This window comes from Micromonospora sp. NPDC047740, from assembly GCF_043204735.1.
Taxonomy (GTDB): domain Bacteria; phylum Actinomycetota; class Actinomycetes; order Mycobacteriales; family Micromonosporaceae; genus Micromonospora.
On the sequence record NZ_JBIDCT010000003.1, the window covers coordinates 339314 to 395587 of the forward strand.

Annotated in this window: 53 protein-coding genes (2 of these 53 only partly in view); 23 read left to right on the top strand and 30 right to left on the bottom strand. The window is 72.7% G+C overall.

What is annotated here, in order from left to right; genetic code table 11:
• The 9 genes from cydC to deoC form a co-directional block, all read right to left on the bottom strand.
• Positions 1-164 carry the beginning of a thiol reductant ABC exporter subunit CydC gene (gene cydC, locus ACGF4F_RS08600; protein WP_357437582.1) on the bottom strand. The gene continues 1876 nt to the left of window position 1, outside the view, so the window shows 164 of its 2040 coding nt (coding positions 1-164); it begins with the start codon at positions 162-164; its stop codon lies beyond the left edge, outside the window.
• Positions 161-1840, bottom strand: a complete 1680-nt coding sequence (gene cydD / locus ACGF4F_RS08605; RefSeq protein WP_357437585.1) for a thiol reductant ABC exporter subunit CydD — start codon at positions 1838-1840, stop codon at positions 161-163. The genes cydC and cydD overlap by 4 nt, the downstream gene beginning before the upstream one ends.
• The gene (locus tag ACGF4F_RS08610) at positions 1837-2844 is read right to left on the bottom strand and encodes a cytochrome d ubiquinol oxidase subunit II (protein WP_357437588.1); all 1008 of its coding nucleotides are present in this window, start codon (positions 2842-2844) and stop codon (positions 1837-1839) included. Before ACGF4F_RS08610 ends, cydD begins: the two co-directional genes overlap by 4 nt.
• Positions 2845-2855: 11 nt before the next feature.
• Entirely contained in the window at positions 2856-4103 is a 1248-nt protein-coding gene (locus ACGF4F_RS08615; RefSeq protein WP_357437592.1) for a cytochrome ubiquinol oxidase subunit I, read from the bottom strand.
• Positions 4104-4202: 99 nt separating this feature from the next.
• On the bottom strand, positions 4203-5108 hold the full coding sequence (locus tag ACGF4F_RS08620; protein WP_357437594.1) for a M48 family metalloprotease: 906 nt from the start codon (positions 5106-5108) through the stop codon (positions 4203-4205).
• Between the two features lie 10 nt (positions 5109-5118).
• Positions 5119-5550, bottom strand: a complete 432-nt coding sequence (locus ACGF4F_RS08625) for a BlaI/MecI/CopY family transcriptional regulator (protein ID WP_357437597.1) — start codon at positions 5548-5550, stop codon at positions 5119-5121.
• A 152-nt stretch (positions 5551-5702) separates the two neighbouring features.
• Complete coding sequence (locus ACGF4F_RS08630; protein WP_357437600.1) at positions 5703-6527, bottom strand: aldehyde dehydrogenase family protein; 825 nt, start codon at positions 6525-6527, stop codon at positions 5703-5705.
• Entirely contained in the window at positions 6520-7950 is a 1431-nt protein-coding gene (locus ACGF4F_RS08635; protein ID WP_357437603.1) for an aldehyde dehydrogenase family protein, read from the bottom strand. The genes ACGF4F_RS08630 and ACGF4F_RS08635 overlap by 8 nt, the downstream gene beginning before the upstream one ends.
• A gap of 5 nt (positions 7951-7955) precedes the next feature.
• Positions 7956-8915 carry a deoxyribose-phosphate aldolase gene (gene deoC, locus ACGF4F_RS08640; protein ID WP_393075926.1) on the bottom strand — a complete coding sequence of 320 codons (960 nt, stop codon included), beginning with the start codon at positions 8913-8915 and terminating at the stop codon, positions 7956-7958.
• 135 nt (positions 8916-9050) lie between these two features.
• Between deoC and upp the strand changes: the two genes are divergently transcribed.
• Together upp and ACGF4F_RS08650 are read left to right on the top strand one after the other, a co-directional pair.
• On the top strand, positions 9051-9683 hold the full coding sequence (upp, locus tag ACGF4F_RS08645; protein WP_073839912.1) for a uracil phosphoribosyltransferase: 633 nt from the start codon (positions 9051-9053) through the stop codon (positions 9681-9683).
• Positions 9684-9839: 156 nt separating this feature from the next.
• Positions 9840-10517: a GPP34 family phosphoprotein gene (locus ACGF4F_RS08650; RefSeq protein WP_357437609.1), complete on the top strand. Its 678-nt coding sequence runs from the start codon at positions 9840-9842 to the stop codon at positions 10515-10517.
• An 85-nt stretch (positions 10518-10602) separates the two neighbouring features.
• On the opposite strand, the gene ACGF4F_RS08655 is transcribed toward ACGF4F_RS08650, so the two are convergent.
• Complete coding sequence (locus ACGF4F_RS08655; RefSeq protein ID WP_357437612.1) at positions 10603-12270, bottom strand: phospho-sugar mutase; 1668 nt, start codon at positions 12268-12270, stop codon at positions 10603-10605.
• Positions 12271-12319: 49 nt separating this feature from the next.
• Positions 12320-14431, bottom strand: coding sequence for a protein kinase (locus ACGF4F_RS08660; RefSeq protein ID WP_357437614.1), 2112 nt, complete (start codon positions 14429-14431; stop codon positions 12320-12322).
• Between the two features lie 203 nt (positions 14432-14634).
• On the opposite strand from ACGF4F_RS08660, the gene ACGF4F_RS08665 reads away from it, so the two are divergent.
• Together ACGF4F_RS08665 and ACGF4F_RS08670 are read left to right on the top strand one after the other, a co-directional pair.
• Entirely contained in the window at positions 14635-16218 is a 1584-nt protein-coding gene (locus ACGF4F_RS08665) for a methylmalonyl-CoA mutase family protein (protein ID WP_357437617.1), read from the top strand.
• A 745-nt stretch (positions 16219-16963) separates the two neighbouring features.
• Positions 16964-18223 (top strand): amidohydrolase, encoded by a 1260-nt coding sequence (locus ACGF4F_RS08670; RefSeq protein WP_393075931.1) that lies wholly within the window; start codon positions 16964-16966, stop codon positions 18221-18223.
• Here the strand turns inward: ACGF4F_RS08670 and ACGF4F_RS08675 are convergent.
• Positions 18180-19181, bottom strand: a complete 1002-nt coding sequence (locus ACGF4F_RS08675; RefSeq protein WP_357437623.1) for a DUF4349 domain-containing protein — start codon at positions 19179-19181, stop codon at positions 18180-18182. The genes ACGF4F_RS08670 and ACGF4F_RS08675 overlap by 44 nt on opposite strands.
• 242 nt (positions 19182-19423) lie before the next feature.
• Here ACGF4F_RS08675 and ACGF4F_RS08680 point away from each other — a divergent pair, with 242 nt between their 5' ends.
• Genes ACGF4F_RS08680 through ACGF4F_RS08695 form a run of 4 tightly spaced genes read left to right on the top strand, consistent with a single transcriptional unit; the run spans position 19424 to position 22786 of the window.
• Positions 19424-20053 carry an MBL fold metallo-hydrolase gene (locus ACGF4F_RS08680; RefSeq protein ID WP_357437626.1) on the top strand — a complete coding sequence of 210 codons (630 nt, stop codon included), beginning with the start codon at positions 19424-19426 and terminating at the stop codon, positions 20051-20053.
• Positions 20054-20058: 5 nt separating this feature from the next.
• A complete protein-coding gene (locus ACGF4F_RS08685) occupies positions 20059-20997 on the top strand; it encodes a hypothetical protein (protein ID WP_393075936.1) in 939 nt (312 codons plus the stop codon).
• Between the two features lie 43 nt (positions 20998-21040).
• On the top strand, positions 21041-21781 hold the full coding sequence (locus ACGF4F_RS08690; protein ID WP_393075939.1) for a hypothetical protein: 741 nt from the start codon (positions 21041-21043) through the stop codon (positions 21779-21781).
• A 42-nt stretch (positions 21782-21823) separates the two neighbouring features.
• Positions 21824-22786, top strand: coding sequence for a GNAT family N-acetyltransferase (locus ACGF4F_RS08695; protein WP_393075942.1), 963 nt, complete (start codon positions 21824-21826; stop codon positions 22784-22786).
• 74 nt (positions 22787-22860) lie between these two features.
• Here the strand turns inward: ACGF4F_RS08695 and ACGF4F_RS08700 are convergent, their stop codons facing one another.
• Positions 22861-23316, bottom strand: coding sequence for a gamma-glutamylcyclotransferase (locus ACGF4F_RS08700; protein WP_357437637.1), 456 nt, complete (start codon positions 23314-23316; stop codon positions 22861-22863).
• Between the two features lie 106 nt (positions 23317-23422).
• Between ACGF4F_RS08700 and ACGF4F_RS08705 the strand changes: the two genes are divergently transcribed.
• Positions 23423-24826 carry an NAD(P)H-quinone dehydrogenase gene (locus ACGF4F_RS08705; RefSeq protein WP_393075945.1) on the top strand — a complete coding sequence of 468 codons (1404 nt, stop codon included), beginning with the start codon at positions 23423-23425 and terminating at the stop codon, positions 24824-24826.
• Positions 24827-24871: 45 nt separating this feature from the next.
• Here the strand turns inward: ACGF4F_RS08705 and ACGF4F_RS08710 are convergent, their stop codons facing one another.
• From ACGF4F_RS08710 to ACGF4F_RS08720, 3 genes are all read right to left on the bottom strand, one after another.
• The gene (locus tag ACGF4F_RS08710) at positions 24872-25708 is read right to left on the bottom strand and encodes an SDR family oxidoreductase (RefSeq protein ID WP_393075948.1); all 837 of its coding nucleotides are present in this window, start codon (positions 25706-25708) and stop codon (positions 24872-24874) included.
• A 36-nt stretch (positions 25709-25744) separates the two neighbouring features.
• Positions 25745-26500 (bottom strand): DUF998 domain-containing protein, encoded by a 756-nt coding sequence (locus ACGF4F_RS08715; protein WP_357437645.1) that lies wholly within the window; start codon positions 26498-26500, stop codon positions 25745-25747.
• A 175-nt stretch (positions 26501-26675) separates the two neighbouring features.
• Positions 26676-27311 (bottom strand): DedA family protein, encoded by a 636-nt coding sequence (locus tag ACGF4F_RS08720; RefSeq protein WP_393075951.1) that lies wholly within the window; start codon positions 27309-27311, stop codon positions 26676-26678.
• A 558-nt stretch (positions 27312-27869) separates the two neighbouring features.
• Here ACGF4F_RS08720 and thrS point away from each other — a divergent pair.
• Entirely contained in the window at positions 27870-29087 is a 1218-nt protein-coding gene (gene thrS / locus ACGF4F_RS08725; RefSeq protein WP_357437651.1) for a threonine--tRNA ligase, read from the top strand.
• 65 nt (positions 29088-29152) lie between these two features.
• Here thrS and ACGF4F_RS08730 read toward each other — a convergent pair whose 3' ends face one another.
• The 3 genes from ACGF4F_RS08730 to ACGF4F_RS08740 form a co-directional block, all read right to left on the bottom strand.
• Positions 29153-31078 (bottom strand): ABC transporter ATP-binding protein, encoded by a 1926-nt coding sequence (locus ACGF4F_RS08730; protein ID WP_357437900.1) that lies wholly within the window; start codon positions 31076-31078, stop codon positions 29153-29155.
• A gap of 286 nt (positions 31079-31364) precedes the next feature.
• On the bottom strand, positions 31365-33098 hold the full coding sequence (locus tag ACGF4F_RS08735; protein WP_357437654.1) for an ABC transporter ATP-binding protein: 1734 nt from the start codon (positions 33096-33098) through the stop codon (positions 31365-31367).
• A complete protein-coding gene (locus tag ACGF4F_RS08740; protein WP_357437657.1) occupies positions 33092-33619 on the bottom strand; it encodes a MarR family transcriptional regulator in 528 nt (175 codons plus the stop codon). The genes ACGF4F_RS08735 and ACGF4F_RS08740 overlap by 7 nt, the downstream gene beginning before the upstream one ends.
• Positions 33620-33675: 56 nt before the next feature.
• On the opposite strand from ACGF4F_RS08740, the gene ACGF4F_RS08745 reads away from it, so the two are divergent.
• Complete coding sequence (locus ACGF4F_RS08745; RefSeq protein WP_393075955.1) at positions 33676-33861, top strand: WHG domain-containing protein; 186 nt, start codon at positions 33676-33678, stop codon at positions 33859-33861.
• A gap of 102 nt (positions 33862-33963) precedes the next feature.
• On the opposite strand, the gene ACGF4F_RS08750 is transcribed toward ACGF4F_RS08745, so the two are convergent.
• A complete protein-coding gene (locus ACGF4F_RS08750; protein WP_387421350.1) occupies positions 33964-35403 on the bottom strand; it encodes a GuaB1 family IMP dehydrogenase-related protein in 1440 nt (479 codons plus the stop codon).
• Between the two features lie 77 nt (positions 35404-35480).
• The gene (locus ACGF4F_RS08755) at positions 35481-36077 is read right to left on the bottom strand and encodes a LysE/ArgO family amino acid transporter (protein ID WP_393076100.1); all 597 of its coding nucleotides are present in this window, start codon (positions 36075-36077) and stop codon (positions 35481-35483) included.
• Between the two features lie 78 nt (positions 36078-36155).
• On the opposite strand from ACGF4F_RS08755, the gene ACGF4F_RS08760 reads away from it, so the two are divergent.
• A complete protein-coding gene (locus tag ACGF4F_RS08760; RefSeq protein ID WP_393075958.1) occupies positions 36156-37052 on the top strand; it encodes a LysR family transcriptional regulator ArgP in 897 nt (298 codons plus the stop codon).
• A 57-nt stretch (positions 37053-37109) separates the two neighbouring features.
• On the opposite strand, the gene ACGF4F_RS08765 is transcribed toward ACGF4F_RS08760, so the two are convergent.
• Positions 37110-38861 carry an acetyl/propionyl/methylcrotonyl-CoA carboxylase subunit alpha gene (locus ACGF4F_RS08765; protein WP_393075961.1) on the bottom strand — a complete coding sequence of 584 codons (1752 nt, stop codon included), beginning with the start codon at positions 38859-38861 and terminating at the stop codon, positions 37110-37112.
• A 146-nt stretch (positions 38862-39007) separates the two neighbouring features.
• On the opposite strand from ACGF4F_RS08765, the gene ACGF4F_RS08770 reads away from it, so the two are divergent.
• The 4 genes from ACGF4F_RS08770 (at position 39008) to ACGF4F_RS08785 (ending at position 42838) form a co-directional block, all read left to right on the top strand.
• On the top strand, positions 39008-39619 hold the full coding sequence (locus tag ACGF4F_RS08770; protein ID WP_393076103.1) for a PadR family transcriptional regulator: 612 nt from the start codon (positions 39008-39010) through the stop codon (positions 39617-39619).
• Between the two features lie 120 nt (positions 39620-39739).
• Positions 39740-40699 (top strand): ATP-binding cassette domain-containing protein, encoded by a 960-nt coding sequence (locus ACGF4F_RS08775; protein ID WP_357437667.1) that lies wholly within the window; start codon positions 39740-39742, stop codon positions 40697-40699.
• A gap of 18 nt (positions 40700-40717) precedes the next feature.
• A complete protein-coding gene (locus tag ACGF4F_RS08780; RefSeq protein ID WP_073839888.1) occupies positions 40718-41473 on the top strand; it encodes an ABC transporter permease in 756 nt (251 codons plus the stop codon).
• A gap of 63 nt (positions 41474-41536) precedes the next feature.
• Positions 41537-42838, top strand: a complete 1302-nt coding sequence (locus tag ACGF4F_RS08785) for an MFS transporter (protein WP_393075966.1) — start codon at positions 41537-41539, stop codon at positions 42836-42838.
• Between the two features lie 236 nt (positions 42839-43074).
• Here the strand turns inward: ACGF4F_RS08785 and ACGF4F_RS08790 are convergent, their stop codons facing one another.
• Genes ACGF4F_RS08790 through mycP form a run of 3 tightly spaced genes read right to left on the bottom strand, consistent with a single transcriptional unit; the run spans position 43075 to position 45526 of the window.
• Positions 43075-43728, bottom strand: coding sequence for an O-methyltransferase (locus tag ACGF4F_RS08790; RefSeq protein ID WP_393075969.1), 654 nt, complete (start codon positions 43726-43728; stop codon positions 43075-43077).
• Between the two features lie 9 nt (positions 43729-43737).
• Positions 43738-44394, bottom strand: coding sequence for a Maf family protein (locus ACGF4F_RS08795; RefSeq protein WP_393075972.1), 657 nt, complete (start codon positions 44392-44394; stop codon positions 43738-43740).
• 10 nt (positions 44395-44404) lie between these two features.
• A complete protein-coding gene (mycP, locus tag ACGF4F_RS08800) occupies positions 44405-45526 on the bottom strand; it encodes a type VII secretion-associated serine protease mycosin (RefSeq protein ID WP_393076106.1) in 1122 nt (373 codons plus the stop codon).
• Positions 45527-46386: 860 nt separating this feature from the next.
• Between mycP and ACGF4F_RS08805 the strand changes: the two genes are divergently transcribed.
• On the top strand, positions 46387-46869 hold the full coding sequence (locus tag ACGF4F_RS08805; RefSeq protein ID WP_393075975.1) for a hypothetical protein: 483 nt from the start codon (positions 46387-46389) through the stop codon (positions 46867-46869).
• Between the two features lie 74 nt (positions 46870-46943).
• Here the strand turns inward: ACGF4F_RS08805 and ACGF4F_RS08810 are convergent, their stop codons facing one another.
• Together ACGF4F_RS08810 and ACGF4F_RS08815 are read right to left on the bottom strand one after the other, a co-directional pair.
• Entirely contained in the window at positions 46944-47396 is a 453-nt protein-coding gene (locus tag ACGF4F_RS08810) for a hypothetical protein (protein WP_393075978.1), read from the bottom strand.
• A gap of 100 nt (positions 47397-47496) precedes the next feature.
• On the bottom strand, positions 47497-47709 hold the full coding sequence (locus tag ACGF4F_RS08815; RefSeq protein WP_357437686.1) for an acyl-CoA carboxylase subunit epsilon: 213 nt from the start codon (positions 47707-47709) through the stop codon (positions 47497-47499).
• Between the two features lie 91 nt (positions 47710-47800).
• Between ACGF4F_RS08815 and ACGF4F_RS08820 the strand changes: the two genes are divergently transcribed.
• A complete protein-coding gene (locus ACGF4F_RS08820; RefSeq protein WP_357437688.1) occupies positions 47801-49798 on the top strand; it encodes a protein kinase in 1998 nt (665 codons plus the stop codon).
• Positions 49799-49884: 86 nt separating this feature from the next.
• Entirely contained in the window at positions 49885-50115 is a 231-nt protein-coding gene (locus tag ACGF4F_RS08825) for a hypothetical protein (protein WP_357437690.1), read from the top strand.
• Positions 50116-50203: 88 nt separating this feature from the next.
• Here ACGF4F_RS08825 and ACGF4F_RS08830 read toward each other — a convergent pair whose 3' ends face one another.
• Positions 50204-50956 (bottom strand): GH25 family lysozyme, encoded by a 753-nt coding sequence (locus tag ACGF4F_RS08830; RefSeq protein ID WP_357437692.1) that lies wholly within the window; start codon positions 50954-50956, stop codon positions 50204-50206.
• Positions 50957-51080: 124 nt separating this feature from the next.
• A complete protein-coding gene (locus ACGF4F_RS08835; RefSeq protein ID WP_393076110.1) occupies positions 51081-51572 on the bottom strand; it encodes a Uma2 family endonuclease in 492 nt (163 codons plus the stop codon).
• A 168-nt stretch (positions 51573-51740) separates the two neighbouring features.
• On the opposite strand from ACGF4F_RS08835, the gene ACGF4F_RS08840 reads away from it, so the two are divergent.
• From ACGF4F_RS08840 to ACGF4F_RS08855, 4 genes are all read left to right on the top strand, one after another.
• Complete coding sequence (locus tag ACGF4F_RS08840; protein WP_393075983.1) at positions 51741-52484, top strand: M50 family metallopeptidase; 744 nt, start codon at positions 51741-51743, stop codon at positions 52482-52484.
• 112 nt (positions 52485-52596) lie between these two features.
• Positions 52597-53580, top strand: a complete 984-nt coding sequence (locus ACGF4F_RS08845) for a 2-dehydropantoate 2-reductase N-terminal domain-containing protein (protein ID WP_357437697.1) — start codon at positions 52597-52599, stop codon at positions 53578-53580.
• Positions 53581-53643: 63 nt separating this feature from the next.
• Positions 53644-54144, top strand: coding sequence for a SigE family RNA polymerase sigma factor (locus tag ACGF4F_RS08850; protein ID WP_357437699.1), 501 nt, complete (start codon positions 53644-53646; stop codon positions 54142-54144).
• Positions 54137-55075: a hypothetical protein gene (locus tag ACGF4F_RS08855; RefSeq protein ID WP_393075986.1), complete on the top strand. Its 939-nt coding sequence runs from the start codon at positions 54137-54139 to the stop codon at positions 55073-55075. The genes ACGF4F_RS08850 and ACGF4F_RS08855 overlap by 8 nt, the downstream gene beginning before the upstream one ends.
• 88 nt (positions 55076-55163) lie before the next feature.
• Here the strand turns inward: ACGF4F_RS08855 and ACGF4F_RS08860 are convergent, their stop codons facing one another.
• Positions 55164-56274 carry the 3' portion of an acyl-CoA carboxylase subunit beta gene (locus ACGF4F_RS08860; protein WP_357437705.1) on the bottom strand. Its footprint extends 473 nt past the window's final position, so the window shows 1111 of its 1584 coding nt (coding positions 474-1584); its start codon lies off the right edge, out of view; the stop codon is at positions 55164-55166.

The following is a 56274-nucleotide window of genomic DNA, read 5'->3' on the forward strand; positions in this document are numbered from 1 at the left end:
GAGACGCCCCCGGGTACGGCCCGCACCGGCTGGTCGGGCCGTCCGGGCACGACCTCGCCGCCGGAGGAGATCCCCGGCTGCTCGGGCCGTCCGGGAACCGGCCTGTCCGGCCGTGCGGGGCGCTCCCCGGACGCGCCGGCGGGCTGGTCAGGGCCTCGGCTCATCCCGTCACCTTCCCGACCGGCACCGGGCTCAGCTCGGTGACCCGGCCGTCCTCGACCCGCAGGATCCGGTCGGCGTCCACCAGCAGCGCGGGCCGGTGCGCGACCAGCAGCGCGGTACGCCCGGCGACCAACCGCCGGGTGGCGGCCAGCACGACCGTCTCGCTGGCGGTGTCCAGCCGGGCGGTCGGCTCGTCGAGGAGCACCAGCGGGGCGTCCCGGAGGAACGCCCGGGCCAGCGCGACCCGCTGCCGCTGCCCGCTGGACAGGCCGTGGCCGCGTTCCCCGAGCGGGGTGGCCAGGCCCTCGGGCAGCCCGGCGACGACCTCGTCCAGCGCCGCGTCGGTGACCGCCCGGGCGAGGGCGGCGTCGGCGGTGTCCGGGGCGCCGAGGCGGATGTTGTCGGCCAGCGAGCCGGCGAACAGGTGGGCCCGCTGCGGCACCCAGGCCACCTGGCGCCGCCACGCGTCGAGGTCGACGTCGGCGAGGTCCACCCCGCCGACGGTGACCCGGCCGGCGGTCGGGGTGACGAAGCCGAGCAGCAGGCCGAGCAGCGTGCTCTTGCCGGCCCCGCTGGGTCCAATGACGGCGATCCGTTCGCCGGGCCGGATGGTCAGCGTGACGTCGCGCAGCGCGGTGGTCCGCTCGTACGCGACGGTGACGCCCTCGAAGCGGATCTCGCCGTGGCCGCCGGGCGGCGGCGCCGGTACGCGGGCCGGCGCGGCGGGAGCCGGCGGGGCGGAGACGGTGAGCGCCTCGTCCAGCGCGGTCAGCCCCTCCATGCTGGCGTGGAACCGGCTGCCCGCGGCGCGCAGCGGCAGGTACGCCTCCGGCGTGAGCAACAGCACCAGCAGCGCGGTGGAGAGCGTGATCCCGCCACCGAGCAGCCGGATGCCCACCGGCACCGCGACCAGTGCCACCGACAGGGTGGCGACCAGTTCGAGGACCAGCGCCGAGAGGAACGCGATGCGCAGCGTCTTCATGGTGGCCTGCCGGTGCCCGTCGGCCATCCGGCGTACCACGTCGACCTGGGCCCGGGCCCGGCCGAACGCGCGCAGCGTGGGCAGTCCGGCCACCATGTCCAGGAAGTGCCCGCCGAGCAGCGACAGCCGCCGCCACTGCCGCTCGGTGGCGGCCTGCGCCTGCCAGCCGAGCAGCGCGCCGAAGATCGGGATGAGCGGGATGGTCAACGCGATGATCAGCGCCGAACTCCAGTCGGCGAGGAGGATCCGGGCCAGCACGGCCAGCGGCACGGTCACGCTCAGCACGAGCTGCGGCAGGTAGCCGGTGAAGTAGGGGTCGAGCGCGTCCAGGCCCCGGCCGGCGAGGGTGGCGAGCTGCCCGGCCCGCTGCCCGGCGACCCAGGTGGGGCCGTGCCGTCCGACCGCGCGGAGCAGGTCGGCCCGGAGGGTGGCCTTCACCGTCGCCGCCACCCGGGCGGCCACCGTGCCCTGCGCCCAGCTCACCAGCGCGCGGGCGGCGACCGCCGCGCCGAAGCCGGCCAGCGCCGCCCGGTGCAGCCGCCCGTCGATCGCGGTCGCCAGCAGCGTGGCCAGCGCGGTGGCCTGCGCGACCACCAGCAGCGCGGTCAGCCCGCCCAGCACTGCGAGCACGGCGAGGTCGCGCCGGGCCGCGGGGACCCGGCGCAGCAGCCGCGGGTCGAACGGGCGGCGATTCACCAGTACACCGGTGCCCTGCCGTCGGTCCGTCCCCGGAACACCCACCAGCACATCGCCTGAAAGCCTAGTAGGGCCGGCACGAGCGGCAGCGCGAGCCAGCCCAGCAGCGACAGGGTCGGCCCGCTCGCCGCGGCGTCCGCGACGGTCAGCGAGGCGGCCGGGTCGACCGTGGAGACCAGCACCCGGGGCCAGAGGGCCGCCCCGATCAGCGCCACCGGCAGCGCCAGCGCCGCGCTGGTCGCCGTGAAGGCCACCCCGGCCCGGCCGCGGCCGAGCGCCGTGCGGGCCACCAGCAACGCCGCGACCAGCGCCGAGAGCAGGAGTACGGCGACCAGCGGGCGGGCCACGGCGGCGCGTACCCGGTCGGAGAGCAGGCCCAGCAGGGTGGCCGCGGCGACCGCGGCGAGCGCCGCCGGCACCAGCCTCCGGGCCAGCCGGGCGACCGACGGGGTGTCGGCGGCGGGCAGCCGGAGGGTGAGGAACGTCGCACCCTGCACGGCGACCAGCGCCAGCGTCGCCAGCGCGACGGCGGCCACGAACGGGGTGAAGAGGTGACCCACGCCGGCCACGTGCCCGTCGGCCGTCAGCGGTAGGCCCTGCAGCAGCCCGCCGAGCACGGCGCCCCAGCCGAGGGCGGCGAGCACGCTGCCGGCCACGATCACCCGGTCCCAGCCGGCGCGGGCCGAGCCGGCGTGCGGCCGGCTGCGTAACTGCACGCCGGCGGTCACCAGCACCACCCCGGCCAGCGCGCCGAGCACGGCCGGGTAGAGGCCGGAGAGCAGTTCGCCCTCCAGGGTGGGGAAGGCGCCGAAGAGGATGCCGACGGCGGCCACCAGCCAGACCTCGTTGCCGAGGAAGAACGGCCCGACGGCGGTGAGCGCGGCCCGCCGCGCCGCGAGGGTGCCGCCGCGGGCGAGGAGCAGCCCGACGCCGTAGTCGTAGCCGCCGAGGACGAGGTAGGTGGCGAAGAAGAGGCCGAGCAGGGCGTACCAGGCGAGTTCCATGGCGGGCTCCCTCAGGCGAACACGGGGTGGGGACGGGTGTCGGTGTCGGGCGCGGGCGGGCGGCCGAGGGCGGGGTCGTGCGCGCCTCGGACGGCGTGCCGGGCCAGCAGCACCCAGTTGGTGACGGCGAGGGTGCCGAGGAGCAGGGTGAAGCCGACCAGCGAGGTGAGCATCAGCCCGGGGCCGACCGGCGAGACGGCCTGCCCGGTCGGCAGCAGCCCGTACGCGACCCAGGGCTGGCGCCCCACCTCGCGGGCGATCCAGCCCAGGATCACCGCGACAAAGGGCAGCGGCACGGCGAGCAGGATCAGCCAGAGCGGGAACTGCAGCCGGATGATCCAATCCCGCCAGAGCAGCGGCACCACCAGGATGCCGAAGAAGAGCGCCATCCCGATCAGGATCATGAAGCCGAGACCCACGTTGGACAGCGTCGGCGGGGTGTAGTCGCCGGGGCCGAACCGCGCGGTCCACTCGGCGACCAGCGCGTCCCGGTCGGCGCCGCCGCCGAACTTGGTGGGCTGGAGCTCCCCGACCGGGCCGAACTGGGCGAAGCCGAACCCGATCAGGAAGACCACCGCGACCGCGAAGGTGAGCAGCCCGAGCCGTAGGGACTTCCGGAAGAGCGCGAAGTCCGGGGTACGCCGGATGAGGTGCCAGGCGCTGACCGCGGCCATCAGCATCCCACCGGTGACCAGGCTCGCCGACACCACGTGTCCGAAGGCGAAGGTGAGGGTGGGGTTGGTGAGCAGCGCGCCGAAATCGGTGAGGTGCGCGACGCCGTCGCGGACCTCGTACCCGACGGGGTGCTGGAGCCACGCGTTGGCCACCATGATCCAGAACGCCGAGGCGTACGCGGTGAGCGCGACGCCCCAGAGCAGCGCGAGGTGGACGCCGCGGCGCAGCCGGTGCCACCCGAAGATCCACATGCCGAGGAACGTGGACTCCAGGAAGAACGCGACCAGCGTCTCGATGGCCAGCGGCGCGCCGAAGACGTTGCCGACGTACCGCGACAGGCCACTCCAGTTCAGCCCGAACTGGAACTCCATCACGATGCCGGTGGCGATGCCGAGCACGTAGTTGATCACGTAGAGCTGGCCCCAGAAGCGGGTCAGCCGCTCGTACACCGGTTTGCCGGTGATGAAGCCGGCGGTCTGCAGCGCGACCAGCAGGGTGACCAGGCCGAGGGTGACCACCACGAAGAGGAAGTGGATCGAGGTGGTGGTGGCGAACTGCAGGCGGGCGAGGAGCAGGGGATCCATGGTCGTTCTCCCACGGGTTGGCTCGCTTTTGATAGTGAGCCTACACGTAGGCTGCCTACCTATATCGCCGGCCTGGAGACCCGGCTGGTCGTGGATCGGTCAGTTCAGGAAGAGGGTGATCGGCAGGGCGGCCAGGGTGGTCGTGACGGCCAGCGCGGTGGCGCCCAGCAGCCGGGGTGTCCGGTCCGGGACCAGCAGCCGCTGCACCCGTACGTCGAGGTCCCGGTCGCCGAGGCCGAGCGCGCCGGCCGGCGTGATCCGGTGCCCGGCGGCGGCGAACCGGCGCAACGCCCCGGCCAGCGGCGCCTCGGCGTGCAGCTCGCGGGCCTTGTCGTCGGCGCGCATCTCGACCAGCAGCGCCACCCGCTCCTGTGCGTGCCGCACCCAGCGGAACCAGGGCAGGGCCCGGCCGAGCGCGGTGAACGGCAGCAGTACCAGATCGTGCCGCTCCTGGGCGTGCGCCCGCTCGTGGGTGAGCACCGCGGCCAGCTCGGCCCGGTCCAGCAGACTGAGCGTGCCGGCGCTGACCACCACCCGGGGCTTCACGCCCGGGAGGCAGTACGCCGCCGCGCTCGGGTGGTCGAGCACCAGCGCGCCCGGCACGGTCGGATCCCGGCGGGCGACCAGGCTGAGCAGCTCCCGGTGCCGGCGCTGGGCCCGGACCGTGCCGTAGACGCTGCGGACGGTCGTGGTGAGCAGCACCGCGCCGATGCCGAAGCCCACCCCGACCAGGCCGAGGTGCACCGCCCCGACCCCGGCCGGCAGGGTGCCGTGGGCCAGGTCGGTGGCGAGGGCGACCAGGGCGCTCCCGGTCGGTTGGTCGTACGCGGCCAGGCCGAGCGCCATTGGCAGGCCCATCGCGGAGAGGCCGAGCGCCAGCCCGACCGCCTGCCAGCAGACGATCGCCACCCGCGGGGCGCGCCAAGTCCACGTCGAGGCGGCGAGCACCTCCGCGGTCAGCCAGCAGGCCAGGATGCTGGCGGCGAAGTGCAGGGCGTACGCCACGGCCGCCGCCCTACCGGTCCGTCGCCTCGTCGGCCAGCCTCGGCTGCCCGGCCCGCGGGTCCTCGACCCGGTCCGTCAGCCCGGCCTCGGCGCTCAGCGCCGCGCGCAGCACCTCCGCCTCGGTGCCGGTCACCGAGCGGGCGAAGCGCACCAGCGCGGCGTCCCGGCTGCCGCCGAGGTCGAGGGCGTCGAGCATGAGCTGGGCGATGTGCGCCTCCCGGCTGGCCGCCGCCCGGTAGCGCCAGGCCCGACCCTCCCGCTGGCGCTGCACCATGCCCTTGCCGGCGAGCCGGTCCAGCACCGTCATCACGGTCGTGTACGCCAGCTCGCGCCCGTCCAGGGCGTCGGCGACCTCGCGGACGGTCACCCCGTCCGACGTGCCGGGGACCAGGTCCCACAGGACGTCCATCACCGCACGTTCGAGATCACCCAGCCGAGTCACGCCCCAATCCTACCCCCCGTAGTAGACCCCTGTGCCGCCGCGGCGTGCGAGGGCCCTCTTACCCGGAAAGAGTGGCCACCCGACGCGCGGAGGCCACTCTTCCCGTGAACTTGTGCAGATCTTGATGGCGACGGCCGGAAACCCCACCAGAGCTAGACGCCCTTGGGGTGCCACACAGTCTTCGTCTCCAGCAGCACAGTCATCCGGGCCAGGCCCGGGTCGGCGAACCAGTCGTGACCGGCCGGGGCGGGCCGGAGCACCCGCTTCAGGTTCTCCGCCGCCTTGACCTCCAGCTCGGCGGCCAGTTCGGCGTCGCTCACCCCGGTCAGGTCGATCGCGTTGACGTCCATGTGCGCGGCCAGCGTCGGCGCCGTCTCGGTGATCCGGCCGGTGAGGATGTTGACCACCCCGCCCGGCAGGTCGGAGGTGGCCAGCACCTCGGCCAGGGTCACCGCCGGCAGCGGCTGCGCCGGCGACGCCGCCACCACCACGGTGTTGCCGGTGACGATCGCCGGGGCGATCACGCTGACCAGGCCGAGCAGCGCCGGCGCCTCCGGGGCCACCACGGCCACCACGCCGGTCGGCTCGGGGGCGGACAGGTTGAAGTAGGGCCCGGCCACCGGGTTCGCGCCGCCGTACACCTGGGGGAGCTTGTCCGACCAGCCGGCGTACCAGACCCAGCGGTCGATCGCCGCGTCGACCTCGTCGGCCGGCACACCGAGCGCGACGAACTGCTCGCGGCGGCCCTCCAGCATCTCGGCGACCCGGTAGAGGATCTGACCCCGGTTGTACGCGGTCGCCCCGGCCCAGCCCTTCACGGCGGCCCGGGCGGCCACGACCGCGTCGCGCGCGTCCTTGCGGGAGGCCAGTACGACATTGGAGTCCTGCACGATGTACGACCGTCCCGACTCGCTGCGCGGGAACTTCCCGCCGATGAAGAGCTTGTACGTCTTGCGTACCGCGACCCGCTCAGACATTGAGGTACGCCTCCAGCCCGTGCCGGCCACCCTCGCGGCCGTAGCCCGACTCCTTGTAGCCGCCGAACGGCGAGGTGGGGTCGAACTTGTTGAACGTGTTGGCCCAGACCACGCCGGCCCGGAGCCGGTCCGCCAGCCACAGGATCCGGGAGCCCTTGTCGGTCCAGATCCCGGCCGACAGCCCGTACGGCGTGTTGTTCGCCTTCTCCACGGCCTCGGCCGGGGTGCGGAAGGTGAGCACGGAGAGCACCGGGCCGAAGATCTCCTCCCGGGCGATCCGGTGCGCCTGGGTGACCCCGGTGAAGATGGTCGGCGCGAACCAGAAGCCCCGGTCCGGCAGGTCGCAGGCCGGCGACCAGCGCTCGGCGCCCTCGGCGGCCCCGGCCTCGGAGAGCTCGCGGATCCGCTCCAGTTGGGCGGCCGAGTTGATCGCGCCGATGTCGGTGTTCTTGTCCAGCGGGTCGCCGACCCGCAGCTGGGCCATCCGGCGCTTCAGCGACTCCAGCACCCGGTCGGCGACCGACTCCTGGACCAGCAGCCGGGAGCCGGCGCAGCAGACGTGCCCCTGGTTGAAGAAGATGCCGTTGACGATCCCCTCGACGGCCTGGTCGACCGGGGCGTCGTCGAAGACGATGTTGGCGGCCTTGCCGCCCAGCTCGAGGGTGAGCTTCTTGCGGGTGCCGGCGACCGCGCGGGCGATGGCCTTGCCGACGTCGGTGGAGCCGGTGAACGCGACCTTGTCCACGCCCGGGTGCTCGACCAGCGCCCGGCCGGTGTCGCCGGCGCCGGTGACGATGTTGACCACGCCGGCGGGCAGGTCGGCCTGCTGGCAGATCTCGGCGAAGAGCAGTGCGGTCAGCGGGGTGGTCTCGGCCGGCTTCAGCACCACCGTGTTGCCGGCGGCGAGCGCCGGGGCGATCTTCCAGGCCAGCATGAGCAGCGGGAAGTTCCACGGGATGACCTGCGCGGCGACCCCGAGCGGCTGCGGCGCCGGCCCGAAGCCCGCGTGGTCGAGCTTGTCGGCCCAGCCCGCGTAGTAGAAGAAGTGTGCGGCGACCAGCGGGACGTCGACGTCCCGGGACTCCTTGATCGGCTTGCCGTTGTCCAGCGACTCCAGCACGGCCAGCTCGCGGGAGCGCTCCTGGATCAGGCGGGCGATCCGGAACAGGTACTTGGCCCGGTCGCGGCCCGGCATCGGGCCCCAGACCTTCTCGTACGCCTTGCGCGCGGCGCGGACGGCGCGGTCCACGTCCTGGCTGCCGGCCTCGGCGATCTCGGCGAGGACCTCCTCGGAGGCCGGGTTGATCGACTTGAAGCTGCCGCCGTCGGTCGGGTCGACGAACGTGCCGTCGACGAACAGCCCGTACGTGGGCTTGATGTCCACCACCGAGCGCGACTCGGGGGCGGGTGCGTATTCGAACATCGCGCTCAGTCCAGGGTGAAGTAGTCGGGACCGGAGTAGACGCCGGTCGTCAGCTTGGTGCGCTGCATGAGCAGGTCGTTCAGCAGGCTGGACGCGCCGAACCGGAACCAGTCCGGGTCCAGCCAGTCCGGGCCGACGGTCTCGTTGACCATGACCAGGTACTTGATCGCGTCCTTGCTGGTCTTGATCCCGCCGGCCGGCTTCACGCCGACCTGCCGCCCGGTGGCGGCGCGGAAGTCGCGGACCGCCTCCAGCATCACCAGGGTCACCGGCATGGTGGCCGCGACCGGCACCTTGCCGGTGGAGGTCTTGATGAAGTCGCCGCCGGCCAGCATGGCCAGCCAGGAGGCCCGCCGCACGTTGTCGTACGTGGCCAGCTCGCCGGTCTCCAGGATCACCTTGAGGTGGGCCTCCCCGCAGGCCTCCTTGGTGGCCACGATCTCGTCGTAGACCTCCTGGTAGCGGCCGGCCAGGAAGGCACCCCGGTTGATCACCATGTCGATCTCGTCGGCGCCGGCCGCAACCGCGGCCCGGGTGTCGGCGAGCTTGACCTCCAGCGGCGCCTGGCCGGACGGGAAGGCGGTCGCCACGCTGGCCAGGTGCACACCGCTGCCGCGCAGCACCTCCGCCACGTACGGGACCATCGAGGGATAGACGCAGACCGCGCCGACGTGCGGGCAGGACGGGTCAGCCGGGTCGGGGCGCAGCGCCTTGGTGGCGAGCGCCCGCACCTTGCCGGGGGTGTCGGCCCCTTCGAGGGTGGTCAGGTCGACCATCCGGATCGCCAGGTCGATCGCCTGGGCCTTGGCCGTGGTCTTGATGGAGCGGGTGCCGAGTTGTGCCGCCCGCTGCTCCGCGCCGACCTGATCCACGCCCGGCAGGCCGTGCAGGAAGGTCCGCAGAGCGGTCTCGGATCGTCCCAGCTCGGAGAGGTCCGACCGGGCCGACGTCGCTGTCGCCGTCATGGCGTGAATAGTACGCATCCCGTGGAGGTGTGATCTTGGTCACGGTGCCTGGTCGTGAGCGCCACACGTGAGCGGCGTCGCTGGTCAGCCGGCAGGTGCGGTGCGGGGCCGGTCTGCCCGGTAGGTTGAGCGTTCGTGGACGTACACGTCATTGACCACCCGCTCGCCCAGGCACGGCTGACCGCCATGCGGGACGCCCGGACCGACTCGGCGTCGTTCCGGGCCGCGCTGCACGAACTCACCACCATGCTGGTGTACGAGGCCGCGCGCTCCTTCCCCGTCGAGAAGTACCCGATCCAGACCCCGGTCACCGCGACCGAGGGCACCCGGCTGGCGAACCCGCCGCTGCTCGTGCCGGTGCTGCGGGCCGGTCTCGGCATGGCCGACGCCGCCCTGGGACTGCTGCCCGAGTCGTCCATGGGCTTCGTCGGCCTGGCCCGCGACGAGGAGACCTTCGAGCCCCGCGCGTACATGGAGTCGCTGCCCCGCGACCTGAGCGGACTGCCGGTGCTGGTGCTCGACCCGATGCTGGCCACCGGCGGCTCGCTGGAGCACTGCTGCCGGCTGCTCGCCGACCGCGGCTGCACCGACATCACGGTGCTCTGCGTCCTCGCCGCGCCCGTCGGCATCGAGCGGCTGGAGCGGTCCGGCCTGCCGCTGCGCCTGGTCACCGCCTCGATCGACGAGGGCCTCAACGACCGGATGTTCATCGTCCCGGGCCTCGGTGACGCCGGCGACCGCCAGTTCGGCGGCATGCCCCGCTTCTGACCCACCCCGGCCGAGCCCTCCCGGCGAGGCGCAGATTCCCGGAAAGAGGGCCCATCCAGTGCGGAATGGGCCCTCTTTCCGTGAATCAGTCGGGTCCGGACGCCGCGTGGGCGAGTCCGTGCGCGGGGGTGCGGGGAGCCGCTACCGTTCCGGGCCATGACTGGTGTTGCGCTCGCCGAAGAGTTGCTGCTCCTCGCCTACGACGACGAAACCGGCAAGGCGACCATGCCCCGGATCAGCCTGGACCTCGGGATGGCCGCGGCGGTGCTGGTCGAGCTGGCCCTGGCCGGCCGGATCGCGTACGCCGACGGCTCCCTGGCGGTGATCGACCCGGCCCCGACCGGTGAGCCGATCGCCGACGAGGTCCTCGCCCGGATCGCCGCCGACACGCCGCACACCCCGTCGTCGTGGGTGCAGCGGCTGCGGCACGGCCTGCGCGACCGGATCCTCGGCGACCTCTGCGGGCGGGGCGTGGTCCGGGACATCGACGAGACCGAGCTGGGCTTCATCCACGTGCACCGCTACCCAGTGGCGGACGCCTCGGTGGAGGCGGACATCCGCCGCCGGCTGGCCGAGGCGCTGACCGACGACCAGGCCCCCGATGAGCGGACGGCCGCGCTCGCCACCCTGGTGGCGGTGCTCCGGATGGAACCGGCGCTCGGCCTGACCGGCGAGGACGCCCGGGACGCCCGCCGCCGGCTGGAGGCGATCGCCGGTGGCGCCGGCTTCTCCGGCAACGTCAGCCTGGACGACTCGGTGGTCCGCCCCTCCATCGGCCTGGTGGTCGCCGCGCTCGGCCAGGCGATCGACGCCGCCCTCGGCAAGCGCGCCTGACCCCCGACTGCCGTCGTTGATCAAGAGGTTTGCCTCTCGGTGGCGCGCCCTGCCGACGCAAACCTCTTGATCAACTCGTGAGAGGTCAGAGGCCGAGGGCGGTGGACACCTCGGTGCGGAGGGTGGTGACCGCGGCCTGGGCGCGGGTGCGGGCGGCGGGGACGTCGCCGTCCGGGACCGGCTCCACCACCTCCAGGTACGCCTTGAGCTTCGGCTCGGTGCCGGAGGGGCGGATCACCACCCGGGCCGCGTCGGTCCGCAGGATCACCACGTCCGCGCCGGGGAGCAGGTCCTTCGCCTCGGTGACCCGGTGCCCGAGCAGCGTCTCCGGGGTGGCCGCCCGGACCCGGGCCATCATCCCGGCGATCTCCCGCAAGTCGTCCACCCGGACCGACAGCTGGTCGGTGTGGTGCACGCCGAACTCGGCGGCCAGCTCGTCGAGCCGGTCGGTGAGCGTACGGCCCTGGGCCTTGAGGCCGGCGGCCAGCTCGGCGACGCTCAGCGCGGCGGTGATGCCGTCCTTGTCCCGGACGTGCTCCGGCGCGACGCAGTAGCCGAGCGCCTCCTCGTAGCCGAAGACCAGCGGCTCGCTCCCGCCGCCGGCCCGGACGATCCACTTGAACCCGGTCAGCGTCTCGTCGTACGGCAGGCCTCGGGCGGCACACATGGCCCGCAGCAGGGACGAGGACACGATGGTGGTGGCGTACAGGCCGGTCACCCCGCGGCGCATCAGGTGGTCGGCGAGCAGCGCGCCCACCTCGTCGCCGCGCAGCATCCGCCAGTTGCCGGCACCGTCCGGGACAGCGACCGCGCAGCGGTCCGCATCCGGGTCGTTGGCGATGGCGAGGTCTGCGTCCCGGTCGCGGGCCAGCGCGACCAGCCGGTCCACCGCGCCCGGCTCCTCCGGGTTGGGGAAATTCACCGTGGGGAAGTCCGGGTCCGGCTCGGCCTGGTCGGGCACCACGCCCGGCACGGCGAACCCGGCCCGGGCGAAGGCGGCGGTCAGCACCGCGCCGCCCACCCCGTGCAGCGGGGTGTACGCCACCTTCAGGTCGCGCCGACCGCTCGGATCGATCACTGCGGCGGCCCGCTCCACGTACGCGGCGACCAGGTCGTCGCCGAGCACCTTGCCGGCCGGGCCGAGCGGCACCTTCGCCAGCGGGCCGACCGCCCGGATGGCCGCCTCGATGCCGGCGTCGGCCGGGGGAACGATCTGTGCGCCCGCGCCCAACTCGCCGCCGAGTTGCGCGCCGAGGTAGACCTTGTAGCCGTTGTCCTGCGGCGGGTTGTGGCTGGCGGTGACCATGACGCCGGCCACCGCGCCGAGGTGCCGCACCGCGAACGCCAGCACCGGGGTGGGCAGCGGGCGGGGCAGCAGCAGGGCCGGGCGACCCGCACCCGTGGCGACCTGGGCGGTGCGCTCGGCGAACGCCCGCGAGCCGTAGCGGGCGTCGTACCCGATGACCAGCGGTCCCTCACCGCCCTGGTCGGCGAGCCAGCCGACCAGCCCGGCGGCGGCCTGGGTGACCACCGCGAGGTTCATCCCGTTCGGGCCGGCGCGCAGCGGACCACGCAGCCCGGCGGTGCCGAAGGTCAGTGGACCGGCGAACCGGTCGGCCAGCTCCGGGCCGCTGCCCGGCAGTCCGTCCAGGACCGCGCGCAACTCGTCCCGGCTGGCCGGGTCGGGGTCGTCGTCGAGCCACCGCTGGGCCCGGTCGCGAAGCTCGTCAAGATCAGTGGTTTCCGCCGCCATGGCCTCTTGATAGCACGGCGTCGGGGCACCACTGCCCGTCGGCCTCGACTCAGTTGGCCCCGGTGAGCTGGAACGACCCGGCCATCGCGTCGAAGATCGGCTTGCTTTCGGCGAACTTCGCGTCGTTGGCGGTCAGGTAGAACGAGTACACCTTCCCGTCCTCGACCACGCCGCGCCAGACGCCGTGCCGCATCGAGTCGCCCTCGCCGCAGGTGTATTCGAACTCCGCCGCCGGCTTGCCGGCCAGGTCCGTCTCCGACATCGCGATCTCGTTGTACGGCTTGGCGCAGGACTTGCTGTTGCCGGCAAGGTTCCGGGAGGCGGACTTGGCCCAGCTCGTCGAGTCACCCTTCTTCCATTTCTCGGCGAGCACCCGCACCTTCCGGCCCTCCTGCTGCGGGTCGACGAAGTCGACGTAGACGCCGTCGGAGTCCCTGCGCTCCCAGCCCTTGGGTACCTGGACGGTGATCCCCTTAGCCGTGACTTCCTGCATCTCGACCGGCGGGGCCTCGGCGGTGGCGGTCGGCAGCGTGCCCACGATCGGCGGCGGGGTCTCGTCGCCGCCGCTGTTGAGGGCGATCACGACGATCAGCAGCAGCACGGCCACACCCCCGGCGGCGGCCAGTTGGACCTTGCGCGGCCAGCCCGTGATCGTGCCGACGAGCTGCCTGCCGACGCCGCGGGCCTTGCCGAGGGCACCGCCGTCGGCCGGCGCGGCGGGCGGGGTGGCCCACGGCTGGCCGGTGCCCGGCACCGACCACTGGTTGCCGCCGTACACCGGCTGGGTGGCGTCGGCGCCGCGGCCGTACACCGGTTGGGTGGCGTCCACGCCGCGGCCGTACACCGGCTGGGTCGCGTCGGGATGGCCCGTGCTGACCCGCTGGGTGGCGTCGGGGTGTCCGCCGCCGTACACCGGCTGGGTGGCCTCCGGTCCCGCGCCCCCGCCGAACCGCTGGGTGGCGTCCGGCGAGATTCGCTGGGTGGCCTCCGGGGCGGCGCCCGGCGCGGGCATCGCGCCGGTGGGGGTGTGCAGCGGACCGGCCAGCGCGTCCGCGCTGGTCTCGTCCAGCGCCGCGCTGCCCGCGGCCGCTCCGGGCTCGGTGCGCTCGCCCCGGCGCAGGGCAGCGAGCCGGTCGGTCAGTGACTCGCCGGGGCCGATCATCGCCCGGCCGCCGATCTGCCCGGTCGGCTTCGGCTCGGGCGCGGCGGGCAGCGGAATCGGCGGCCGCTGCACCGGCACCACCGAGTACGGGTCGGTGACCGAGTTGACCGCGACGGCGTTGCTGGTCAGCGGGCCGGCGAGCAGCTCACGCAGCATGCGCCGGGCGGTGTGCACGTCGTACCGGCGGGCCGGATCCTTCTCCAGCAGGCCCATCAGCACGCCGGTCAGCGGGCCGCTGCGCTGCGGGGTGGCCGGCGGGTCCTCGACCACCGCGTGCATGGTCTCGATCGGGTCGCCCTTGTCGAACGGGGGGCGGCCCTCCACGGCGGTGTAGAGCGTGACGCCGAGCGAGAACAGATCGCTCGGCGGGCCGAAATCCTGGCCCATCGCCCGCTCGGGCGAGATGAAGTGCGGCGACCCGAGCACCATGCCGGGCGTGGTGAGCTGCACGTCGGTGGGCATCCGGGCGACGCCGAAGTCGGTCAGCACGCACCGGCCGTCGGAGCAGATCAGCACGTTGGCCGGCTTGACGTCGCGGTGCAGCACGCCGATCGCGTGCGCCACCTCTAGGGCGCCGAGCAGCGCGATGCCGATCTTGGCAACCACGCGGGGCGCGACCGGCCCGTCCTCGATCACCATGTCGGCCAGGCTGCGCGCGTCCAGCAGCTCCATCACGATCCACGGGCGGCCACCCTCGGTGACCACGTCGTAGACCTGAACCACGGCCGGGTGCTGGATCGCCGCGGCCGCGCGGGCCTCGCGGAGGGTCCGCTCGTACAGCGCGTCGCGGTCGCTGGGGGCCAGCCCCGGAGGGAGCACGACCTCCTTGACCGCCACATCGCGCCGCAGCAGGGTGTCGGTCGCGCGCCACACCGTGCCCATGCCGCCGTTGCCCACCGGAGACCGCAGCGAGTAGCGACCACCTATGGTGGTGCCGGGTGCCGCGCGTCCAGTGGGGGGACTGACCGGTCCGCCGCTCCACGTCGGGATCTGAGTCACTTGAAAAGCCACCGGGGGATATCGAGGGGGCTGGGACACAACCCCCCTATCTTGCTGGTTCCGACGCCCGATGCGAAACCCGACGCGGCGGACGTTTACCTACTCGACGGTATGTGGCCAGCTACTCACCTGTCGTCGAGCGGCCGGCGCAGTGTGCGGTATCCCTCATCCATCGACGCCCGGCCGCGTCCTACCATCCGGTAATGAGCGAACGGCGGTCAAGCGAGTCCGGTTTCCCGATCAAGGGCGTCTACACGGCGGACGATCTTCCCGGGGAACTGGCCGAGCGGCTGGGCGCCCCGGGCGAGTACCCGTACACCCGCGGGGTGTACCCGACGATGTACACCTCCCGCCCGTGGACCATGCGGCAGTACGCCGGCTTCGGCACCGCCACCGAGTCGAATGCGCGCTACCACCAGCTGCTGCGCGCCGGCACCATGGGCCTCTCGGTCGCCTTCGACCTGCCCACCCAGATGGGCTACGACTCCGACGACCCGATCGCGCACGGTGAGGTGGGCAAGGTCGGCGTCGCCATCGACTCCATCGAGGACATGCGGCAGCTCTTCGCCGGCATCCCGCTGGACAAGGTCTCCACCTCGATGACCATCAACGCACCCGGCTCCGTGCTGCTCCTGCTCTATCAGCTCGTGGCGGAGGAGTCCGGGGTGCCGGGCGGGGCGCTCAACGGCACCATCCAGAACGACATCCTCAAGGAGTACATCGCCCGGGGGACGTACATCTTCCCGCCGAAGCCGTCGCTGCGCCTGGTCGCCGACACCTTCGCATATTGCCGGGCCGAGGTGCCCAAGTGGAACACCATCTCCATCTCCGGCTACCACATGGCGGAGGCCGGTGCGACGCCCGCGCAGGAGATCGCGTTCACCCTGGCCAACGGCGTGGAGTACGTCCGGGCGGCGCTGGCCGCCGGGCTGGACGTGGACGACTTCGCGCCCCGGCTGTCGTTCTTCTTCGTCGCCCGCACCACCCTGCTCGAGGAGGTCGCCAAGTTCCGGGCGGCCCGCCGGCTCTGGGCCCGGCTGATGCGCGACGAGTTCGGGGCGAAGAACCCGAAGTCGATGATGCTGCGGTTCCACACCCAGACCGCGGGCGTCCAGCTCACCGCCCAGCAGCCGGAGGTGAACCTGGTCCGGGTGGCGATCCAGGGGCTCGGCGCGGTGCTCGGCGGCACCCAGTCGCTGCACACCAACAGCTTCGACGAGGCGATCGCGCTGCCCACCGAGAAGGCGGCCCGGCTGGCGCTGCGGACCCAGCAGGTGCTGGCGTACGAGACGGACCTGACCGCCACCGTGGACCCGTTCGCCGGGTCGTACGTGGTGGAGGCGATGACCGCCGAGATCGAGGCGGCCGCCGACGAACTGATGCAGCGGGTCTTCGACCACGGCTCGGCGGTGGACGCGATCGAGGCCGGCTTCCAGAAGCGGGAGATCGAGCAGTCCGCGTACCGGATCGCCCAGGAGATCGACTCGGGCGAGCGGGTGGTGGTCGGGCTCAACCGGTTCCAGATCGACGAGGAGGAGCCGTACGAGCCGCTGCGGGTGGACCCGGCGATCGAGGCCGCCCAGGCGGAGCGGCTGGCGAAGCTGCGCGCCGAGCGGGACGCCGAGGCGGTCGAGCGTGCCCTGGCCGAGCTGCGGGCCGCCGCCGAGGGCAGCGCGAACGTGCTCTACCCGATGAAGGAGGCGCTGCGCGCCCGGGCCACGGTGGGCGAAGTGTGCGGGACGCTGCGCGAGGTGTGGGGCACGTACCGGCCGAGCGACCGGTTCTGACCTGCTTCCCGGCGGCGGCCCGGGCGGTGCCCCGGGAAGGGGTGGCCGCGCCTGGGTCGGCCTGGCTGAGAGCCTCCTGAGCTGGCCGTACGGGTCTCGCCCCAGGGCCTCGCGGCGGCGTACAGTCGATGGTCTCCCCGCACGTGAGCGGAAGCGGAGACGGCTCTGCGAAGGCGCCGGCGAGCTGCCTGGCGGCACCTTCGGTGCGGGCCCTCCGGGCGGCGTTGCCCGGCCCGTCCGTCGAGCCGTGGGGCAGTGCGGCCCACCCTTTGTGCGCGTGTGCGGACGACTGCTCCGGGTCGCGGCGTGGCGTCAGACACGCCGAGCCGGAGTGGTCGGTCGGAATGCGGGTAAACCCGGTCGGGTGAACGGGACGGACAGCCTGTGCGGTTGCACAGCGGACCGGCCTGTCACCGTGGGGAGTCGTCCGACAGCCGACTGTTGTCGCGCAATTGTCCGACCGGCAGTTAATTGCCGGGACTAATGCGACAATTCGGAACGACGGCCCGGGATTTGGTGACCGTTGAATCGGTTACGCGTTGTAGGAGGTGTGGGGCAGATGACGGCGTTCGACCGCGATCTACCTGCTGTCCCGCAGATATTCGAGCCTTCCCACCAGGGCATTCGTGACGCTATGCGGTCCGACCGCTACCCGAAAGACGTTGCGCAGCGTCACCGGCGGCGGTCTAGGCTGTCTGCTGTTCTCCCCGAAGATCCATCCATCTCTAGTGATCGAGAATTCGACGTGACGAGTGCGTTGACGCTGCCTTCCGGCAGCCCGCTGGCGTCGTCCTGGCCGGAGGCGCCGACCGGGTCCCAGCCCCTGCCCTTCGAGCTCGACCATCTGCTCGCCCTCCGGGTACCCGGGCTCATCGCCACCCGCCGTCACATCCACTCCCACCCGGAACTGTCCGGCGAGGAGTTCGAGACGGCCGCCCTGATCCACCGGGAGCTCTCCCTCGCCGGGCTGAGGCCCCGCCTGCTGCCCAAGGGCAACGGCGTCATCTGCGACATCGACGGGCGCCCGGACGGCCCGGTGATCGCGCTCCGCGCCGACATCGACGCGCTGCCGCTCGCCGACCCGAAGGACGTGCCGTACCGGTCCACCGTGGACGGCGTCTGCCACGCCTGCGGGCACGACGTGCACACCACGGTGATGCTCGGCGTCGGCATGCTGCTCGCCCAGCTCGCCGACCTCGGCCAGCTCGACGGCCGGGTCCGGCTCATCTTCCAGCCGGCCGAGGAGATCCTGCCCTGCGGCTCGCTGGAGGTCATCGAGGCCGGTGGTCTCGAGGACGTGGTGCAGATCTTCGCCGTCCACTGCGACCCGAACCTCCCGGTCGGCCGGGTCGGTCTCCGGGTCGGCCCGATCACCGCCGCCGCCGACAACGTCACCGTCCGGCTCACCGGCCCGGGCGGGCACACCGCCCGCCCGCACCTCACGGTCGACCTGGTCGACGCGCTGGGCCGGCTGGTCACCGAGGTGCCGGCCCTGGTCAGCCGGCGGGTGGCGGCCAACAGCGGGCTGCTGCTGGTGTTCGGCCACGCCTCGGCCGGCACCCGCTACAACGTCATCCCCTCCGAGGCCTGCGCCGCCGGCACGCTGCGGGTGATGGATCGCGACACCTGGGAGCAGGCCCCGAAGATCGTGGCCCAGGTCGTCCGGGACGTCATCGCCCCCACCGGCGCGACAGTCGACCTGGAATACCTGCGCGGTCGCCCGCCGGTCAGCAACGACGCCCGCGCCATCGGCGTACTCACCGCCGCCACCGCGGCCGCCCTCGGGCCCGAGGGGATCGCGGAGACCCCGCAGAGCATGGGTGGCGAGGACTTCTCCTGGTATCTCGAGCACGTGCCGGGCGCGCTCGCCCGCCTCGGCGTCGGCCGGAACGGGCCCAACGTGGACCTGCACCGGGCCTCGTTCGACGTGGACGAGCGCGCCATCCCGGTCGGCGTACGCCTCATGGTCCAGACCGCGCTGCGGGCACTGGCGGCGGCGCGCTAGGCGCCGGACCACCCACCGGACCGGCCGGTCCCGGCACCGTCGGGGCCGGACCGGCCGGTGGCGCCCGGCGCGCCCGACGTCGGCGCGCCGCCCGCACCAGCAGCACCAGCGGTACGCCGATCACCACCGCGAACGGCAGCACCGCGCCCAGCACGGTCAGCAGCACGAACATCGTGGTGACGAAGACGTTCCAACCGCCCCGCAGCCCGACCAGGAAGCCGAGTCCCGGCCCCTCCTCGGCGGTCGTCGCGTCGGTGCCCACGAAGGTCACCGTGATGGTGGAGAGCGCGGTCAGGTCGGCCAGTCGGCGTTTCTTCGCCTCCAGCGACGCCAGGTCGGCCTCCCGCCGGCCCACCTCGTTCTCCAAGGTGACCAGTTCGTTGATCGAGCTGGCCCGGGCGAGCAGCTTCCGGGCGCTGTCCACCCGAGCCCGCTGGGTGGCGATCCGGGCGTCCAGGTCGACGGTCTCCTCGGTGACGTCCTCGGTGCGTACCTCGCGTTGCTCCGGCTGGCCGAGCCGGGACAACTCGTCGACGACCGCGGTGAACCGATCCGCCGGCACCCGCAGGGTCAGTTCGGCGCGGGCGTCCGCCGCCTCGCTGTGCCGCTGGTCGCCGCCGACGAACCCGCCCGCCGCGGTCGCCGCGTCGGTCGCCGCGCGGGCTGCCTTCTCCACGTCGTCGACCCGGACCTGCAACGTGCCGGTGTAGATGATCGACCGCTGGTCGACCCGCAGGTCCGGCTGGGCTCCGCCGGAACCGGCCGGGGCGGGCGCCGCCGCGTCCCGATCCGCGCCCGCGCCCGCCTTGTCCTGGGCCGCGCCCGCGGCCGGTGCCTCCGCCGACGTGGCCTGGTCGTTCTGCCCACTGTCGGCGCCGCAAGCCCCTGCGGCAAGCACCACCGCCAGCCCCGCCACCGCCAGTGATACGGCCCGGCGGCGTCCCCCTCGTCCACTCATGCCGTCACCTCGCTGCGCTCGGCGCCGGCATGAGGCACCACGACGCTGTGCTGATGATTCGCTCGCTGACGCTCGCTCATGCCGTCACCTCGCTGCGCTGCTGTGCTGATGATTCGCTCATGTCCCCGCTCCGATCTTCGACGGCCCCGTCCCGGGGTCGATACGTCGGACGCGACGCGCCATCGTGCCGGTTCCGGCAGACTGCGCTGAGGACGTCACGATTCGATAATCGAGGAGTCACGATGCAGGTCACCAAGTACGCCCACTCCTGCCTCCGCGTGGAGCACGACGGGGGAGTGCTGGTCGTCGACCCCGGTGTCTACAGCGAACCGGAGGCGCTGGACGGGGCGGACGCGGTGCTGATCACCCACCAGCACCCCGACCACGTGAACGTCGAGGCGGTGACCCGAGCGCTGGACCGGCGCCCGTTCCGGGTCAACGGCCCGGCCTCGCTCGCCGAGGTCCTCGGTGACGCGGCCGAGGCGCTGACGGTGGTCGCGCCGGGCGAGTCGTTCACCGCCGCCGGCGTGGCGATCCGCGCGTACGGCGGCCAGCACGCCGTCATCCACCCCGACATCCCGGTCATCGAGAACCTCGGCTTCCTGATCAACGACGTCGTCTACCACCCGGGGGACTCGTTGGTGGTCCCCGACGACGTCCAGGTGGACACCCTCTTCGCCCCGATCCACGCCCCCTGGAACAAGTTCTCCGAAGTGGTCGACTTCATCCGGGCGGTCGCCCCGCGCCGCGCGTACGCGCTGCACGACGGCCTGCTCAACGACAACGGTTTCGGCGTGCTCGACCGGCAGTACACCGCACTGTCGAACACCGACTACCGCCGCCTCGAACCGGGCACCCGGATCGACGCCTGACCGCCGTGCCTGGACCCACCCCCGAGCTGGTCCAGCGGCTCTACGCGACCCCACCCGACCGGTTCGTCGCGGCCCGGGACGCCGCCGTGGCCGAGGCGCGCCGGGCCGGAGACCAGAAGGCCGCCCGCGAGATCGGCAAGCTGCGCCGGCCCACCGTGGCCGCCTGGCTGGTCAACCTGCTCGCCATCCGCCGGCCCGAGCTGGTCGCCGACCTGGCGCAGCTCGCCGAGTCGCTCCGCACTGCCCAGCGCGACCTGCGCGGCGCCAAGCTGCGCGAGCTGTCCGCCCAGCGCCGGGCCGTGGTCGGCGCGCTGGTCGACGAGGCTCGCAAGCTGGCCGCCGCCGAGCCGGGCGCCCCGTCGGCCGGGAAGCTTCCGCTGGCCGAGGTCGAGGCGACCCTCAACGCCGCCCTCTCCGACGCCGAGGTGGCCGAGCAGGTCCGCACCGGCCGACTGCTCCGGGCCACCCACTATGCCGGCTTCGGCGAGGTGCCCCGCCCGCAGCTGCGGCTGGTCACCGGGGGCGCGGAGGAACCGGAGCCGGAGGAGCCGGCGGCCGGACGGGCCGGGGCCCGCCGGGAACGCGACGAGCGGGCCGCGGCGCGAGCGGCCCGGGCCGAGCGGGCGAAACGCCGCCGGGCGCTGGAACGCGAGCAGGCGTTGGCCCGCGGCGACCAGGATCGGGCCGAGGCGGAACTGGCCGAGGCCGCCCGGGCCGAGCGGGACGGCGCCGCGAGTCTGGACCGGATCGAGACCGAACTTGCCGAGCTGGAACGCCGCCGGGCCGTCGCCGAGCAGGAACTGAGCCGGGCCAAGCTGGCCCGGCGGGGCGCCGAGCGGTCGCTCACCACCGCCCGCCGGCGTACCGGGGAGGTGGAGGCCGCGATGGAGGCGCTGGACGCCGAAGAGGAGGATGCCGACGAGGAGGGCAACGGGGCAGACTGATCGGGATGGACGACCACGGTGGACGGACGGCGGTGCGCCGTCGATGACCCCCGAGCAGGTCGCCGCCGCCAGCAAGCCGCTGGTGCTGGAGCTCGGGGAGGCCTTCTCCCGGTGCCCGGCGACGCTGCGCCGCGCCCGGCTGCTCGGCATCTCCGGCTGGGCGTTCTACATCACCGGCCGGGCCGGCGCGCTCGGCGACGTCCGCGCCGAGACGGTCGCCGCCGCGCTCGGCTTCATCGCCCCCGACGCGGTCGCCGACGGCTGGGACGCCGCCGCCCGTACGGCCCGCCCACTGGCGGTGGCCGAGGCGAACCTGGCCGAGTGCTGCCGGTGGGGCGTCCAGCACCTGAGCGACGCCCCCGAGTCGCCCCGCCTGGCCGGCCTGCTGGAACGCGCGGTCGACGCGGCGGACGGCAGTGGGATGCCACTGTTCGCCGCCTGGCGGGCCATGCCGGTGCCGGACCGCTCGCCGGGCGCCCGGGCGGCCGTCGCGCTGCTGCTGCTCCGCGAGCACTTCGCCGGGGCGTACCTGCTGGCGGTCCGGGCCGCCGGGATGACTCCGCTGGAGGCGGTGCTGGCCGGGCCGGAGGGGGAGGCGGGGGCCGCCGCCTGCGGCTGGTCGCCTCCGTACCCGCCGGTCGGGCCGCTGGTGCGGCGACGGCTCTGGGCCGAGGCGGTGACCGACCGGCTGGCCGCCACCGCGTTCCGGGCGCTGGCGCCCGGCGAGGGGGCGGAACTGCTCAACCTGCTCACCGCCGCCCGGCTGCACCTCCGCAGCGGATAAATGAGGGGCGCGCGGGCCGGGTGGGCTGCCAGGATCAGCGGCGTGACGCTCCCCGCCGGCTGGGCCGCCCGCCGCCCCACCCTCGACGACGTGCCCGCGATCCTGAAGGTGGTGCACGCTGCCGACACCTTCGCGATCGGCTACCCGGACTTCGACGCCGAGGACGTCGAGTCCGCGCTGACCGCCCCCTTCGTCGACCCGGCCCGGGACTCGTGGCTGGTCACCGACCCGGACGGCGCCGCCGTCGCCTGGGCGATCCTGGCCAACCCGACCGGGGTGGGCCGCGAGTGGGTGGACGTTCTCGTGGACCCCGAGCGTGGGGCCGACCTGCGCGCCCCGCTGCTGGCGCGGCTGCTCGACAGGGTCGCCGAGCGGGCCGCAGAGCGTGGCCTGCCCGCCCTGACCGCCCGCACCGGTGCCTTCGCCCCGGAGACCCGCTGGGCGGCTGATCTGGTCGAGGCCGGCTTCATCCGGGTCAAGCGGTACATCCGGATGACCCGCTCCCTCACCGACCTGCCCGCCGAGCCGGCCCCGCCGGCCGGGGTGGCCGTCCGCCCGCTGCGCGCCGGCGACGAGGCCGACCTGCGGCTGTTCCATCGGATCTTCGACACCGCGTTCCGGGACACCCCCGACTACGAGCCGCTCGGCTTCGAGGCGTGGCAGGAGCAGCTCCCGTCGTACGGCAAGGTCTGGGACGAGTGGTTCGTCGCCGAGGTCGACGGGGCGCCGGCCGGCGCCCTCCAGTCCTCCGACCAGGCGCTGGAACACGACATGGGCTGGGTACGCACGCTGTCGGTGCTGCCCGCGTACCGGCGGCGCGGGGTGGGCGCGGCGCTGCTGCGCCGGGCCTTCGCCACGTACGCCGCGAAGGGCCGGGCGTCCGCCGGCCTCGGCGTCGACCTGGCCAACCCGACCACCCCGGTGACCCTCTACCGCTCGGTGGGGCTCAATGAGGTGCGCTGGACCGACATGTACGAGCGCACCGTCACCGCCACGGGTGTGTGACACGCGACCCGCGCTCCGGGGTCGCTGGCTGGCCGGGGCACCGGCCGGGGGAGACTGGACGCGTGGGAGAGCCTCTAGGCCGACGCGGTGCCGGTGGGGCGGGACCGCAGCTCGGTGACGTAGTCGTCCGGCGCGCCCGCCTTCTCCGCCGCGTTCGCGATCTCCGACAGATACCACGACGTCGGCAGGCCGCCCTCGTAGCCGTCGAAGACGTAGACCCACGCGGTCACGTCCCCGTCCAGCGTGGAGACGCGGACGGTGAGCTTCCGGTACGTACCGGCGGTCACGCCCTCGATCTCGTCGAGCTGCGCGGCGTCGTACGGGTGGATGTCGTAGAGCGCCACGAAGACCCGGTCACCCGGGGACTCGACCACCGTGCTGACCGAGCCCTCCCAGCCGATGACGCCCTCGCCCGCGAAGGTGAGCCGCCACCCCTCCAGCCAGCCGGTACCCACCATCGGCGAATGCGGGCAGTAGGCGCGCATGCGGGCGGGGTCCAGGTTTGAGCCGTAAGCGGCGTACAGACGCACGGCGATGACGATAGCCCGGTCGGCGGGTGGGGGAGAATACGACGGTGCGTGTCGAGCGCGATGGGGAGAAGAAAGTCACTGTGAGCACGGACGAGGGGCGAGCGCTGTGAGCCAGATCGTGATCATCGGCGGGGGGCCGGCCGGGTACGAGGCGGCGCTGGTCGCCGCCCAGCTGGACGCTGATGTCACCGTGGTCGAGGCGGAGGGGGCCGGCGGCGCCTGCGTGCTCTCCGACTGCGTCCCGTCGAAGACCTTCATCGCCAGCTCCGAGGTGGTGACCGGCTACCGGGACACCGAGGAGTTCGGGGTGCACTCGGACGGGCTGGAGGCGGTCACCGTCGACGCCCGGGCGGTGCACGAGCGGGTGAAGCGGCTCGCCCTGGCCCAGTCCGCCGACATCCACGCCAAGCTGGTCAAGGCCGGGGTGGAGTTCGTCGCCGGCACCGCCCGGCTGGGCGAGGACACGCTCGGTCACACCCACCGGGTGATCGTCACCCCGGCCGGCGGTGACGAGGAGTACTCGATCGCCGCGTCCACCGTCCTGATCGCCACCGGCGCCACGCCGCGCCAGCTCCCCACCGCCGTCCCCGACGGAAAGCGCATCCTGACCTGGCGCCAGGTGTACGACCTGCCGGAGCTGCCGGAGCACCTGATCGTGGTCGGCTCCGGCGTGACCGGCGCCGAGTTCGCCAGCGCCTACCTGGCGATGGGCGTCGAGGTCACCCTGGTCTCCAGCCGGGACCGGGTCATGCCGCACGAGGACGCCGACGCGGCGATGGCGATCGAGCGGGTGTTCCGCAACCGGGGCATGAGCATCCTCAACAACTCGCGTGCCGAGGCGGTCCGCCGGACCGGCGACGGCGTGGAGGTCGAGCTCTCCGACGGCCGCAAGGTGTCCGGCAGCCACGCGCTGATCGCGGTCGGCTCGGTGCCCAACACCGCCAACCTGGGCCTCGCCGAGTACGGCGTCGAGCTGGCCAGGGGCGGCTACGTCACCGTCGACCGGGTCTCCCGGACCAACGTGCCCGGCATCTACGCCGCCGGTGACTGCACCGGGGTGCTGCCGCTGGCCAGCGTCGCCGCCATGCAGGGCCGGATCGCCATGTGGCACGCGCTCGGCGAGGCGGTCCGCCCGCTGCGGCTGCGTACCGTCGCCGCGAACGTCTTCACCGACCCGGAGTTGGCCACCGTCGGCGTCTCGCAGAACGAGGTGGACGCCGGCAAGGTCCCGGCCCGCCAGGTGATGCTGCCGCTCGCCGGCAACGCCCGGGCGAAGATGGACGACCTCGCCGACGGCTTCGTCAAGCTCTTCTGCCGCCCGGCCAGCGGCCAGGTGATCGGCGGCGTGGTGGTGGCGCCGAAGGCCAGCGAACTGATCCTGCCGATCACCATGGCGGTGGAGAACAACCTCACCGTCAACGAGCTGGCCCAGACCATCACCATCTATCCCTCGCTGTCGGGCTCGATCACCGAGGCGGCCCGCCAGCTCATGCTGCACGAACTGGAGTGACCCGCCGCGTCCTCGGGCCGCCGGGGCGACCGGCCCGAGGACGCATCAGCGGAAGGCGGCGGCGTGGTCGGCGGCCCACTCGGCGTACGTGCGGGCGGGGTGGCCGGTCAGCCGCCGTACCGTGTCGGTGACCTGTTCGGGGCGGGCGACGAAGGCGGCCCAGCCGGCCAGCGCGGCGTCGGCGAAGGCCGGGTCGCCGAAGGCGGCGGAGAGCATCTGCCGTGCCTCGCCGACCGGCATCTCCGACCAGCGCAGCTCCCGGCCGACCGCCCGGCCGATGGCGCGTACCTGGTCCTCCTGGGTCAGCGTCGCCGGACCGCTGAGCAGGTACCGGGCGCCGGCGTGGCCGTCCGAGGTCAACGCCGCCACGGCCACCTCGGCCAGGTCCCGCTCGTGGATCAGTGACCGGGCCGCGCCCCCGTACGGCCAGCGCACCACGTCGCCGGCGCGGATCTGGTCGGCCCACATCAGCGTGTTGGCGGCGAAGCCGACCGGCCGGAGGAAGGTCCATGCCGCGCCGGACGCCTCGACCGCCCGTTCGACCTCCGCCCAGAACGACGCCGGCTGGTCAGCGGCGCCCGGGGCGGAGAGGTAGACGATCCGGGACGCGTGCTCGGCGATCGCCCGGGCGACCTCGGGGGCGGCCCGCCGGGCCACGGCCGGGTCGGTGAACGGCCAGATCAGGAAGACCGCCTCGACGCCGGTCAGGTGGGGCGTGAGCGAGGCGGGGTCGCCGAGGTCGGCGGCCACCACCTCGACCCCGGCCGGCAGGTCCGCCCGGGACGGGTCGCGGCTCACCGCCCGGACCTGTTCGCCTCGCGCGAGCAGCAGCGACACCACCTCCCGACCGACTGTGCCGGTCGCCCCCGTCACCAGGATCATTTCCGCCTCCTCGTCCGACCGGCCGCCGTCGACCCGTCAATCGGACGCTAAGAGTTGAAGCTCCCTTGAGGTCAAGGGCGTGGGCGCCGCCGCCGTTTCCGGGACGGCCTCGGCGACGCGGCCGGCCGGGCGGCGGGCCAGTGCCACCGCGACCACGCTGAGCAGGGCGACCTCGGCGACGATGAGCAGACGCTCGGCGAGCCCGATCAGCATCCGCTCGCCCGGGTAGGCGGACCAGATCATCGCCCCGGCCAGCAGCAGGCTGGCCAGGGTGAGCGCCCGCAGCCAGCCAGCGGCGCGACCGCCCAGGTGCCCGGCGAGCAGCCAGCCGGCGACCGGCAGGGCGAGGAAGGCGACCACCGACGCGTACCGGTGCAGGTAGGCCGCGGTGTCCATGGGGAGGCCGGGCTCATTGGTGGGTACCACGGCGGAGGTGACCAGGCCGGCGGTCCAGGCGGCCAGCAACATCCCGGCCACCTGCGGCAGCCGACCCGGCCGGGCGGGTGGCCCGCCGCCGGTCGGCGCCCGTCCGCCACCCGCTCGCCGCGACCCGCTGGGGTCCGTCCCCGATCCGGTACGCCAGAGGGCCGGGATCAGCACCGCCGTCGCGGCGGCGAGCACCGCCATGGCCACGTCGATCGCGCCGCCCCGGTCGGAGACGGCGAAGTCGCTGACGGTCAGCGACCAGGGGCTCAGATCGTCGTTCACCTCGAGGTGACCGAGTACGGCGAGCACCGCCGCAAGGGCGATCCCGCCGAGGGCCAACAGGGCGCGTCTCCGGTTTTCGAGCATGCCCCAGCCTGTCGCCGAGGCCACCCGAAACGGATCCGGGATGGACACCCACTTCGATCCCCGGGAACTCCCCTACCGGCTGCGGCTCACGGGTCAGGCGACGTTGAGGTGGATGTTGCCGATCCGGGCGGTGAAAGGCGCTGCCCTTGAGGCGATCGACCAGGGGATGGGCAGGTCAGTCGATCCCGACCCGAACTTTGGCCTCGGCCTCCGTCCGGGTGTGGCGGGCGCTGATCGCGCTCATCGCCCAGCCGGCCGCCGCGAACCCGGCCGCCGCCACCCCGCCGATCACCACGAGCCGCCACGCCGACTCGGTCAGCGCCCGGCCGCCCAGATGCCCGACCAGGCTGCCGTACGTCGCCCAGCCCGTCGCCGCCAAGGTCTCGTAGAGCAGGAAGAGTCGGTAGGGGTAGCGGCTGCGCCCGGCCGAGAAGCAGGCGGCCATCCGGCCGCCCGGCACGAAGCGGCAGAGCAGGATCACCAGTGGTCCCGGCTCGCGCAGCCCGCGGGTGGCCCGGGCCACGGCCCGGCGGGCCCGGCTGGGCATCGCGTGTCGGGGTGCCCGGCGGTCCGGTGCGGTCCGGCCGAGCAGGTAGCAGGCGAGATCGCCGGCGATGACGCCGAGCGCGCCGACGGTGATGGTGAGCGGCAGGCTGAGCCCGCCGTACACGGTCAGCGCGCCGGTGGTGATCATGACGACCTGGGTCGGCACGACCGGCACGAAGGCGTCGGCGATCAGCAACCCCAACAGCACGGCGTACGCCCACGTCGGCGATGCGACGTCAGCGATGAGTTCGGGCAAGATCGCCACCTCGCCGGATTCCCCCGTTCGATCGCACCGAGCCTGATGGCATGTCCCGCGTCACGCCGGGGTGCCCGGACCGGTGGTGACCCGTGGCACGACAGGGCCACCCGTGGACAACGATTCGGGGCCGGCGAATGTGACGCTTCCCCGGCGTGGCGCTGGCCACCCCGGCGGGCGGCGGATCGGCGGTCACCGGCGTACCGTTGTCGGGACGCGGCCGCGTGGACGTCGGATCCCCCGTTTCCGGCGTCCGGGCCGTCGCGGGTCGCCGGCAGGTCCCGTGCCGGCGACCCGCCCCCGCTCCCCGCAGAGCTCGCGTGGCGGGGCGGCGCCGCGCCTCGCCGTCATCGCCCAGTCCGCGCGGGCGCTAAATCCGGGTGCGCGAACCGATCCGTCGCGCGTACGGTCGCCGCATGCGCAGCGCGGTGGTGACCACGACGCCGGGAATCCCCGGCGCGCCGCACTGACGTATCCGTCGACGAGGCCCCGGGGCGAACCGCCCCGGGGCCTCGCGGCGTTCCGGGCCAGCTCGCCTCCGGGTCGTACCCGATCAAGGAGGGCGACATGATCGACCACCGCAGGCTCGGCCGGGAGCTGGAGCTGTTCGTCTCCGATCCCCTGTCGGGGGCCGGGCTGCCCATCTGGCTGCCGGCCGGCGCTGCCGCCCGGCACGCCGTCGAGGAGTACGTGCGGGACCTGGAGCGCCGGGCCGGCTACCGGCACGTCTACTCCCCGCCGCTGGGCAAACGGGAGCTGTTCGAGCTGTCCGGGCATCTCGGCTACTTCGCCGACGACATGTTCCCGCCGATGCGGCTGTCCGCCGACGACGAGTTCGTGCTCCGGCCGGCGCTCTGCCCGCACCACGCGCTGGTCTTCCGGGCACGGGGTCGCTCCTACCGGGAGTTGCCGCTGCGCGTCGCCGAGCTGGGCGGGATGTACCGGGCGGAGCGCTCCGGGGTGCTCGGCGGGCTCTCCCGGGTCCGCGCCATCTCGCTCAACGACGCGCACAACTTCTGCGCCTTGGACCAGGTCGGCGACGAGGTACGCGAGATTCTGCGGCTGATCGGCGAGGCGCACGCCGCGCTCGGCGTCCGGCCGGCCGGGTTCCGGCTGTCGCTGCGCGGGCCGGGGGAGAAGTACGTCGGCGACGATGCCCAGTGGGTGCGGGCCGAGGAGCTGCTCCGCGCCGCGCTCGACGGGGTGGACTTCACCGAGGGGCCCGGCGAGGCGGCCTTCTACGGCCCGAAGATCGACATCCAGGTCGTCGACGCGGCCGGCCGGGAGTCGACCATCTCCACCATCCAGCTCGACTTCGACAAGCCGGAGCGGTTCGAGCTGTCGTACACCGACGCGGACGGCAGCCGCAAGCGGCCGGTGATGGTGCACCGGAGCCTGGTCGGCAGCATGGAACGACTCTTCGCGTACCTGATCGAGGTGCACGCCGGCGCCTTCCCGGCCTGGTACGCGCCGGTGCAACTGGTGCTGCTCCCGGTGGACGACGGCCAGGCGGACGCCGTCGGCGACCTGGCCCGGCGGGCCGAGGCGGACGGCCTCCGCGTCGAGGTCGACCACGCCGGCTCGCTGGGTGCCCGGATCCGCGACGCGGCCCGCCGGAAGGTGCCGTACCTCGGGGTGGTCGGTCCCCGGGAGGCGGCCGACGGGTCGGTGTCCCTGCGGCTGCGCGACGGCCGCGGGCTCGACCCGATGCCGGTGCCCCAAGCGCTGGGGCTGATCGGGAGGGTGGTCGCCGCCCGCTCGGCCGACCTGCTGCCCGGGGCCTGACGCCCGGCCGGCCGGCCCCCGCCTCGCGGCGGGGGCCGGACCCGGGCCGGCTGATCCGTCCACCGTCAGCTCCGGGCCGGCGCGCCGGCCGGGACCGGCCCCTCGTCATCGACCGCGGCGCCGCTGAACTGCGACCGGTACAGCCGGGCGTACGCCCCGTCGGCGGCGAGGAGTTGGTCGTGCGCGCCCTGCTCGACGATCCGGCCGTTCTCCATCATCAGGATCAGGTCCGCGTCGCGGATGGTGGAGAGCCGGTGCGCGATGACGAAGCTGGTCCGGTCCGAGCGCAGCGCCGCCATGGCCCGCTGGAGCAGCACCTCCGTCCGGGTGTCCACCGAGCTGGTCGCCTCGTCCAGGATCAGCAGCGACGGCTCGGCGAGGAACGCCCGGGCGATGGTGATGAGCTGCTTCTCACCGGCGCTGACGTTGCTGCCCTCCTCGTCGATCACGGTGTCGTACCCGTCGGGGAGGCTGCGGACGAACCGGTCCACGAAGGTGGCCCGGGCCGCCGCCAGGATCTCCTCCTCGGTGGCTTCCGGCCGCCCGTACGCGATGTTGTCCCGGATGGTGCCGCCGAAGAGCCAGGTGTCCTGGAGCACCATGCCGATCCGGCTGCGCAGCTGCTCCCGGGGCATCGCGGTGATGTCCATCCCGTCGAGGGTGATCCGGCCGGCGTCCAGCTCGTAGAACCGCATGATCAGGTTGACCAGGGTGGTCTTGCCGGCGCCGGTCGGGCCGACGATGGCCACCGTGTGACCGGGCTCGGCGACCAGCGACAGGTCGTCGATCAGCGGCTTGTCCGGGTCGTACCGGAAGGAGACGTGCTCGAACTCGACCCGGCCGGTGACCCGGGCCGGTAGGGCCCGGTCGGGGGCCTGCTCCTCGGCGTCGAGCACCTCGAAGACCCGTTCGGCGGAGGCCACTCCGGACTGGAGCAGGTTCGCCATCGAGGCGACCTGGGTGAGCGGCTGGGTGAACTGCCGCGAGTACTGGATGAACGCCTGCACGTCGCCGAGGCTCATCGACCCGGAGGCCACCCGCAGCCCGCCGACCACGGCGATCGCGACGTAGCTGAGGTTCCCGACGAACATCATCGCCGGCATGATGATCCCGGAGATGAACTGGGCCCCGAAGCTGGCTTTGAACAGCTCGTCGTTCTTGGCCTCGAAGTCGGCCTGCACCTCGCGCTGCCGGCCGAAGACCTTGACCAGCTCGTGACCGGTGTACGCCTCCTCGATCAGGCCGTTCAGCTCACCGGTGTGCCGCCACTGGGCGATGAACCTGCGCTGCGAGCGCTTGGCGATCTGCTGCGTGACAATCACCGACAGCGGCACCGCCACCAGGGCGACCAGGGCCAGCAGCGGCGAGATCCAGAACATCATCGCCAGTACGCCGACCACGGTCAGCAGTGCGCTGAGCAACTGGCTGAGCGTCTGCGACAGGGTCTGTGAGATGTTGTCGATGTCATTGGTGACCCGACTGAGCAGCTCGCCTCGGGGCTGCCGGTCGAAGTAGGGCAGCGGCAGCCGGTTGAGTTTCTCCGCCACGTCGGCGCGCAGCCGCAGCACGGTCCGCTGCACCACCCCGTTGAGCAGCCAGCCCTGCCACCACATCAGCAGGCTGGCGCCCAGGTAGAGGGCGAGCGCCAGCGTGAGCGTGCGGCCCAGCGCGGTGAAGTCGATGCCTGCCCCGGGCACCACGTCCATCCGGGCCAGCATGTCGGCGTAGTTGTCGTGGCCGGCCGCCCGGGCCGCGGCCACCGCCTGCTCCGTGGTGAGGCTGGCGGGGATCTGGCGGCCCATCACCCCGCTGAAGATCAGGTCGGTGGCGTGGCCGAGGATCTTCGGACCGACCACGCTCGCCCCGACGCTCGCCAGCGCCAGGGTGATGATCGCCGCCAGCTGCAGGCGGTGCGGCCGCAGGCGACCCAGCAGCCGCCGGGCTGAGGGCCCGAAGTTCATCGACTTCTCCGCCGGCATGGCGGCACCCATCCACGGCGGGCCGCCGCCGGGGCGCCGCCCCGCCGGGGGCAGCCGGTTCGGCGGCCCGCCGGGGCCCTTGCCGCCGGGGCCCTTCCCGCCGGGCCCGGGCCCGCCAGGGCCCATTCCGCCCGGGCCCTGCCCGTGGGGGCCATGGCCGTTGGGTCCCTGGCCATTGGGGCCCTGGCCGCCGGCGGCCGGCTTCTGCTCGGGTACGGCGGTCATGCCCTCACCTCGCTCCGCTCGGCGCCGCCATGACCGGTGGCACTGAGCTGGCTGATTCGCTCGCTGCGCTCGCTCATGCCGTCACCTCCGCCGTCTGCTGGGACGCCACGATCTCGGCGTAGGTCGGGCAGGTGTGCAGTAGTTCCTCGTGTCGTCCCATCCCGACGACGCCCCCGTCCTCGAGCACGATGATCTGATCGGCGTCGACGATCGTGGAGACCCGTTGGGCCACGATCACCACCGCCGCGTCCGCGGTGACCGGCTTCAGCGCGGCCCGCAGCCGGGCGTCGGTGCCGAGGTCGAGCGCCGAGAACGAGTCGTCGAAGAGGTAGATCTCCGGCTTGCGGACCAGCGCCCGGGCGATCGCCAGCCGCTGCCGCTGGCCGCCGGAGACGTTCGTGCCGCCCTGCGCGATCGGCGCGTCCAGCCCGCCCGGCATCTCCGCGACGAAGTCCCGGGCCTGGGCGATCTCCAGCGCCGCCCAGAGTTCGGCGTCGGTGGCGTCCGGGTTGCCGTACCGCAGGTTGCTGGCGACCGTGCCGGTGAACAGGTACGGCCGCTGCGGCACCAGTCCGATCCGGCGCCACACCTCGTCCAGTTCCATCAGCCGCACGTCCATCCCGTCGACCAGCACCGCGCCGTCGGTGGGGTCGACCAGCCGGGGGATGAGCGAGAGCAGGGTGCTCTTGCCGGCGCCGGTGGACCCGATGATGGCCGTGGTCCGGCCGGGGCTGGCCCGGAACGAGACGTCGTGCAGCACCGGCGCGCTCGCCCCCGGGTACTGGAAGCCGACCCGGCGCAGTTCCAGTTCGGCGGGCCTGGTCATCGCGAGCATCGGCTCGGCCGGCGGTGTCACCGAGGATTCGGTGTCCAGCACCTCGACGATCCGCTCGGCGCACACCGCCGCGCGCGGCACCATCATCAGCATGAAGGTGGCCATCATGACCGCCATCAGGATCTGCATGAGGTACTGCAGGAAGGCGGTCAGCGCGCCGATCTGGATCTGCCCGGCGTCGACCCGCTCCGCGCCGAACCAGAGCACCGCGACGCTGGAGACGTTCAGCACCAGCATGACCACCGGGAAGATCAGCGCCTGGAGCCGGCCGACGCGCAGGGCGGTGGCGGTGAGGTCGGCGTTCGCGGTGCCGAACCGCTTCGTCTCGTACGGCTCGCGGACGAACGCCCGGACCACCCGGATGCCGCTGATCTGCTCGCGCAGCACGCGGTTGACCGTGTCGATCCGGGTCTGCATGAGCCGGAAGCCCGGCACCATCCGCCGGATGATCAGGCCCAGCGCGATCGCCAGGACCGGCACGCAGACCAGCATCAGCCAGGAGAGCCCGACGTCCTCGCGCAGCGCCATGACCACGCCGCCGACGCTCATGATCGGCGCGGCGACCAGCATGGTGCAGCTCAGCAGCACGAGCATCTGCACCTGCTGCACGTCGTTGGTGTTCCGGGTGATCAGCGAGGGGGCGCCGAACCGGGCCACCTCGCGGGCCGAGAAGCGGTTGACGTGGCGGAAGATGCCGGCCCGGACGTCCCGGCCGAACCCCATCGCGGTCTTCGCGCCGAGATACACGGCGATGATCGAGCAGGCGATCTGAAGCAGGCTGACGAGCAGCATCCAGCCGCCCGTACGCATGATCTGGTCGGTGTCGCCCAGGGCCACGCCACGGTCGATGATGTCGGCGTTGAGGCTCGGCAGGTAGAGCGAAGCCATCGTGCCGACGAACTGGAACGCCACCACCGCGGCCAGCAACCGCCGGTACGGGCGCAGGTGCGTGCGGAGCAGGCGGATCAGCACGGATGGCTCCCCGATGGGTTCTCGGTGTTGGGTTCGCTGTCCCGGTTCAACCGGCGAAGGTCCCCATCGGACATGGTCGTGATGATTTCCGTGAGAAATTCCCGCACCACCGCCTTCTTCGCGGGGTCGGCGTCGACCGAGGTGAGCGGGCGGTCGCTGTGGATGAGGTCGATGATGGCGAGGGCCTGCTTCCGGCCCTTGTCGGTCAGGGTGAGCTGGACGCTGCGCCGGTCGTTCGGGTCCCGCTGCCGCGCGACGAAACCGTCGCGTTCGAGTGTGTCGACGATGCCGGTGAGCGTGGCCGGTCGGACGAAGCATCGTTCGGCCATTTCCCGGTGGCTGCTGTCGCCGGCTCGGAGCAGGATGAGCAGCACCCGCATGCCGGCGGAGGTGAGCCCGTGGTGCTCGGCGAGGTAGCGCCCCCAGTGCTGCTCGACCACGTGGCCGGCGATCGAGATCAGCCGGCCGAGCGGCGCGTGCTGCAGCGCGTCGGGGAAGCGGACGATCGGTCCCGTGTTCACGGGCGCTAGATTAGCCCCCGGATCGTCAGGTCCCAAACTAATTTCCCCGGGCCGGGGTGGCACTGCGCGGCCGGGTCGCCGTCCTGGCCACGGCCTCCGCCGACCCGGAGCGGGACGCGCTCGCCGCGTGGTCGATCGGGCACGGCTTCGTCACCCTCTGGCTGGCCGGCGCGCTGCCGCCCAACGCCGGCCCGGACCCGGAATCCGCCGCCCGGTCGGTGATCCGCCGCCTCTTCGAGTAACCCCACCGGAGGTGCGGCCCGCAGTCGTTGATCAAGAGGTTTGCGTCGGCCCCTGGGCTTCCGGCGACGAAACCTCTTGATCAACTGCGGATCCGAGGGGAGTTACCAGCTTGTCGGCAGCGGCATGCCCTCGGTGTAGCCGGCGGCGCTCTGCACGCCGACCAGGGCGCGCTCGTGGAACTCCTCCAGGTTGCGGGCGCCGGCGTAGGTGAAGGAGCTGCGGACTCCGGAGATGATCTCGTCGATCAGGTCCTCCACGCCCGGCCGCTCCGGGTCGAGGTACATCCGGGCCGAGGAGATGCCCTCCTCGAAGATCGCCTTCCGGGCCCGGTCGTACGCGCTGTCCTCGCCGGTCCGGGCGCTGACCGCCCGGGCCGACGCCATGCCGAAGCTCTCCTTGTAGCGCCGGCCGTCGGCTTCGGTGTAGAGGTCGCCCGGGGACTCGTAGGTGCCGGCGAACCAGGAACCGATCATCACGTTCGAGGCGCCCGCCGCCAGGGCCAGCGCCACGTCCCGCGGGTGGCGTACGCCGCCGTCGGCCCAGACGTGCCGGCCCAGCCTGCGCGCCGCCGCGGCGCAGTCGAGCACCGCCGAGAACTGCGGCCGGCCGACGCCGGTCATCATCCGGGTGGTGCACATCGCGCCCGGTCCGACGCCGACCTTCACGATGTCGGCGCCCGCCTCGATCAGGTCCCGTACGCCGTCGGCGGTGACCACGTTGCCGGCCGCGACGGGAACCGCCGGGTCGAGCTTGCGGACCGCCCGCAGCGCGGAGATCATCCGCTCCTGGTGGCCGTGCGCGGTGTCCACCACGAGGGTGTCCACCCCGGCCTCCAGCAGCGCGGCGGCCTTGCCGGTCACGTCGCCGTTGATCCCCACCGCCGCCGCGATCCGTAGCCGGCCGCGGTCGTCCACCGCCGGCTTGTAGAGCGTGGCGCGCAGCGCGCCCTGCCGGGTCAGCACGCCGACCAGCCGTCCCTCGGCGTCCACCACGGGGGCGAGCCGGCGCCGGCCCGCGGAGAGCCGGTCGAAACCGGTACGCGGGTCCGCGTCGGCCGGCACGGTGTGCAGTTCGGTCGACATCACGTGCCGGAGCTGGGCGAAGCGGTCGACGCCCACGGTGTCCGCCTCGGTGACCACGCCGACCGGGCGGCCGGCCTCGTCGACCACGATCACCGCGCCGTGCGCGCGCTTCGGCAGCAGGTGGATCGCGTCGCCGACGGTCTCGGTGGGGCCGAGGGTGATCGCCGTGTCGTGCACCAGGTGCCGTTGCTTGACCCAGGCGACGACGTTGGCCACCACCTCGATCGGGATGTCCTGGGGGATCACCGCGATGGCGCCGCGCCGGGCCACCGTCTCGGCCATCCGCCGGCCGGCGACCGCCGTCATGTTCGCCACCACCAGCGGAATGGTGGTGCCGGTGCCGTCGGCCGTGGCCAGGTCGACGTCCAGCCGGGAACCCACCTCGGAACGGTTGGGCGCCATGAAGACGTCGTTGTAGGTCAGGTCGTGCGCGGGGACCGCGCCATGAAGGAACCGCACCGGAACATCATTCCCGCCAGCACCCGTCCGTGCTCGCGATGGTCACGGAAAACACCCCCGGTCGGTTGGGTGGCGGGTCAGCCGAGCAGCAGCGCCGCGGCGATCACGGTCATCACGACGGCGACCGCGCCGTCCAGCACCCGCCAGGCGGCGGTACGCGCGAGCAGCGGCGCCAGTCGGTGCGCCGCGCCGCCGAGCGCGGTGAACCAGACCACGCTGGCCAGCGCCGCGCCGCCGCCGAACGCCCAGCGCTGCTCGTACTGCTGGGCCACGCCGCCGAGGAGCAGCACGGTGTCCAGGTAGACGTGCGGGTTGAGGTAGGTGAAGGCGAGGCAGGCCAGCACGGTCGCCCGAAGGGTGACCGGCGGGCGATCGGTGGGGGTGAGGGTGCCGGGGCGCAGCGCCCGGCGGGCGGCGAGCACGGCGTACCCGAGCAGGAAGGCGGCCCCGGTCCAGCGGATGGCGGTCAGCAGGCCCGGCCGGTCCGCCACGGCCGTGCCGAGACCGGCGATGCCCGCCGCGATGAGCAGAGCGTCCGAGGCGGCGCAGGCGACCACCACGGGAAGCACGTGCTCCCGGCGTAGCCCCTGACGGAGCACGAAGGCGTTCTGCGCGCCGATGGCGACGATCAGCGCGAGTGAGACGGAGAACCCGGCGGCGGCGGAGGGGAGCAGGTCAGGCACGGGTCCGACGCTAGAGAACGGTGCCTGTGCAGTCCAACTAATCTTTCTGATGCTTCGTAAGCTTGCCTTATGGAAGGACTCGACACCGCCCAACTCCGCACCCTGGCCGCGGTGGTCGGCGAGGGCAGCTTCGAGGGCGCGGCGCGCGTCCTGCACGTCACCCCGTCGGCGGTGAGCCAGCGGATCCGCGCGCTGGAGGAGGTCGTCGGGCAGGTGCTGGTCCGGCGCAGCCGCCCCTGTCAGGCGACCGGCGCGGGCCAACCGCTGCTCCGGCTGGCCGTCCAGTTGACCCTGCTCGAACGGGAGGCGCTCGCCGAGGCGTGCGGGGCGGTGGACGGGACGGCCGGGCCCATCCGGGTCCCGGTGGTGGTCAACGCCGACTCGCTGGCCACCTGGTTCGTGCCCGCGCTGGCCCGGGTGCCGGGCGAGCTGGCCGTCTGCTTCGACGTACGCCAGGACGACCAGGACCACACCGCCGAGCTGCTGCGCGACGGTGCGGTGCTGGCGGCGGTGACCGCCCAGCGGGAGCCGGTCCAGGGCTGCCGGGTACGCCCGCTCGGCGCGATGCGCTACCGGGCGCTCGCCGCCCCGGCGCTGGTCGCCCGCTGGTTCCCCGACGGGCTGACAGCCGAGGCATTGGCCGCGGCGCCGATGCTCGTCTTCGACCGGAAGGACCAGGTCCAGCACCGCTTCCTGCGGTCGGTGACCGGCCGGGAGCTCGACCCGCCGGTGCACCACGTGCCCTCGGTGCCCGCGTTCAGCGAGACGATCCGGCGCGGCCTCGCCTGGGGGCTGGTCCCGGAGCGGTTGGCCGAGGCGGACCTGGCCGACGGCGCCTGCGTCGACCTCGACCCGGGACGGCACGTCGACGTGCCGCTGTACTGGCAGCACTGGCGGCTGGAGTCACGCGTGCTCGGCGCGCTGACCGACGCGGTCCGCGCGGAGGCGGCCGTCGCGCTCCGCTGAGCCGGCCGGGCTGCGCGATGAGGAGGGGCCACGCGCTGAGGGCGCCCCTCCTGCCGCTCAGGCGATGGTGCAGATCGGGGCGCCGGCGGTGATGACCGCGCCCACCTCGGCGGCGAGGCCGCTGACCGTGCCCGCCTTGTGGGCGTGCAGCGGCTGCTCCATCTTCATCGCCTCCAGCACGACGACCAGGTCGCCCTCGGCAACGGTGTCCCCGTCCGCGACGGCGATCTTGACGATGGTGCCCTGCATGGGGGAGGTGAGGGTGTCGCCGCTGACCGCCGCGCCGGCCTTGGCGCCACCGCCCCGGCGGGCCGGCTTCTTGGCGGCGGGCGCGGCGGCGGCCGTACCCGCGCCGAGGCCGGCGGGGAGGCTGACTTCCAGCCGCTTGCCACCCACCTCGACCACGACGGTCTCGCGCTCGGTCGGGCCCTCGACGGTGCCGGCGGGCGCGGTGAAGGCCGGCACGGTGTTGTCGAACTCGGTCTCGATCCACCGGGTGTGGACGGTGAACGGCTCGGCGGTGAACGCCGCGTCCCGGACCACCAGGCGGTGGAAGGGCAGCGCGGTGGCCATGCCCTCGACCACCATCTCGTCCAGCGCCCGGCGGGCCCGCTCCAGCGCCTCGGTACGCGTCTCGCCCGTGATGATCACCTTGGCGAGCAGCGAGTCGAAGTTGCCGCCGATCACGTCGCCGGCCGAGATGCCGGTGTCCACCCGGACGCCCGGACCGGTCGGCAGCCGCAGCGCGGTGATGGTGCCCGGGGCGGGCAGGAAGTTGCGGCCCGGGTCCTCGCCGTTGATCCGGAACTCGATCGAGTGCCCGCGCGGGGTCGGGTCCTCGGTGAAGCGCAGCTTCTCGCCGTCGGCGATGCGGAACTGCTCGCGGACCAGGTCGATGCCGGCGGTCTCCTCGGTGACCGGGTGCTCGACCTGGAGCCGGGTGTTGACCTCCAGGAAGGAGATGGTGCCGTCGGTGCCGACCAGGTATTCCACCGTGCCGGCGCCGTGGTAGCCGGCCTCCCGGCAGATCGCCTTGGCGCTGGCGTGGATCTGGGTGCGCTGCGCCTCGGTGAGGAACGGCGCGGGGGCCTCCTCGACCAGCTTCTGGTGCCGGCGCTGCAGCGAGCAGTCCCGCGTGCCCACCACGATCACGTTGCCGTGCTGGTCGGCGAGGACCTGCGCCTCGACGTGGCGGGGCTGGTCCAGGTATCGCTCGACGAAGCACTCGCCCCGGCCGAACGCGGCGACCGCCTCGCGGGTGGCCGACTCGAACAGGTGCGGGATCTCCTCCATGGTGCGGGCCACCTTGAGGCCGCGCCCGCCGCCGCCGAAGGCCGCCTTGATGGCGACCGGCAGGCCGTGGTCGACGGCGAAGGCCATCACCTCGTCGGCGCTGCCGACCGGGTCCGGGGTGCCGGGGACCAGGGGCGCCCCGGCGCGCTGGGCGATGTGCCGGGCGGTCACCTTGTCACCGAGGTCGCGGATCGCCTGCGGGGTCGGCCCGATCCAGGTCAGCCCGGCGTCGATGACGGCCTGGGCGAAGTCGGCGTTCTCCGAGAGGAAGCCGTAGCCGGGGTGCACCGCGTCGGCGCCGGACCTGGCCGCCACGTCGATCAGCTTGTCGATGCGCAGGTAGCTGTCCGCCGCGGTGTCGCCGCCCAGGGCGTACGCCTCGTCGGCGAGGGTGGCGTGCAGGGCGTCCCGGTCGGAGTCCGCGTAGACGGCGACGCTCCGCAGACCGGCGTCGCGGCAGGCGCGGATGACGCGTACGGCGATCTCGCCGCGGTTGGCGATGAGTACCTTGCGCACCTTGGTGGCTCCTCCCCGGAGGTCGATGCCGGGAGTTTATCGGCCGGCCTGGCGGCCCTAACGATCGCTCAGTGTGGGATGCGGCACTGTCGCACGGCCCCTTAGTCAAATTTGCTTATTACGCTTGTCCGGTGTCGGCAACGCGGATGATGATTCTGGGTCTGGTCAGGTGGATGCAGCCGGTGCACGGCTACGACGTACGCCGTGAGCTGCTGAGCTGGAGCGCGGACAAGTGGGCCAACGTGCAACCGGGGTCGATCTATCACGCGCTGCGCAAGCTCACCGACGAGGGGCTGCTGCGCGCGGTGTCGACCGAGCAGGTCGGCGCTCGTCCGGCCCGCACCACGTACGAGGTGACGGCCAAGGGGGTGGACGAGTTCGAGAGCCTGCTGCGCGCGCAGTGGTGGCAGCTCCACGAGGTGCCGGATCCGTTCGTGGCGGCCTTCTCCTTCCTGCCGGCCATGCCGCGGGACGAGGCGGCGGCGGCGCTGCGGAACCGGGCGAACCTGATCCGGGCCGGCATCGAGTCGATGCGTGCCTCGCTGGAGTCGGACTGGGTGCGCAACTCGAAGCCGGTGCACGTCGGCTGGATGTTCGAGCTGTGGCTGGCCCGGGCCGAGGCCGACATGGCCTGGTGCGCGCGGATCGCCGAGCGGATCGAGTCAGGAGTGTCGTACCTGCCCGCTTCCATTGAGCAGGCTGCGGAGTGGTCCGAGTGGAAGGACCGGGCGGCACCTCGGGACGACGACGCGAAATAATCAACGTTGACCACGCGAGCTATATCGCGTTAGTGTCGGCGTGAACCGCGGGGAGTGGTGTGTCCTCCCTGTGGACGATCGGTGGCCGGTCACGTCCGGCCCGGACGACCAGGAGCAGAGATGATCGAGACCAGGGGGCTGCGGAAGTCGTTCCGCTCCCGCGCGGGTCGCGAGACGAAGACCGTGGACGCGGTTCGGGGCGTCAACCTCGACGTCGCCGAGGGGGAGATCTTCGGCTTCCTCGGCCCGAACGGCGCCGGCAAGACCACCACGCTGCGGATGCTCGCCACGCTCATCGAGCCCGACGGTGGCGAGGCCACCATCGCCGGGGCGGACCTGCGCAAGGATCCGGCCGAGGTGCGCCGCCGGATCGGCTACGTGGCCCAGGGCGGCAGCACCTGGGACGAGTCCACCGCCCGCGAGGAGCTGGTGCTGCATGCCCGGCTCTACGGCATCTCCAAGGCCGAGGCGCACCGCCGCGCCGCCCGCGCCCTGGACGCCTTCCAGCTCAGCGACTACGCGGACCGCAAGTGCAAGACCTACTCCGGCGGCCAGCGCCGGCGGGTCGAGATCGCGCTCGGCATCATCCACGAGCCGAAGATCGTCTTCCTGGACGAGCCGACCACCGGCCTGGACCCGCAGAGCCGGGCGCACATGTGGGACGAGATCCGCCGGCTGCGCGCCGAGGGGATGACGGTTTTCATCACCACGCACTACCTCGACGAGGCGGACGCGCTCTGCGACCGGATCGCGATCATGGACCACGGTGAGGTGGTCGCCGAGGGCACCCCGGCCGAGCTGAAGCGGGAGATCTCCGGCGAGGTGGTGCTCGTCGGCCTCGACGCCGCGGCCACCCCGCGCGCCGCCGAACTGCTCGACACCGAGGCGTACGTCAACAAGCTGGAGACCGTCGACGAGGGCGGCTTGCGTCTCTACGTCGACGAGGGGGCCACCGCCATCCCGCAGGTGTTGCGCCGCCTCGACGGCGCCGGACTGGACCTGCGCTCCATCGAGCTGCACCGCCCCAGCCTCGACGACGTCTTCCTCACCAAGACCGGCCGCTCGCTGCGCGAGTCCTGACCAACCGGAGAAGCTGTCATGAAATTCGCCCGCGACACCTGGCTGATCTTCCAGCGCCAGTTCCAGCTGCTGCTCCGCAACCCGGTCTGGCTCTTCGTCGGCGTCTTCCAGCCGGTGATGTACCTGCTGCTCTTCGCCCCGCTGCTCAAGGCGGCGCTGAACGCGCCGACCCAGGCCGCGGCGTACAAGATCTTCGTCCCCGGCCTGCTGGTGCTGCTGGCCATCTTCGGCGGCCTGTTCCAGGGCTTCGGCCTGATCGCCGAGCTGCGCGCCGGGGTCATCGAACGGTCCCGGGTCACCCCGGTCAGCCGGCTCGCCCTGCTGCTCGGCCGTTCGCTGCGGGACGTGGTCTCGCTGATCGCGCAGGCGATCATCATCACGCTGCTGGCGCTCCTGTTCGACCTGCGCGTCTTCATCGGCTACCTGCTGCTGGCGTACCTGATGCTGGCCCTGATCGCGCTGATGACCTCGGCCGTCTCCTACGGCGTCGCACTCAAGGTCAAGAGCGAGGACGCGCTCGCCCCGCTGATGAACACCGTCGCCCAGCCGGTGCTGCTGCTCTCCGGCATCCTGCTGCCGCTCGCCCTGGCCCCCGGCTGGCTCCAGGGCATCGCCAACTGGAACCCGTTCTCCTGGGCGGTCGACGGAGTCCGTGCGCTCTTCGCCGGTGACCTGAGCAACGACAAGGTCTGGCAGGGGCTGACGATCATCGCGGTGCTCGCCGTCGCCGGGGTGGTCTGGGCCGCGCGGCAGTTCGCCCGCAGCGTCCGCTGACCCGACGAGAGCTGCCTCTCACCAGAGGTGGGGCGCCGGCCCGACGCGCGTAGCGTAAGGCCAGTGCCCCACCTCAGCCGTGACAAGACGACCTGGTTGACCTATGCCCAGCTGGGGCTCTGGGGCTTCTTCCTCTACGGCTTCGGCCCGGTCGTACCGCTGCTCCGCGACGAACAGGGCACCAGCGCCGCCGTCGCCGGCCTGCACAGCACCGGCATCGCCGTCGGCGCGATCCTCGGCGGGGCCCTCTTCGCACCGGCCGCCCGCCGCCTCGGCCGCGGCCCGGCCACCTGGCTCGGCCTCGCCGGCGTGGCCGTCGGCGTCACCGCCCTCGGGCTGCTGCGCCCACTGCCCGCCACCCTCGCCGCCGTCGCGGTGATCGCGACCTTCGGCATGATGGTGATCAGTGGGGTCAGCGTGCTGCTCACCGCCCACCACGGGCCGGCCGCGTCCGCCGCGCTCACCGAGGCCAACGCCGTCGGCGCCGGCATGGGCATCCTCGCCCCGCTGGTCATCGGCGCCACCGTCAACGCCGGTCTGGGCTGGCGGCCGGTGCTGGCCGTCGAGGTCGGGCTGATCGCGCTGGTCGCCCTCGCCGCCCTGACCTTCCGGGTACGCCTGCCGAAGGGCGACCCCGCTGCCGCGGCTGCCGCCGACCCGGTCGGCGTGACCGCCCCGGCCGCCGCCGACCCGGTCATGCCCTCCTCGGCGGCCGATCCTGCGCTGGTCGCCCCGGCTCCCGCCGTACCGGACGAGCGTGCCGCTGGCCGGGCGGCGCACCGGCTGCCCCGGGCGTACTGGATCGCCTGGGTGCTCATGTCGGTCACCGGCTCGATCGAGGTGTGCCTGTCGCTCTGGACCGCCGACGTGCTGCGTACCCACGCCGGGCTCGGCGCCGGCGGCGCCTCGGCGGCCGTCGCCGCGATCGTCTGCGGGATGTTCGTCGGCCGAGTGGTCGGCGGCCGGTTCGCGCTGCGCTGGCCGCCGGTGCCGCTGCTGCTCGCCGCGCTGACCATCTCCCTGGTCGGGTTCCTCGTCTTCTGGTCCGCCCCGGTCGGCTGGCTGGCGGTCACCGGCCTGGTCGTGCTCGGGCTGGGCAACGCCCTGCACTACCCGCTGGCGCTCTCCATCGCCCTCGCCGCCGCCGGGCCGGGCGCGGACAAGGCGGCCGGCTGGTCGTCGTACTCGATGGGGGTGGGCTTCGGGATCGCGCCGGTCGCCCTCGGCTGGGTGGCCGACGGCATCGGACCGCACCTGGCCTTCCTGCTGCTGCCCGGCTTCATCGCCGCCGCCGTGCTGCTCACCCTGCGGCTCGGCCGGGCGCTGCGCGCCCCGGCCGCCACCCCCCAGCCGCTCGCCGCCTGACCGCCCCTCGTCGGCGTCGGCCCCCGTCGCCCTCGCTGCCGCCGGCCCAGTTCGCCGATATGGCGGTATCGCGGGCCGGCGGACACCGCGACTTCGCCGACCTCGCGTGCGCCGGCCCACGTCGCCGAGGTGGCGGTATCGCGGGGCGATGCACCACGGGAGCCGTCCAGTTCGCCGAGGTGGCGCTTTCCGGTGGGGCGGGACACCGCCAGCTCGGCGATCCGGCGGGTCGCGTCTCAGCGCACGCGGGCGAGGCTGACCCCGTCGGCGATGGGCAACATGACCACCTCGACGCGGACGTCGGCCAGAATCTCGTCGTTGAACGCGGCGATGGCCCGGTCGTCGGCATTCTCCGGGGCGAGCACCCGGCCACCGCGCAGGGTGTTGTCCACCGCGATGACCCCGCCCGGCCGCATCCGGGGCACCAGCTCGTCCCAGTACACCGGGTAGCCGACCTTGTCCGCGTCGATGAACGCGAGGTCGAGATGCCGCTCCTGCGGCAACTCCCGCAGCCGGTCCGCGGCCGGGCCGATCCGCAGGTCGATCCGGTCCTGCACACCGGCCCGCGCCCAGTACCGCCGGGCGATGCCGGTGTACTCCTCGGAGATGTCGAAGCAGGTCAGCCGGCCGCCGTCGGCGAGCCCGCGGGCGATCGCCAGCGCGGACAGCCCGGTGAACGTGCCCACCTCCACGGCCCGCCGCACGTCGAGCAGTCGGGTCAGGAAGGTCAGGAACGCGGCCTGCTCCGGCGCGACCTGCATGCCGGCCTGCTCCGGCAGGGCAGCCCGGGTCTCCTCGGTCAGTTCACGGACGATCTCGTCCGGCGCCGACCCGTGCGCGACGAGGTACGCGTGCAGTTCCGGAGTGAGCGGCAGCGGTTTGGTGGTCATGACCGGACGTTAACCGAGATGCTCGATCTCCTGGCCGCCAGGCGCCACCTTCGTCCACAGGTCGGTGACACTCAGCTCCAGTTCGCCGAGCAGACTGCGCAGCAGCGGCAGGCTCAACCCCACCACCGTGCCCGGGTCGCCCTCGATGCCGGTCAGGAACGCGCCGCCCAGCCCGTCGATGGTGAACGCCCCGGCCACCGCCAGCGGCTCGCCCGTCGCCACGTACGCGGCGATCTCCTCGTCGCTGATGTCCGCGAAATGCACTGTGGTCGACGCGACCGCCTCCGCCCGCGACTCGTGGCGCACGTCGATCAGGCAGTGCCCGGTGTGCAGTACCCCGCTACGCCCGCGCATCCGCTCCCAGCGGCGGGTGGCGTCCGCCGCGTCCGCCGGCTTGCCCAGAATCTCCCCGTCGAACGACAGCACCGAGTCGCAGCCGAGCACCAGCGTCCGCTCATCCGGCGTGACGCGCAGCCGACCCCGCACCGCCTGCGCCTTCAGCCGGGCCAACTCCAGGCACAACTCCTCCGCCCGGTCGCTGACCACCTGTGACTCGTCGACGCCGCTGACCAGCACGTCGGGTTCGATCCCGGCAGCCTGGAGCAGCTTGCGGCGGGCAGGGCTCTGCGAGGCGAGTACGAGGCGCAGTGGCATGGAGGTCGACACGTGAGCGACGCTACCGGCTGATCCGCGGCGGCGGGTCGTCGGCACGTCGACGCCGCCGCCACACGAGATAACCACCCCCCGCCGCCAGCAGGACGCCCAGCGTCGCCAAGCCACGCGCGGTCGCACCGCCGTCCCCGCCCTCATCCTCCGGCGCCGCCCTGGTCGGAACGGGCGCGGTCGCCGCCGTCGACCCGAAACCCACCGGGGGTACGTCCGCCGTGAGCGCCGCGACCAGGTCGATGACGCCGTAGCCGCACTCGTCGTCCCGGCCGGGCGGCCCCTTGTCGATCGCGGTGGCGGTCAGCCGGTGCGCGACCTCCTCAGCGGGGAGGTTGGGGTACTTGGACCGGATGAGCGCAGCGGCCCCGGCAACGATCGCTGTCGCATCAGAAGTGCCAGTCCCCACGCGATACGTGCCGTTGATGCTGGTGCTGTAGATATCGACAGCCGGCGCCACCACTTGGATCTCGGGGCCGGTAAGGGAGACGGCTGCGTGTGATCCATCCTTGTTGACCCCGCCCACGGCAATGACTCCGTCCTCAGAGGCCGGATACCCAACGAAGGCATCCTGGGGGCGATTACCGGCTGAGGCGACTACTACAACGTCCGCCATGATTGCCGCATTGACTGCCTTTATAAGTCTTTGGCTAGCGCCACCAACGCTTGAAATGCTGATGACTTTGGCTCCATGTGAGATCGCATATTTGATGCCGTCTGCAAGCACATCTGATTCGCCGTTTCCGTTAGCGGGCGTAACAATGATGGGCATGACATGGGCCTGGGGGGCGATGCCAAGGGCGCCCCGGTTGCCCTGGCCGCCTTTTGCTGCGATCAGCCCTGCCATGCCCGTCCCATGACCGTTAAGGTCGTCCTGGCCGTTGCCGTTTCCTCCTGCAACAAGATCGATGCCTCGTAGCAGATTAGGGGCCAAATCAGGATGAGCGTCGACACCTGTGTCCAGAACCGCTACGACAACGCCTTCGCCCTGGCTCAGGCGGTGAGCTTCTGCCGTACGCAGGAACTGCAAATGCCACTGGTTGCTGCGAATTCGATCGTTGGCCGACTCCCTGCCCATAGCAGTGGCAGGAGGAGGGGGCAGAAGTAGTGCTGCTATTGCGATGACAAGCGGCAGCCTCCGGTCTTTTCTCACCTGTCGAAGCCAATTGCGGGGCCAGGATCAATTGGCCCCTCCTCCTTAGGTGGCCGCATTATGGGATCAACGCCTTGGTCGGTTTCCCATGGATTGTGTGGATCCCAACCGCGGCCATTGTTGTGATCCGGCTCGCGGCGGCTAGTTTTTCCCGACGGGTAGTGGTCACCGGGAAAGGCGCCTACTGGTGGCGCTGGGTTGGCGCTGCCAAGTTGGGATGCGCGAGCGCCGCCTGGGCGGGATCCTGCTCCCCCAGTTGGTGAGGTGCCCGCAGATCCTCCGCCGATCACACCTCCCACCGGATTTACGCGTCGAGGGGATACGGGACTTCCCGGTTGGCCAGCAATTGGTCCGCGGGCGTTTCCGATGAGGCCACTGGGTGGGATTGAGGGGTGGTGAGAGGGCGAGCTGCTTGGTAGGGCCTTAGCGGCAGGTGGGTTGAGCCGGCCGGTATCCCTAGACCCTCCGCCGAGGGGATTCGTCGTGCTGCCTCGTCGCCCCGGCGCCGCAACTGGCGGCAGCGTTGGCGGTTGTCCGGGACCCAGGGAGGGAGACGCTGGAGGGATTGGCGACGTCAGACCAGAACTCCCGCCGCCAGGGCTCGGTGCCAGTCCTGATGCGACGCCTCCCAATACAGGTCCAGTTCCCAAGATAGGGCCGACGCTTGGCGTACTAGGTACTGGAATTGGTTTTGGGGGTCCTGCGGTGGCGGCGACAGGCAATTCGGTCGGCGGTCCGGTGGGCACCGGCACGACTGGGGGAATGATCGGGAAAGAACCTGCAGAGCCCCCGGGGGCATCGGTGTGCGCAGAATTGCGGATTGGTCGAGGTGGTGGCGGGGGTTGGCGGAGCATTACTTGGGCTTGTTGGAGTTCGCCGCTCAACCCCGTCATCAACCCCCGCGCCTGCACGTTCAGCCGTTCCAGGTCCGCGTCCGTCACCGGCGGCTGCTGTGGCAGGCGGCTGCCGGCTACGGCCTTCGGGTCGGCGAGCGTCGCCTCGTACGCCTGCTTCTGCTGGAGCTTGGCCGCGTACTCGTCGTAGAGCGGCTTGAGTTCGGCCCGGGTGCTGCCGATGGCGCGGGTGGCGGCGGCGAGCGCGTCGTAGTTCGCGGCGGCGGCGTCGTGGGTGCGCTGCACCTTGTCGATGAGCTGGTCCAGCTCGCCGAGGTACGCGCGCGCGGCGGCGTTGGTGTCCGGCGGCCATGCCTCGGCGAGGCCGCGACGGTATTCCTGCAACCGCCCGAGGTGGGCCAGGGCGAGGTCGCAGACCTTGCGCCAACCGGCGACCTGCTTCCACTGCCCGCTGGTGTCCTGGTCCTGTAGGCAGGCCCACATGCTGAGCACGTCCATCAGGTGCCAGTCGGTGAGCCCGGAGGTACGCCCGCCGCCCCGTTCGATCACGGCAGCACCACCGGCCGGTCGTCATCGGCCGTGGGGTCGGTGAGCGTCGGCAGTGGGCGGCTCCCGCCGCCGGCGGAGCGGGCGAGGGCCTCCTGCACGTCCGCGACCCGAGCGGACGAGAACGCGTCGGAGTCGGAGTACCTGGTGGCGATCAGGTGTGCGGCGCCGGCCAGGTGGCCAGTGGCGGGCACCATGCCCCAGATCACTTCGGCGGTCGCCGTCTGCGTCTCGTGGTGCGCCTGGAGGAACTGCACCAGCTCGATGAAGGCGTCGGCGGGGTTGGGGACGGCCGCCTTCATGTCGTCGGCAATGTACGACAGGTGTGGGGCGTAGTTGCGGACGACCTCGTCCTGGAGACAGTCGGCGAACTCGCGCATCTGCCGGATGTCCGCCTCGATGCCGCCGTAGCCACGCAACCAACCCGCTGGCTGGCTCTCCTCGGGGATCATCGACCCTCCCTGCCTGTCACCGCACCGTCTCCGTGAGTGAGGTTAATGGCTCACCACGGATCTCGGCAGTCCCGCCCGCCTGGTCGTACCCGGGGAAGGGTCAGCGGGGGAGGCCGGAGGCGCGCCACGCGCCCGGGCCCGCGACGAGCGCGGCGCCCGCCGGACGGGCGCTGCGCGTCCACTGCGACACGGCGGCCGGGGCGGGGGTGGCAGCCGGCCGGGTCCGGACCACGAGCGCCCCGACCAGGGCGGCCAGCTCCTCGGCGGTGGGCACCCCGCGGACGATCCGGAACAGCGGCTCATCGGCAGACATGGCCCAAGGGTACGCGTCGAGAACTTGACCTTCGCCGCACAGTGGCGTGCCGGCGGTGTGACCGTCGGAGCAGCCGGGTACCGTCTCAGCGATGTCTGACGCGCTTCCCCAACTCGTTGCTGACCGGTATCGGCTCATCTCGCCGCTCGGCCAGGGCGGCATGGGTCGGGTGTGGAAGGCGCGTGACGAGGTGCTGCACCGGGACGTGGCCATCAAGGAGCTCGTCCCGCCACCGAGCCTCACCCCAGAGGAGCGCCGCGAGATGCGGGAACGCTCGCTGCGGGAGGCGCGGGCGATCGCCCGGCTCAACAACATCAACGTGGTCCGCATCTTCGACGTGCTGCGCACCGACGGCGACCCGTGGATCGTCATGGAGTACGTGCCGTCCAGGTCGTTGCAGGACACCATCGCCGAGGACGGTCCGGTGTCCACGGCCAAGGCCGTCCAGATCGGCCTCGGGGTGCTGGGCGCGCTGAAGGCCGCGCACAAGGCCGGCATCATGCACCGCGACGTCAAGCCGGGCAACGTGCTGCTCGGCAACGATGGCCGGGTGGTGCTCACCGACTTCGGCCTGGCCACGATCCCCGGGGACCCGAACGTGACCCGCACCGGCATGGTGCTCGGTTCGCCCGCGTACATCGCGCCGGAGCGGGCGCGGGACGGCACCGCGGGGCCGGAGGCCGACCTCTGGTCGCTGGGCGCGACCCTCTACGCGGCGGTCGAGGGCAAGTCGCCGTACGCCCGGCCGTCGGCGATCGCCACCCTGGCCGCACTCGCCACCGAGCCGTTGCCGCCGCCGAAGAACGCCGGGCCGCTCAAGCCGGTCCTGCAGGGCCTGCTGCGCAAGGACCCGGCCGAGCGGATCACCGCCGAGGTGGCGGAGCGCCTGCTCCGCAAGGCTGCCGGGCGGCGCGCGAAGAGCATCTCGCTGCTGGACGGCGTACGCCGGCCCGGGCCGAACGGTCCGCGCGAGCCGCGCCCGCCGCTGGTCCCGGGGCCGCGTCCGGTCGACGGCCGCGCCGAACGGTCGTCCACCCCGACCCCGCGCAAGCCCAACCTGGGCCCGGCCGCTGCCGCGGGCGCGGCCGCCGCCACCGCGAAGGTTTCCGGCGGCGCGGAGGCGGCCACCGCGAAGCTGACCCCGCCGGTCGCCGAGCCGACCGCGAAGCTCGATCCCACGCCGGGGCCCGCCCTCGACGAGACGAGGGTGGACGGACCGGATCCGGCCGCCGGCGAGACCCGGGTGGACGGAACCGATCCGGCCCTCGACGAGACGCAGGTGGACGGCGAGCCTGTCGCCGACGACCGGGCGGAGCCGCCGGCCCCGCCGAAGAATCCGACCTCGGTCCTGGCGGCGCCGGTGAGTCCGGCGCCGTCGACCGGCCGGGCCGCGGTCGTCCCGGGTACGAAGCCGGAGCGCAACCGCCGCAACCTGCTGATCGGTGCACTGGTCGCGGTGCTGCTGATCGGCCTCGCGGTGGCCGTGCCACTGCTCAACAGCGGTGACGACGGCGGTGACGGTGGCCAGCCGAGCGCCGCCACCTCGGCAGCCGCACTGCCGCCCCCGACCAGCACCGGGCCGACCTCGGCCGCCCCGAGCAGCGCCACGCCCAGCCCGACCCCGTCGACGACTCCCTCGGCCTCCGCCGGCACCCTGCCCGCCGGCTGGCGTTTCTACACCGGCCCGAACGGCTTCCAGGTGGCGCTACCGGCCGGTTGGCGGAGCAGCCCCGGTAAGAACTCGGTGACGTTCTCCGACCCCACTGATGGGCGACGGCTGTTCATGCAGTGGACCGACTCGCCGAAGAAGGACGCGTACACCGACTGGAAGAAGCAGGAACCCGCCCGGCACAACTACGTCAGCAACTACAAGTACCTGGATATCACTCGTTGCGACTACTACGTGACCTGTGCCGACTGGGACTGGTTGGAGACCCGGAACGGGACCCGGTACCACGTCCGCAACCGGGGTGTGGCCACCTCCAGCAACCGGGGCTACGCCCTCCGCTGGGAGGTGCCGGAGAAGGACTGGGCGGCCAACCTGGCCAACTGGGACGTGATCACCAAGAACTTCAAGCCGGACCGCTGAGCCGGGGAAGTTCCAGGGCCGGCTCATTCGCATGGCCTTCCGTCGTACGGGGTAGTGGAAGTTGCGACGACGGAAGGAGGTACGACATGGGTTACCGACACAGGGACACCGGGCCCCGGCTGGCACTGTGGATGCTGGTCGCGCTCGGGGACATCGTCCTGCTGCTGGTGAGCGCCGGCCTTGCCGCGCCGGTCGCGGTGCTCGCGGTCGTGGCTCTCGTCGTCGCGGGGGTGGTGACCTGGCGGCTGGCCCGGCGTACCACCCTGGCCGGGCGGGATGTGCTTCCCGTGCCGGCCGGCACGCGACGCCGGGCCTGACCGGGCGCCACAGACGACATCGGCGGCAGCCGGACGGGCTGTCACGTGACAGCCGGTCCCGCTGCCGCCGACCTGTTCGTGAGGGCCGTCAGGTGTTGTTGGCCAGCGCGATCAGGCGGGTCCGGTCACCGTTCCAGTAGTTGCGGTCCACGTTGCCGCTGATCCCGGAGACGCTGCCGGTGCTGGTGTACTGCCAGAAGCTCCAGAACGGGGCGCCGGCCGGCAGGGTGCCGGGCGTGCTCGCCCAGCGGGCCAGCCAGAGCGGGTGGTTGGCCCACGGTCCCGTCCAGCTGCCGGTGCACTGGTTCCACCAGCTCGTGGTCGTGTAGATGACCGCGTACCGGCTGGTCCGGGACTTGTAGGTGTTGAGGAAGTCCTGGATCCAGTTGCGCATGCCAGTGGTGCTCAGGCCGTAGCAGTAGCCGCCGCTGTACGGGTTGGCCTCCATGTCGAGCGCGGCGGGCAGGGTGCGGCTGTCAGCCGACCAGGCGCCGCCGTTGCTGGCCAGGAAGTTGGCCTGGGTGGCCCCGGAGGAGATGTTAGGCCGGGCGAAGTGGTACGCCCCGCGGATCACGCCCGCGTTGTACGCGCCGACGTAGTTGGCGCCGAACCTCGGGTCCTTGTAGGTGGTGCCCTCGGTGGCCTTGATGAAGGCGAACTGGATGCCGGCGTTCCGGACACTGGTCCAGTTGATGCTGCCTTGGTAGTTCGAGACGTCGATGCCGGGGGTGGTGGCGGCCGTTGCCGGTCCGGCGGTGGCGACGAGGGCCGCCATCGCGGTGGCGGCGACGGTGAGGCCGGCGGCGAGCAACCGGCGTACGGAGAGCCTGCTACGAGCCATTGATCCCTCCAGAGATGGACGTTGACTTATATCCATACTTGGAGGTAAGTGCCTGGCATCGCAAGAGGACTTAAAGAAATTTTCATTGACGGTCATCATCGCTTCGCTGGCCGGTCAGGGCCGGTCAGCGCAGTGTGGCAGGGTCCAGTGCCCAGCGGAACGGCTCGGTGAGCGCGAGCGTCTCGCCAACCTTGGCCACCTGGTCCTCCACGTAGTGGCCGTTGTCGAGCCGGTACAGCCGCAGCGCGTGGCTCTCGCCGTCCTGCTCCACGAGCAGGTACCAGGGAATCCGGGCGATGGCGTAGAGCTGCATCTTGACCAGGCGGTCGGCGGCGGCGTTCCCGGGCGAGACGATCTCGCAGACCAGCCTGACCTCGCCTGCCTCGACGACCGTGCCCTCGTCGTCGGTGTCCGCCACGACGAGGTCCGGAATGACGATCCGATCGGCCCTGAGCCGGACATTCACGGCCTCGAAGACCAACAGCCCGTCCGGCGCGACCGCCGACTCAGCCGAGTTGGCGAGGCGACGCGAAACGGTCTGGTGCCGCTTGCTCGGGGCAGGGCTTACGATCAGGCTCCCGTCGAGCAGTTCGATCCGGTTACGGCTCTCGCCCATGGCGAAGTAGTCGGCCTCCGTCCAGAGGCCGACATGCTGGTCAAAGGGCTCAAGGGGGGCCGCGCTCACCGCGTTCGCCTCCCGTTCCGTTCGCCACCCGGTCAGTCTCACACGATACGAGGCCGCGCCCGCCGACCGGCACAGCTCGGGCCGGTAGGCTGCCCGCCCATGCCCCTCATCGACGGCCTCACCACCCTCTGGGACAAGCTGTTGAGCGCGCAGCCCGAACCGCCGCCCCTGCTCGTGCTGGTCACCGCCGCCGTCGCGCTGGCGGTGGTCGCCACCCGGGTGCCCTGGCGGATCGCCCGCAACGCGGTGACCATCGCGCACGAGGGCGGCCACGCGCTGACCGCGCTGCTGACCGGTCGGAAGCTGCGCGGCATCCGGCTGCACTCGGACACCTCCGGCCTCACCCTCTCCGCCGGCCGCCCCACCGGGCCGGGCATGATCTTCACCCTGCTCTCCGGGTACGTCGCCCCGTCGCTGGTCGGCCTCGCCGGGGCGTGGCTGCTCGCCGGCAACCGGATCACCCTGCTGCTCTGGGTCGCGGTGGTGCTGCTGCTGGCCATGCTGGTGATGATCCGCAACGTCTTCGGCGTGCTGTCGCTGCTGGCCACCGGCGGAGTGGTGCTGGCGGTGTCCTGGTACGCGTCGCCGCAGGTGCAGGCGGCCTTCGCCTGGGCGTCGGTCTGGTTCCTGCTCCTCGGCGGCGTACGACCGGTGGTCGAGCTGCAACGGCTGCGCAGCCGGGGGCGGATGCCCGAGTCCGACGCCGACCAGCTCGCCCGGCTCACCCCGTTCCCGGCGCTGTTCTGGGTGACGGTCTTCGCCCTGGTCAACCTGGCCGTCCTGGTCGGCGGCGCGCTGCTGCTCGCCGGTCCGATCCTCACCGACGCGGGCGTCACCCGGTAGCGACGCCGGGCCGTTGGCCACGCGACGGCGGGACGTCGACGGCGCGGACACCGGCCAGCGCTGGCTGGCCCACCTCGCCACGGCAGGGTGACCCGGGAGGCAGAATCAGACCGTGCGATACGTGATCATCGGAGCGGGCGCGGTCGGCGGCACCATCGGCGTACGGCTGGGCGAGGCCGGCCGCGACGTGACGCTGGTGGCCCGCGGCGCGCACCTGGACGCGATCCGGGAGCGGGGGCTGGTCCTGCGGACGCCGGACGGTACGGTGACCAGCCGGCTGCCCGCCGTGGCCGGGCCGGCCGATCGGCCGCTGCCGGCCGACACCGTGCTGGTGCTCACGGTCAAGTCGCAGGACACCGAGGCGGCGCTGGCGACCTGGGTGGACACCCCGGTCGAGGGCGGCGGCACGGCGGGAGAACGGCTGCCGATCGTCCTCGCCCAGAACGGCGTCGCCAACGAGCGGGCCGCCCTGCGCCTCTTCGCCCGGGTGCACCCGGTCTGCGTCTGGCTGCCCGCCACCCACCTGGAACCAGGTGTGGTGGTCGCCAACGGGCACCCGCACCCGGGGATGCTGCACCTGGGCCGATACCCGTCCGGATCGGACGACACCAGCCGGGCGGTGGCCGCCGACCTGGCCGCTGCCGGGTTCGTCGCGCCGGTTCGTGACGACGTGATGCGCTGGAAGTACGGCAAGCTGCTCGGCAACCTCGGCAACGGCCTCCAGGCGCTGCTCGGCTCGGACATCCCCGAGCCGCTCGCCGCCCGGGTACGCGCCGAGGGCGAGGCCACGCTCGCCGCCGCCGGCATCGCGCACACCACCCCGGCGGAGGAGGCCGCGGAGCGGGGCGACCGGGTGCGGCACCGGCCCGTCGACGGTGCGGAGCGGGCCGGCGGCTCCACCTGGCAGAGCCTGGCCCGGGGCGCGGGCTCGGCCGAGGCCGACCAGCTCAATGGGGAGATCGTGCTGCTCGGCCGGCTGCACGGCGTGCCGACCCCGGCGAACGCGGCGGCCCAGGCCGCAGTCCGCCGGGCCGCCCGCGAGCGCATCCCGGCCGGCGGCTTCCCGCTCACCGAGCTGGAGAAAATGGTCGGCTGACCGGGCAACCGCACCGCCGATCCCAGGCGTCTCACCTGCGACCGCCACGGGGGAGGTAGCAGCGTGCCGGACGTCGACGGGTTCGACGAGTTCTACCGCGGCAGCCGGCAACGGCTGCTCGGCTTCGTCTACGTGCTCACCGGCAACCTTGCCGAGGCCCAGGATGCCGTGCAGGAGGCGTACATCCGGGCCTGGCAGCGCTGGTCGACGGTGAGCGGGTACGACGACCCGGAGGCGTGGGTGCGGGTGGTGGCCAGCCGGATCGCGGTGAGCCGGTGGCGCAGCCTGCGCAGCCGCGCCCGGGCGTACCTGCGGCACGGGGCGGAGGAGAGCGTCGCGCCGCCCAGCGCCGACACCGTCGAGGTGGTGGCCGCGCTGCGTCAGCTGCCCGAGGAGCAGCGCACGGCCATCGCGCTCTACTACCTGCTCGGCATGCCGGTCGCCGAGGTCGCCCGGGAGACGGCGGCTCCGGTCGGCACGGTGAAGGCGCGACTCTCCCGGGGGCGCGCCGCGCTCGCCGGGCTGCTCGCCGTCGTGGATGTGGAGGAGGCCGCCGATGCGTGACGACGACCTGGCATTCGTCGAACTGGTGCAGCGCGAGTTGGGGGACGTCCGCTGGCCCGAGCCGATCGAGATCCGGGCCCGGGCCCGGCGCCGCAGCCGGCGTACGGCGGTGGCGGCCCTGGCCGTGCTCACGGTCGCCTCGGCCGCCGCGGTCGTGGTGGCGGCCCGCCCCGACCCGGCCGAGCCGCCGTCCATCGTTGCCGGGCCGCCGCCCGCGTCCGGTCCGTGGTCCGCTCCACCGGCGACCGGAGAGCCCGAACCGACCCCACCACGGCGTTCGCCGATGGCCTCGCCCGCCGCCGAGGTCCCGCTGGACGTGCTGCTGCAACCCACCGACGTCAAGGCGAAGACCGAGGCCCCGTTGACCGAGGCGGGTCTCGGCGAGGGGGTTCAGCTGGATGCGATGCTGCTGTACTGCCGCAAGCTGCAGGGGCAGCCGGCCGACTGGGAGCCGTCCCGCTACTCCCGCTCGCTGACCCTGCTGCGGAACCGGCCGGGCGAGGCCGAGCAGCCACCGAGTGACGTCCTGCTCAACCAGGACGTCTACCGCGTCGCGCCGGACGTGGCCCAACGGATCTTCGCCGAGATGGCCGAGGTGCTCGCGCCCTGCCGCCAGTGGCGGTCCAGCGGTCCGATCCTGTGGCAGGGAAAGACGATCAGCGCGCAGGCCGTGCACTCCTGGGAGGAGGTCGACCGGAACTTCGCCGGCGACGAATCGGTGCTGCTGCGGCACACGGTGACCCAGGCCCGGAACCTGGACACCGGAAAGCCGCTGGGCGAGGTGTCCGAGCCCGACAGCACCGCAGTCGTCCGGGTCGGCGACCTGATCTCGGTCATCAGGGTTGGCGGTGCCGGCGCCGAATCCGAGCTGCGCCGCCTGGCCGGGGTCGCCGCGGACCGGATGTGCGCCGCCGCCAACCCCCGCTGCTGACCACCTCAAGATCCGCGCGACTCCGGGGAAACCCCGTGCCCAAGCGGGTGGGAGCTGACTTTCCCGAAGTCGCGGACCAGGCGGAGCGTCAAAGCGGGATGTTGCCGTGCTTCTTGGGGGGCAGGGTCTCGCGCTTGGTCCGGAGCACCCGCAGGGCCCGGACGATCTGGGTCCGGGTCTCGTGCGGCGGGATCACGCTGTCGACGTACCCGCGTTCTGCCGCGATGTACGGGTTGGCCAGGGTGTCCTCGTACTCGGCGATCTTCTCGGCCCGGACGGCCGCCGGGTCGTCGGCCTTCGCCAGGTCCTGCCGGTAGAGGATGTTCACCGCGCCCTGCGCGCCCATCACCGCGATCTGCGCGGTGGGCCAGGCGAAGTTCAGGTCGGCGCCGAGGTGCTTGGAGCCCATGACGTCGTACGCGCCGCCGTACGCCTTGCGGGTGATCACGGTGACCTTCGGGACGGTGGCCTCGGCGTACGCGTAGATGAGCTTTGCGCCGCGGCGGATGATGCCGTCCCACTCCTGCCCGGTGCCGGGGAGGAAGCCGGGCACGTCCACGAAGGTCAGTACCGGGATGTTGAACGCGTCGCAGGTCCGCACGAACCGGGCGGCCTTCTCCGACGCGGCGATGTCCAGCGTGCCGGCGAACTGCATCGGCTGGTTGGCGACCACGCCGACCGGGCGTCCCTCGACCCGACCGAAGCCGACCACGATGTTCTGCGCGTAGAGGGGCTGGACCTCCAGGAACTCGCCGTCGTCGAGGACGTGCTCGAGGACCCGGTGCATGTCGTACGGCTGGTTGGCCGAGTCCGGGATCAGCGTGTCCAGCTCCCGGTCGGAGTCGGTGACGTCGAGGTCGGCCGGGGACTCGAAGACCGGCGGCTCGTCCAGGTTGTTCGACGGCAGGTACGACAGCAGCGCCTTGACGTACTCGATCGCGTCCTCCTCGTCGGTGCCGAGGTAGTGCGCGTTGCCGCTGCGGGCGTTGTGGGTCCGGGCGCCGCCCAGCTCCTCCATCCCGACGTCTTCGCCGGTGACCGTCTTGATCACGTCGGGCCCGGTGATGAACATGTGGGAGGTCTGGTCGACCATCACGGTGAAGTCGGTGACTGCCGGCGAGTAGACCGCGCCGCCGGCGCACGGGCCCATGATCAGGGAGATCTGCGGGATGACGCCGCTGGCCCGGACGTTGCGGAAG

What these genes read in the sequence shown, in the direction of transcription:
- ACGF4F_RS08610 (WP_357437588.1), bottom strand. Translation starts at nt 2,844, where the DNA reads ATGGAACTCGCCTGGTACGCCCTGCTCGGCCTCTTCTTCGCCACCTAC.
- ACGF4F_RS08615 (WP_357437592.1), bottom strand. Translation starts at nt 4,103, where the DNA reads ATGGATCCCCTGCTCCTCGCCCGCCTGCAGTTCGCCACCACCACCTCG.
- ACGF4F_RS08630 (WP_357437600.1), bottom strand. Translation starts at nt 6,527, where the DNA reads ATGTCTGAGCGGGTCGCGGTACGCAAGACGTACAAGCTCTTCATCGGC.
- ACGF4F_RS08635 (WP_357437603.1), bottom strand. Translation starts at nt 7,950, where the DNA reads ATGTTCGAATACGCACCCGCCCCCGAGTCGCGCTCGGTGGTGGACATC.
- deoC (WP_393075926.1), bottom strand. Translation starts at nt 8,915, where the DNA reads ATGACGGCGACAGCGACGTCGGCCCGGTCGGACCTCTCCGAGCTGGGA.
- ACGF4F_RS08650 (WP_357437609.1), top strand. Translation starts at nt 9,840, where the DNA reads ATGACTGGTGTTGCGCTCGCCGAAGAGTTGCTGCTCCTCGCCTACGAC.
- ACGF4F_RS08655 (WP_357437612.1), bottom strand. Translation starts at nt 12,270, where the DNA reads ATGGCGGCGGAAACCACTGATCTTGACGAGCTTCGCGACCGGGCCCAG.
- ACGF4F_RS08665 (WP_357437617.1), top strand. Translation starts at nt 14,635, where the DNA reads ATGAGCGAACGGCGGTCAAGCGAGTCCGGTTTCCCGATCAAGGGCGTC.
- ACGF4F_RS08675 (WP_357437623.1), bottom strand. Translation starts at nt 19,181, where the DNA reads ATGAGTGGACGAGGGGGACGCCGCCGGGCCGTATCACTGGCGGTGGCG.
- ACGF4F_RS08680 (WP_357437626.1), top strand. Translation starts at nt 19,424, where the DNA reads ATGCAGGTCACCAAGTACGCCCACTCCTGCCTCCGCGTGGAGCACGAC.
- ACGF4F_RS08690 (WP_393075939.1), top strand. Translation starts at nt 21,041, where the DNA reads ATGACCCCCGAGCAGGTCGCCGCCGCCAGCAAGCCGCTGGTGCTGGAG.
- ACGF4F_RS08710 (WP_393075948.1), bottom strand. Translation starts at nt 25,708, where the DNA reads ATGATCCTGGTGACGGGGGCGACCGGCACAGTCGGTCGGGAGGTGGTG.
- ACGF4F_RS08715 (WP_357437645.1), bottom strand. Translation starts at nt 26,500, where the DNA reads ATGCTCGAAAACCGGAGACGCGCCCTGTTGGCCCTCGGCGGGATCGCC.
- thrS (WP_357437651.1), top strand. Translation starts at nt 27,870, where the DNA reads ATGATCGACCACCGCAGGCTCGGCCGGGAGCTGGAGCTGTTCGTCTCC.
- ACGF4F_RS08730 (WP_357437900.1), bottom strand. Translation starts at nt 31,078, where the DNA reads ATGGGTGCCGCCATGCCGGCGGAGAAGTCGATGAACTTCGGGCCCTCA.
- ACGF4F_RS08760 (WP_393075958.1), top strand. Translation starts at nt 36,156, where the DNA reads ATGGAAGGACTCGACACCGCCCAACTCCGCACCCTGGCCGCGGTGGTC.
- ACGF4F_RS08770 (WP_393076103.1), top strand. Translation starts at nt 39,008, where the DNA reads ATGATGATTCTGGGTCTGGTCAGGTGGATGCAGCCGGTGCACGGCTAC.
- ACGF4F_RS08775 (WP_357437667.1), top strand. Translation starts at nt 39,740, where the DNA reads ATGATCGAGACCAGGGGGCTGCGGAAGTCGTTCCGCTCCCGCGCGGGT.
- ACGF4F_RS08780 (WP_073839888.1), top strand. Translation starts at nt 40,718, where the DNA reads ATGAAATTCGCCCGCGACACCTGGCTGATCTTCCAGCGCCAGTTCCAG.
- ACGF4F_RS08790 (WP_393075969.1), bottom strand. Translation starts at nt 43,728, where the DNA reads ATGACCACCAAACCGCTGCCGCTCACTCCGGAACTGCACGCGTACCTC.
- ACGF4F_RS08810 (WP_393075978.1), bottom strand. Translation starts at nt 47,396, where the DNA reads ATGATCCCCGAGGAGAGCCAGCCAGCGGGTTGGTTGCGTGGCTACGGC.
- ACGF4F_RS08815 (WP_357437686.1), bottom strand. Translation starts at nt 47,709, where the DNA reads ATGTCTGCCGATGAGCCGCTGTTCCGGATCGTCCGCGGGGTGCCCACC.
- ACGF4F_RS08820 (WP_357437688.1), top strand. Translation starts at nt 47,801, where the DNA reads ATGTCTGACGCGCTTCCCCAACTCGTTGCTGACCGGTATCGGCTCATC.
- ACGF4F_RS08825 (WP_357437690.1), top strand. Translation starts at nt 49,885, where the DNA reads ATGGGTTACCGACACAGGGACACCGGGCCCCGGCTGGCACTGTGGATG.
- ACGF4F_RS08830 (WP_357437692.1), bottom strand. Translation starts at nt 50,956, where the DNA reads ATGGCTCGTAGCAGGCTCTCCGTACGCCGGTTGCTCGCCGCCGGCCTC.
- ACGF4F_RS08835 (WP_393076110.1), bottom strand. Translation starts at nt 51,572, where the DNA reads ATGGGCGAGAGCCGTAACCGGATCGAACTGCTCGACGGGAGCCTGATC.
- ACGF4F_RS08840 (WP_393075983.1), top strand. Translation starts at nt 51,741, where the DNA reads ATGCCCCTCATCGACGGCCTCACCACCCTCTGGGACAAGCTGTTGAGC.
- ACGF4F_RS08855 (WP_393075986.1), top strand. Translation starts at nt 54,137, where the DNA reads ATGCGTGACGACGACCTGGCATTCGTCGAACTGGTGCAGCGCGAGTTG.